The 54475-nt window shown below is 65.8% G+C and carries 56 protein-coding genes and 1 pseudogene (1 of these 57 only partly in view); 20 read left to right on the top strand and 37 right to left on the bottom strand.

Annotated features, from left to right (window positions below):
- Positions 1 to 180 precede the first annotated feature (180 nt).
- Positions 181 to 1557, top strand: a complete 1377-nt coding sequence (locus ACT3S2_RS05965) for a glutamyl-tRNA reductase (protein ID WP_444555312.1) — start codon at positions 181 to 183, stop codon at positions 1555 to 1557.
- 32 nt (positions 1558 to 1589) lie between these two features.
- On the opposite strand, the gene moeB is transcribed toward ACT3S2_RS05965, so the two are convergent.
- The gene (gene moeB / locus ACT3S2_RS05960; protein ID WP_444555311.1) at positions 1590 to 2774 is read right to left on the bottom strand and encodes a molybdopterin-synthase adenylyltransferase MoeB; all 1185 of its coding nucleotides are present in this window, start codon (positions 2772 to 2774) and stop codon (positions 1590 to 1592) included.
- Positions 2775 to 2901: 127 nt separating this feature from the next.
- On the opposite strand from moeB, the gene ACT3S2_RS05955 reads away from it, so the two are divergent.
- Positions 2902 to 3483, top strand: coding sequence for a TetR/AcrR family transcriptional regulator (locus ACT3S2_RS05955; protein ID WP_444555310.1), 582 nt, complete (start codon positions 2902 to 2904; stop codon positions 3481 to 3483).
- 67 nt (positions 3484 to 3550) lie between these two features.
- Positions 3551 to 3778: a DUF3107 domain-containing protein gene (locus ACT3S2_RS05950; protein WP_444561372.1), complete on the top strand. Its 228-nt coding sequence runs from the start codon at positions 3551 to 3553 to the stop codon at positions 3776 to 3778.
- A 99-nt stretch (positions 3779 to 3877) separates the two neighbouring features.
- Here the strand turns inward: ACT3S2_RS05950 and ACT3S2_RS05945 are convergent, their stop codons facing one another.
- Positions 3878 to 4258: a 4a-hydroxytetrahydrobiopterin dehydratase gene (locus ACT3S2_RS05945; RefSeq protein ID WP_444555308.1), complete on the bottom strand. Its 381-nt coding sequence runs from the start codon at positions 4256 to 4258 to the stop codon at positions 3878 to 3880.
- A gap of 43 nt (positions 4259 to 4301) precedes the next feature.
- Positions 4302 to 4982, bottom strand: a complete 681-nt coding sequence (locus ACT3S2_RS05940) for a ferritin-like fold-containing protein (protein WP_444555307.1) — start codon at positions 4980 to 4982, stop codon at positions 4302 to 4304.
- A 79-nt stretch (positions 4983 to 5061) separates the two neighbouring features.
- Between ACT3S2_RS05940 and ACT3S2_RS05935 the strand changes: the two genes are divergently transcribed.
- Positions 5062 to 6525, top strand: a complete 1464-nt coding sequence (locus ACT3S2_RS05935) for an RNB domain-containing ribonuclease (protein ID WP_444555306.1) — start codon at positions 5062 to 5064, stop codon at positions 6523 to 6525.
- A gap of 25 nt (positions 6526 to 6550) precedes the next feature.
- On the opposite strand, the gene ACT3S2_RS05930 is transcribed toward ACT3S2_RS05935, so the two are convergent.
- Genes ACT3S2_RS05930 through thiO form a run of 3 tightly spaced genes read right to left on the bottom strand, consistent with a single transcriptional unit; the run spans position 6551 to position 8773 of the window.
- Entirely contained in the window at positions 6551 to 7348 is a 798-nt protein-coding gene (locus ACT3S2_RS05930; RefSeq protein WP_444555305.1) for a thiazole synthase, read from the bottom strand.
- The gene (thiS, locus tag ACT3S2_RS05925; RefSeq protein ID WP_444555304.1) at positions 7341 to 7589 is read right to left on the bottom strand and encodes a sulfur carrier protein ThiS; all 249 of its coding nucleotides are present in this window, start codon (positions 7587 to 7589) and stop codon (positions 7341 to 7343) included. Before thiS ends, ACT3S2_RS05930 begins: the two co-directional genes overlap by 8 nt.
- Complete coding sequence (gene thiO / locus ACT3S2_RS05920) at positions 7586 to 8773, bottom strand: glycine oxidase ThiO (protein WP_444555303.1); 1188 nt, start codon at positions 8771 to 8773, stop codon at positions 7586 to 7588. Before thiO ends, thiS begins: the two co-directional genes overlap by 4 nt.
- A gap of 391 nt (positions 8774 to 9164) precedes the next feature.
- On the opposite strand from thiO, the gene ACT3S2_RS05915 reads away from it, so the two are divergent.
- Together ACT3S2_RS05915 and ACT3S2_RS05910 are read left to right on the top strand one after the other, a co-directional pair.
- On the top strand, positions 9165 to 10829 hold the full coding sequence (locus tag ACT3S2_RS05915; protein WP_444555302.1) for a DEAD/DEAH box helicase: 1665 nt from the start codon (positions 9165 to 9167) through the stop codon (positions 10827 to 10829).
- Between the two features lie 107 nt (positions 10830 to 10936).
- The gene (locus ACT3S2_RS05910; protein ID WP_444555315.1) at positions 10937 to 11764 is read left to right on the top strand and encodes a DNA-methyltransferase; all 828 of its coding nucleotides are present in this window, start codon (positions 10937 to 10939) and stop codon (positions 11762 to 11764) included.
- Positions 11765 to 11905: 141 nt separating this feature from the next.
- Here ACT3S2_RS05910 and ACT3S2_RS05905 read toward each other — a convergent pair whose 3' ends face one another.
- The 3 genes from ACT3S2_RS05905 to ACT3S2_RS05895 all read right to left on the bottom strand — a co-directional run bounded on the left by ACT3S2_RS05905 (position 11906) and on the right by ACT3S2_RS05895 (position 14985).
- The gene (locus ACT3S2_RS05905) at positions 11906 to 12037 is read right to left on the bottom strand and encodes a putative transporter small subunit (protein WP_444555301.1); all 132 of its coding nucleotides are present in this window, start codon (positions 12035 to 12037) and stop codon (positions 11906 to 11908) included.
- Positions 12038 to 12056: 19 nt separating this feature from the next.
- Positions 12057 to 13751, bottom strand: a complete 1695-nt coding sequence (locus ACT3S2_RS05900; protein WP_444555300.1) for a sodium:solute symporter family protein — start codon at positions 13749 to 13751, stop codon at positions 12057 to 12059.
- 376 nt (positions 13752 to 14127) lie between these two features.
- Complete coding sequence (locus ACT3S2_RS05895; protein WP_444555299.1) at positions 14128 to 14985, bottom strand: PHP domain-containing protein; 858 nt, start codon at positions 14983 to 14985, stop codon at positions 14128 to 14130.
- A gap of 58 nt (positions 14986 to 15043) precedes the next feature.
- Between ACT3S2_RS05895 and ACT3S2_RS05890 the strand changes: the two genes are divergently transcribed.
- Positions 15044 to 16606: an aminopeptidase P family protein gene (locus ACT3S2_RS05890; protein WP_444555298.1), complete on the top strand. Its 1563-nt coding sequence runs from the start codon at positions 15044 to 15046 to the stop codon at positions 16604 to 16606.
- A gap of 103 nt (positions 16607 to 16709) precedes the next feature.
- Here ACT3S2_RS05890 and ACT3S2_RS05885 read toward each other — a convergent pair whose 3' ends face one another.
- On the bottom strand, positions 16710 to 17537 hold the full coding sequence (locus tag ACT3S2_RS05885; RefSeq protein ID WP_444555297.1) for a general stress protein: 828 nt from the start codon (positions 17535 to 17537) through the stop codon (positions 16710 to 16712).
- Between the two features lie 118 nt (positions 17538 to 17655).
- Here ACT3S2_RS05885 and ACT3S2_RS05880 point away from each other — a divergent pair, with 118 nt between their 5' ends.
- The 3 genes from ACT3S2_RS05880 to ACT3S2_RS05870 are packed head-to-tail and all read left to right on the top strand — an operon-like array spanning position 17656 to position 20723.
- A complete protein-coding gene (locus ACT3S2_RS05880) occupies positions 17656 to 18948 on the top strand; it encodes a magnesium transporter MgtE N-terminal domain-containing protein (RefSeq protein ID WP_444555296.1) in 1293 nt (430 codons plus the stop codon).
- A complete protein-coding gene (locus ACT3S2_RS05875) occupies positions 18941 to 19585 on the top strand; it encodes a DUF1003 domain-containing protein (protein WP_444555295.1) in 645 nt (214 codons plus the stop codon). The genes ACT3S2_RS05880 and ACT3S2_RS05875 overlap by 8 nt, the downstream gene beginning before the upstream one ends.
- A gap of 1 nt (position 19586) precedes the next feature.
- Positions 19587 to 20723, top strand: a complete 1137-nt coding sequence (locus tag ACT3S2_RS05870) for an Mrp/NBP35 family ATP-binding protein (RefSeq protein ID WP_444555294.1) — start codon at positions 19587 to 19589, stop codon at positions 20721 to 20723.
- A gap of 46 nt (positions 20724 to 20769) precedes the next feature.
- Here the strand turns inward: ACT3S2_RS05870 and ACT3S2_RS05865 are convergent, their stop codons facing one another.
- The 3 genes from ACT3S2_RS05865 to sigE all read right to left on the bottom strand — a co-directional run bounded on the left by ACT3S2_RS05865 (position 20770) and on the right by sigE (position 22824).
- The gene (locus tag ACT3S2_RS05865; protein ID WP_444555293.1) at positions 20770 to 21165 is read right to left on the bottom strand and encodes a sec-independent translocase; all 396 of its coding nucleotides are present in this window, start codon (positions 21163 to 21165) and stop codon (positions 20770 to 20772) included.
- Between the two features lie 91 nt (positions 21166 to 21256).
- A complete protein-coding gene (locus ACT3S2_RS05860) occupies positions 21257 to 22204 on the bottom strand; it encodes a zf-HC2 domain-containing protein (RefSeq protein WP_444555292.1) in 948 nt (315 codons plus the stop codon).
- 2 nt (positions 22205 to 22206) lie between these two features.
- Positions 22207 to 22824, bottom strand: coding sequence for an RNA polymerase sigma factor SigE (sigE, locus tag ACT3S2_RS05855; RefSeq protein ID WP_444555314.1), 618 nt, complete (start codon positions 22822 to 22824; stop codon positions 22207 to 22209).
- A 151-nt stretch (positions 22825 to 22975) separates the two neighbouring features.
- Here sigE and ACT3S2_RS05850 point away from each other — a divergent pair, with 151 nt between their 5' ends.
- Positions 22976 to 23611 carry an O-methyltransferase gene (locus ACT3S2_RS05850; protein ID WP_444555291.1) on the top strand — a complete coding sequence of 212 codons (636 nt, stop codon included), beginning with the start codon at positions 22976 to 22978 and terminating at the stop codon, positions 23609 to 23611.
- A gap of 100 nt (positions 23612 to 23711) precedes the next feature.
- Here the strand turns inward: ACT3S2_RS05850 and ACT3S2_RS05845 are convergent, their stop codons facing one another.
- The 3 genes from ACT3S2_RS05845 to ACT3S2_RS05835 all read right to left on the bottom strand — a co-directional run bounded on the left by ACT3S2_RS05845 (position 23712) and on the right by ACT3S2_RS05835 (position 25116).
- On the bottom strand, positions 23712 to 23879 hold the full coding sequence (locus ACT3S2_RS05845; RefSeq protein WP_086999611.1) for a DUF3117 domain-containing protein: 168 nt from the start codon (positions 23877 to 23879) through the stop codon (positions 23712 to 23714).
- 104 nt (positions 23880 to 23983) lie between these two features.
- Positions 23984 to 24328, bottom strand: a complete 345-nt coding sequence (locus ACT3S2_RS05840; RefSeq protein ID WP_444555290.1) for a DivIVA domain-containing protein — start codon at positions 24326 to 24328, stop codon at positions 23984 to 23986.
- Between the two features lie 2 nt (positions 24329 to 24330).
- Entirely contained in the window at positions 24331 to 25116 is a 786-nt protein-coding gene (locus tag ACT3S2_RS05835) for an LOG family protein (protein WP_444555289.1), read from the bottom strand.
- A 122-nt stretch (positions 25117 to 25238) separates the two neighbouring features.
- On the opposite strand from ACT3S2_RS05835, the gene ACT3S2_RS05830 reads away from it, so the two are divergent.
- The 4 genes from ACT3S2_RS05830 (at position 25239) to ACT3S2_RS05815 (ending at position 28640) form a co-directional block, all read left to right on the top strand.
- Complete coding sequence (locus ACT3S2_RS05830) at positions 25239 to 26018, top strand: amino acid ABC transporter ATP-binding protein (protein WP_444555288.1); 780 nt, start codon at positions 25239 to 25241, stop codon at positions 26016 to 26018.
- Positions 26019 to 26091: 73 nt separating this feature from the next.
- On the top strand, positions 26092 to 26928 hold the full coding sequence (locus ACT3S2_RS05825) for a glutamate ABC transporter substrate-binding protein (protein WP_444555287.1): 837 nt from the start codon (positions 26092 to 26094) through the stop codon (positions 26926 to 26928).
- A gap of 126 nt (positions 26929 to 27054) precedes the next feature.
- Entirely contained in the window at positions 27055 to 27732 is a 678-nt protein-coding gene (locus tag ACT3S2_RS05820; RefSeq protein WP_444555286.1) for an amino acid ABC transporter permease, read from the top strand.
- Positions 27729 to 28640 carry an amino acid ABC transporter permease gene (locus ACT3S2_RS05815; protein WP_444555285.1) on the top strand — a complete coding sequence of 304 codons (912 nt, stop codon included), beginning with the start codon at positions 27729 to 27731 and terminating at the stop codon, positions 28638 to 28640. The genes ACT3S2_RS05820 and ACT3S2_RS05815 overlap by 4 nt, the downstream gene beginning before the upstream one ends.
- Before the next feature lie 118 nt (positions 28641 to 28758).
- On the opposite strand, the gene dapE is transcribed toward ACT3S2_RS05815, so the two are convergent.
- The gene (gene dapE, locus ACT3S2_RS05810) at positions 28759 to 29877 is read right to left on the bottom strand and encodes a succinyl-diaminopimelate desuccinylase (protein WP_444555284.1); all 1119 of its coding nucleotides are present in this window, start codon (positions 29875 to 29877) and stop codon (positions 28759 to 28761) included.
- Between the two features lie 42 nt (positions 29878 to 29919).
- On the opposite strand from dapE, the gene dapD reads away from it, so the two are divergent.
- Positions 29920 to 30891: a 2,3,4,5-tetrahydropyridine-2,6-dicarboxylate N-succinyltransferase gene (dapD, locus tag ACT3S2_RS05805; RefSeq protein WP_444555283.1), complete on the top strand. Its 972-nt coding sequence runs from the start codon at positions 29920 to 29922 to the stop codon at positions 30889 to 30891.
- A 97-nt stretch (positions 30892 to 30988) separates the two neighbouring features.
- Positions 30989 to 31804 (top strand): hypothetical protein, encoded by an 816-nt coding sequence (locus tag ACT3S2_RS05800; RefSeq protein WP_444555313.1) that lies wholly within the window; start codon positions 30989 to 30991, stop codon positions 31802 to 31804.
- A gap of 16 nt (positions 31805 to 31820) precedes the next feature.
- Here the strand turns inward: ACT3S2_RS05800 and ACT3S2_RS05795 are convergent, their stop codons facing one another.
- The 4 genes from ACT3S2_RS05795 to fdxA all read right to left on the bottom strand — a co-directional run bounded on the left by ACT3S2_RS05795 (position 31821) and on the right by fdxA (position 35388).
- The gene (locus ACT3S2_RS05795) at positions 31821 to 32426 is read right to left on the bottom strand and encodes a hypothetical protein (protein WP_444555282.1); all 606 of its coding nucleotides are present in this window, start codon (positions 32424 to 32426) and stop codon (positions 31821 to 31823) included.
- Between the two features lie 132 nt (positions 32427 to 32558).
- Positions 32559 to 33842: a citrate synthase gene (locus ACT3S2_RS05790; RefSeq protein WP_444555281.1), complete on the bottom strand. Its 1284-nt coding sequence runs from the start codon at positions 33840 to 33842 to the stop codon at positions 32559 to 32561.
- Between the two features lie 81 nt (positions 33843 to 33923).
- Positions 33924 to 35060, bottom strand: coding sequence for a succinyldiaminopimelate transaminase (dapC, locus tag ACT3S2_RS05785; RefSeq protein ID WP_444555280.1), 1137 nt, complete (start codon positions 35058 to 35060; stop codon positions 33924 to 33926).
- A gap of 4 nt (positions 35061 to 35064) precedes the next feature.
- Positions 35065 to 35388, bottom strand: a complete 324-nt coding sequence (gene fdxA / locus ACT3S2_RS05780) for a ferredoxin (protein ID WP_444555279.1) — start codon at positions 35386 to 35388, stop codon at positions 35065 to 35067.
- 131 nt (positions 35389 to 35519) lie between these two features.
- Between fdxA and ACT3S2_RS05775 the strand changes: the two genes are divergently transcribed.
- The gene (locus ACT3S2_RS05775; protein WP_444555278.1) at positions 35520 to 35798 is read left to right on the top strand and encodes a hypothetical protein; all 279 of its coding nucleotides are present in this window, start codon (positions 35520 to 35522) and stop codon (positions 35796 to 35798) included.
- Here ACT3S2_RS05775 and ACT3S2_RS05770 read toward each other — a convergent pair.
- Entirely contained in the window at positions 35795 to 37150 is a 1356-nt protein-coding gene (locus ACT3S2_RS05770; protein ID WP_444555277.1) for an MFS transporter, read from the bottom strand. The genes ACT3S2_RS05775 and ACT3S2_RS05770 overlap by 4 nt on opposite strands.
- A 63-nt stretch (positions 37151 to 37213) precedes the next feature.
- Here ACT3S2_RS05770 and ACT3S2_RS05765 point away from each other — a divergent pair, with 63 nt between their 5' ends.
- A complete protein-coding gene (locus ACT3S2_RS05765; protein ID WP_444555276.1) occupies positions 37214 to 37708 on the top strand; it encodes an ArsR/SmtB family transcription factor in 495 nt (164 codons plus the stop codon).
- Between the two features lie 37 nt (positions 37709 to 37745).
- On the opposite strand, the gene ACT3S2_RS05760 is transcribed toward ACT3S2_RS05765, so the two are convergent.
- The 3 genes from ACT3S2_RS05760 to ACT3S2_RS05750 form a co-directional block, all read right to left on the bottom strand.
- Positions 37746 to 38171: a hypothetical protein gene (locus ACT3S2_RS05760; RefSeq protein ID WP_444555275.1), complete on the bottom strand. Its 426-nt coding sequence runs from the start codon at positions 38169 to 38171 to the stop codon at positions 37746 to 37748.
- Positions 38158 to 40080: a translational GTPase TypA gene (typA, locus tag ACT3S2_RS05755; RefSeq protein WP_444555274.1), complete on the bottom strand. Its 1923-nt coding sequence runs from the start codon at positions 40078 to 40080 to the stop codon at positions 38158 to 38160. The genes ACT3S2_RS05760 and typA overlap by 14 nt, the downstream gene beginning before the upstream one ends.
- Positions 40081 to 40410: 330 nt before the next feature.
- Complete coding sequence (locus ACT3S2_RS05750; protein WP_444555273.1) at positions 40411 to 42243, bottom strand: ABC transporter ATP-binding protein; 1833 nt, start codon at positions 42241 to 42243, stop codon at positions 40411 to 40413.
- Positions 42244 to 42346: 103 nt separating this feature from the next.
- Between ACT3S2_RS05750 and ACT3S2_RS05745 the strand changes: the two genes are divergently transcribed.
- Positions 42347 to 42982, top strand: coding sequence for a PH domain-containing protein (locus ACT3S2_RS05745; protein ID WP_444555272.1), 636 nt, complete (start codon positions 42347 to 42349; stop codon positions 42980 to 42982).
- 37 nt (positions 42983 to 43019) lie between these two features.
- Here ACT3S2_RS05745 and ACT3S2_RS05740 read toward each other — a convergent pair whose 3' ends face one another.
- The 12 genes and pseudogenes from ACT3S2_RS05740 to ACT3S2_RS05685 form a co-directional block, all read right to left on the bottom strand.
- Entirely contained in the window at positions 43020 to 44156 is a 1137-nt protein-coding gene (locus ACT3S2_RS05740) for an ABC transporter permease (protein WP_444555271.1), read from the bottom strand.
- Positions 44153 to 45697, bottom strand: coding sequence for an ABC transporter permease subunit (locus tag ACT3S2_RS05735; RefSeq protein ID WP_444555270.1), 1545 nt, complete (start codon positions 45695 to 45697; stop codon positions 44153 to 44155). The genes ACT3S2_RS05740 and ACT3S2_RS05735 overlap by 4 nt, the downstream gene beginning before the upstream one ends.
- Before the next feature lie 262 nt (positions 45698 to 45959).
- Positions 45960 to 47747 (bottom strand): ABC transporter family substrate-binding protein, encoded by a 1788-nt coding sequence (locus ACT3S2_RS05730; protein WP_444555269.1) that lies wholly within the window; start codon positions 47745 to 47747, stop codon positions 45960 to 45962.
- Between the two features lie 255 nt (positions 47748 to 48002).
- A complete protein-coding gene (locus ACT3S2_RS05725; RefSeq protein WP_444555268.1) occupies positions 48003 to 48158 on the bottom strand; it encodes a hypothetical protein in 156 nt (51 codons plus the stop codon).
- A gap of 909 nt (positions 48159 to 49067) precedes the next feature.
- Positions 49068 to 49982 carry an NADP-dependent oxidoreductase gene (locus tag ACT3S2_RS05720; protein WP_444555267.1) on the bottom strand — a complete coding sequence of 305 codons (915 nt, stop codon included), beginning with the start codon at positions 49980 to 49982 and terminating at the stop codon, positions 49068 to 49070.
- A 123-nt stretch (positions 49983 to 50105) separates the two neighbouring features.
- Positions 50106 to 50396, bottom strand: a complete 291-nt coding sequence (locus ACT3S2_RS05715; RefSeq protein WP_444561373.1) for an alpha/beta fold hydrolase — start codon at positions 50394 to 50396, stop codon at positions 50106 to 50108.
- Positions 50312 to 50887: an alpha/beta fold hydrolase gene (locus ACT3S2_RS05710; protein ID WP_444561371.1), complete on the bottom strand. Its 576-nt coding sequence runs from the start codon at positions 50885 to 50887 to the stop codon at positions 50312 to 50314. Before ACT3S2_RS05710 ends, ACT3S2_RS05715 begins: the two co-directional genes overlap by 85 nt.
- A 229-nt stretch (positions 50888 to 51116) precedes the next feature.
- On the bottom strand, positions 51117 to 52334 hold the full coding sequence (locus ACT3S2_RS05705) for a mechanosensitive ion channel (protein WP_444555756.1): 1218 nt from the start codon (positions 52332 to 52334) through the stop codon (positions 51117 to 51119).
- A gap of 248 nt (positions 52335 to 52582) precedes the next feature.
- Positions 52583 to 53275 (bottom strand): SDR family oxidoreductase, encoded by a 693-nt coding sequence (locus tag ACT3S2_RS05700; protein ID WP_444555757.1) that lies wholly within the window; start codon positions 53273 to 53275, stop codon positions 52583 to 52585.
- A gap of 211 nt (positions 53276 to 53486) precedes the next feature.
- Positions 53487 to 53666 (bottom strand): hypothetical protein, encoded by a 180-nt coding sequence (locus tag ACT3S2_RS05695; protein WP_444555763.1) that lies wholly within the window; start codon positions 53664 to 53666, stop codon positions 53487 to 53489.
- Between the two features lie 181 nt (positions 53667 to 53847).
- A pseudogene (locus ACT3S2_RS05690) lies at positions 53848 to 54096 on the bottom strand (NAD(P)-binding domain-containing protein); the annotation flags it as partial.
- 177 nt (positions 54097 to 54273) lie between these two features.
- Positions 54274 to 54475: the 3' portion of a methyltransferase family protein gene (locus ACT3S2_RS05685; RefSeq protein WP_444555758.1), read on the bottom strand. It continues 236 nt past the right edge of the window; the window shows 202 of its 438 coding nt (coding positions 237-438); its start codon lies beyond the right edge, outside the window; it ends in the stop codon at positions 54274 to 54276.

The raw sequence follows: 54475 nt of genomic DNA, 5'->3' as shown, positions 1-54475 counted from the left end.
GCCAAGTCCACCCACCGAACCGCTAATCCTTGATGCGCGCGCGGGACCTTCGTGGCCAACGACACGTTCTACGACTCGTAAAAAACCTGTTTCCGCCCGCCGTTCCGGGGGAACCGGGCCCGGAGGTTAGGGCAGCCTGCGTGTCCTGGAGAGCGCTCCGGAGGTACGATGTTGGACATTGTGGTTTTCCTAGCACTTGTCGCCTCCCATTCTGATATCGACCTCGAAACGGTGGCCCGGCTGAGCGCCGCCTCCGACGGGGTCGCTTCTGCCGTGCTCGACGGCACCACCCCGGTCTCCGGCGCCGTCGTCCTGTCCACGTGCAACCGCTACGAGGTCTACTGCGAGGCCCCCGGCCAGGACGAGGTTCCCGCAGCACGCCAGGCAGTCATCGAGCAGATCTCCGCCGCCTCCGGGCTGGCCGAGGAGCAGGTGTCCCAGGCCTTGGAGACCAAGACGGAGGACGACGCCGTCTCCCACCTTTTCGCCGTGGGCGCCGGACTCGATTCGGCGGTGATCGGCGAACGTGAGATCGCCGGACAGGTCAAACGGGCCCTCATCGATGCCCAGGCCACCGGCACGGCCTCCGGATCCCTGGTCCGGTTGTTCCAGAGTGCTTCACGGGCCGCCAAGGACGTCGGGACCCGCACCGCATTGGGCGGGCGCGGCCTGTCCATCGTCTCGGTGGCCCTGGACCTGTCCGAGGACCTTTCGGCCACCACCAGCTGGGCGGACCTCAACGTCGTCATCTTCGGCACCGGCGCCTATGCCGGGGCCACCATGGCCCGGCTGAAGGAACGCGGCGCCCACGAGGTGTCCGTCTATTCGGCCTCCGGCCGGGCCGATGTCTTCGCCGCCTCCCGCGGCGGAACGGCCATCGACGATGCTGCCCTGCCCACCGTGTTGCGTGAGGCCGACGTCTTGATCGGCTGCAGCGGCGGCGGGGTGCGCATCGATGCGGCCGAGCTGCGGGCGTTGGATCGGAACGGCAGGCCCCTGGTCGCGATCGACCTGGCACTGACCCACGATGTGGACCCCGATGTCCTCGAGTTGGACGGCGTCGAATTGATCACCCTGGAGTCGGTGCGCATGGCCGCTCCCGCCGAACAGTCGGAGGCCGTGGCCCAGGCACGGGCCATCGTCACCGATGCCGCCGATAGGTTCGCTGGTCAGCAGCGCCAGCGCAGTGCCGATACCGCGATCGTCGCGCTGCGCAAGCACACCCAGAAGGTCCTGGAGACCGAAGTGCAGAAGGTTCGGGCCCAGCATGGGTGCACCGCTGCCGCCGAGGAAGTCGAATTCGCCATGCGCCGCATGATGCGCCAGCTCCTCCATGTCCCGACCGTGAGGGCCAGGGACCTAGCCGCCGAGGGTCGGCATGGCGATGTCGAGGACGCCCTGGGCACGCTCTTCGGCATCGAGCTGGAGGACGCCCCCGTGGCCCGGGGCCCCGGGGACGGGCAGCAGCCCCGGCCCGCGGATCCGGTCACCGGCCCGGTGGGATTGCCGGCAACGGGCACCGACGGCGCCCCCTGCCCCGGACGCCGCGAAGCCTAGCGGCCTCCGCGGGCCGCCTCGCGGCCGGGGCCCTAGTACATCGACTTCCCGGGTTCCACCTGCTCGACCCAGGCGGCGATGCCCCCGGATAGGTGCCGTACGTTGTCATAGCCGTGGTCCAGCAGATAGCCCAGTACTTCGCCGGAGCGTCCGCCTGATTTGCAGTGCAGCACCACGTCCTTGTCCCGGGGCACGTCGATGTCTCCCCCGAGGACCTGGCCGCGCGGGGCCAGCTCGGCTCCGTCGATGGCCACGATCTCCGCCTCGCCTGCTTCCCTGACATCGAGCAGCACGAAGTCCCTGCTCCCGGCGGCCCGCTCCCCCAGCAGATCGCGGAGTCCCAGCGGATCGATCGTCGGCAGTTCACGCTCCGTCGCCTCGGCCGGGGCGATCCCGCAGAAGGCAGGATAGTCCTGGAGCAGTTCGGTGGGCTGGACGGTCTCAGGGTCGGGCCGCAAACGGATTTCACGCCAGTTCATGGCCAGGGCGTCGAGGATGAGCACCCGGCCCAGCAGGGACTCACCGATCCCGGTGATCAGTTTGATGGCCTCGGCGGCCATGACCGCCCCGATCTGTGCGCACAGCACCCCGAAGACTCCGCCTTCGGCACAGGAGGGGACGCTTCCGGCCGGCGGGGCCTCCGGGTACAGGTCCCGATAGGTGGGGCCCTGGCCGTTCCAGAAGACGCTCACCTGGCCGTCGAAACGCAGGATCGAACCCCAGACATAGGGTTTGCCCAGGATCGCTGCGGCGTCGTTGACCAGATAGCGGGTGGCGAAGTTGTCGGTGCCGTCCAGGATGAGGTCGTAATCGGCGAAGACCTCCAACGCGTTGGTGCTGTCCAGATGCACCTCGTGCAGGACGACGTCGGTGAACGGGTTGATCTCGGCGATGCTCTCCCGGGCGGACTCGCCCTTCCCCTGCCCCAGATTGGACACGCCGTGGATGACTTGGCGTTGCAGGTTCGAGACCTCGACCGTGTCGTCCTCCACGATCCCGATCGTCCCGACACCGGCGGCCGCCAGATAGAGCAGGGCCGGAGAGCCCAGCCCGCCGGCGCCCATGACCAGGACTCGGGCGTTCTTCAGTCGTCGCTGTCCCTCCAGACCGACCTCGGGGATGATGATGTGCCGTGAATACCGTTTGAGTTCGTCCGGGCCCAGTTCGGCTGCTGGTTCGACCAGGGGGCCGGGAGCTGTTCGTATCGCGTCCTGCATTTTCCCAGCCTAGTCCCAGCCACGGAATACCCATGGGTAGAATGACTCCATCCGTAACGACGACGACGTTGCGGAGGAAAGGCAGGCAGTGGAGCGCAGTCCAGAAAATTCCCAGCGGACCCCTCGGATGCCGCGGGACCAGCGACGGCGGCAATTGCTTCAGGCCGCGCACCAGGTCTTCGTGGCCCATGGCTACCATGGTGCTGCCATGGACGAGATCGCCGATGTCGCCATGGTCAGCAAGCCGGTGCTCTACCAGCACTTCCCGGGCAAACGCGAACTCTATCTCGCGCTGCTCGACGAACACCTGCAGGCCTTGTCCGAACGCCTGCTCAAGGCCATTGCCTCCACCACCGACAACAAGCAGCGGGTCCAGGCGACCATCCGCGAGTTCTTCGGCTTCATCGCCGGGGACAGCCAGGCCCACCGTCTGGTCTTCGAATCGGATCTGATGCATGATTCCGCCGTCAGTTCGCGTCTGGAGACGTTCAACGCCGGTTTCGCCGACGCCATCGCCGGGGTCATCGCCGAGGACACCGGGCTCAGCCAGGCCCAAGCGGTGCTGTTGGGCCGGGCCATGTCCGGCATGGCGCAGGTCGCGGCCCGCTACTGGCTCGAGCTGGAGGGCGAGGTCGACCTCGACGAGGCCAGCGACCTGGTCTCGCGTTTAGCTTGGCGCGGAATCGCTCGGTTCCCGAAGGAATCCTGACGTAGATTTGACCCTGACGTATATGGGCGACGCTTCAGGCGCCCACCCCGACTTAAGAGGAGCCACCATGGACGTGCGCATCGGAATCCAGAATGTTGCCCGCGAGGTTGTCATCGAATCGGCTGAAACCACGGAGCAGGTCACCCAGACCGTCCGTGATGCCATCAGCGGCACCACCGATCTGGTGCTCAGTGATTCCAAGGGCCGCCAGGTCATCGTTCCCGCCGGTGTCATCGGCTATGTCGAGGTCGGCGCCGAGGAACCGCGTCGCGTGGGCTTCGCCGCCCAGGCCTAGCAGGCCGCATGCCGAGCAACGGCCGGCCCCGACGGTAGACGTCGGGGCCGGCCGTTTTTCGTGGCCCGGCGTCGCCGTGGTCAGGAATCCTGCGGTCCGTCAGGGGTTCTCGCCATCGTTCCCTTCGTGCACGGCCGGGTGTCGCTGCGGTTCGGCACTCCCGCCGTCCCGTGTCGCGGCCTGGGAGACGGCCTCGGCGAAGCCCGTGTCCTGGCCGGTCACCTGACTGCCTGCCTCATGGGAGGACACCGCCAGGAACACGGTGTCGTAGCGCCAGTCCAGATCGGGGTGGTGGTTGCGTTCCTCGGCGATCGCCCCCACGGCGGCGATGAACCCGATGGCCGCGGCCGAGGATTCGAAGGCATAGGCGGTCACCAGGGCACCTCGTCGATGCCGCCAATCCGGCAGCCCGGCCAAGGCCTCATTGATTTGGGTACCGGTCAGGACGCCGTCGCCCGGGCCGGTGGATGGATCGGTCATGATCTCTCCTTTCGCTCCCTGGGCCCATGCTCGTGCGAGCGGCTCAGGCAGTCAACCCCAAGGCGGCCATCCTGCGTGAATGGTTCTCCACGAGCTGGGCGAACAAGACGCCCAGGGGTTCCTCCCCGGCCTCATCCGCCTCGGTGATCAGTGCGTCGTTGAACAGGCCGCTATCGGCGATCCTGCGGGCCTGGGTGAGGGCCTCGCCGAGCAGCCGCCGTCCCCACAACGCCAAGCGGGAGGCCAGTCGGGGATCTTCCGCCAGGGCTTCCTGGAGGCGTTCGTGGAGCCATTGGTTCTGTGCGTCCAGCGCCTGCACCTCCTGGACGAGTCCACGGACGTCGGGATCCAGGCCCCGGGAGATGGCAACATAGAAATCCCCCGAGACCGAGTCGATGACGTGGGCCTTCATCAGGGATTCGTACCAGTCCCCCGGGCGGGTGCGATCGTGCAGGGCATCGATGGAGGCCACGAACGGTTCCATGGAATCCGTCGGCTCGGCCCCCCGGGAGGTGATGACCTCCACGACCCGTTCGTAGTGCCCGAACTCGTGGACCGCCAGACGGGCCAGCGCCACCCGGTCGATGATGGTCGGTGAGAAGCGGGCATCGGAGGACAGGCGTTCGAACGCGGTCAGTTCCCGGTAGGCCATCAGCCCGCATAGGGCCAGTTCGGCCCGGGCTCGGGTCGCGTCGTCAAGGGTCGGCGGTGGCAGCTCGGTCATGCAGGCCAGCCTACCTCCGGCACGGTTCCTCCCCGGCCCGGGCGCTGGTTTCCTTCCATGTTGTGGTTAGGCTGAATCCGTGGTGCACAAACCCCTTGAGCTGAAGACCAATGCCGCGCAGACCCGTCTCGTCCAGGCATTGGACTCGGTGGTGTCCGCGTTGGAGCTTCCCGGGGACTATCCCCCGCAGGCGTTGGCCGAGGCCAGGACCGCCATCGATTCCCTGGTCCTGCCCGACCACGATCTGACGGAAATCGAGTTCGTCACCATCGATCCGGCCGCTTCCACCGATCTCGACCAGGCCGTCCACCTCGCCCGTGACGGGGAGGGCTATGTGGTCCGCTATGCCATCGCCGATGTCCCGGCCCTGGTCGAGCTGGGCGGCGCCCTCGACGCCGAGACCAGGCACCGTGGACAGACCCTGTATCTGCCGGGCCACCGGGTGCCCCTGCACCCGGAGATCATCAGCGAGGATGCCGGCTCGTTGCTGCCCGGGCAACGCCGTGGCGCCTATGTCTGGACGTTCCACCTGGATGCGGCGGCACTGGTGCGCCGGACCGGGCTCCTCCGGGCCACGGTGTGCAGTCGGCAGAAGCTCGACTACGCCGGGGTCCAGGCCTCGATCGACGAGGGGCATGCCTCGGAGTCGCTGGCACTGTTGAAGGAAGTCGGGCTCAAGCGCATCGAGGCCGAACGCGAGCGCGGTGGGGCGAGCCTGCGCATCCCCGAGCAGGAGGTCGAGGTGGACGAGGACGGGGTCCCCTGCCTGACCGTCCGGGCGGCCCTGCCGGTGGAGGACTGGAATGCGCAGATCTCCTTGCTGACCGGGATGGAGGCCGCCCGGATCATGCTCGAGGGCGGGATCGGGATCCTGCGGACCATGCCCGCCCCCGATGAGCACGGGTCCACGGCCTTCCGCCGCCAGGCCGCCTCCCTGGGGACCCCCTGGCGCGACGGGGTCCCCTACGGGGAGTTCCTGCGCTCGCTCGATGTCACCGAGCCCCGTCAGCTGGCCATCATGCATGCCGCCACCTCGCTCTTCCGGGGGGCCGGGTATACCGCGTTCGACGGCGAAGCCCCCGAGGAACGGATCCAGGCGGCCATCGCTGCCCCCTATGCGCACACCACGGCCCCGTTGCGCCGGCTGGTGGACCGGTTCAGCCTCGTCGTCTGCGAGCATCTGGTCCGCGGAGCCGAGGTTCCTGCGGGAATCCGCCGGGCCCTTGTCCTGCTGCCGGAGCTGATGCAGTCCTCCAACCAGGTGGCGGGAACCGCCGAACGGGCAGCCATCGATACCGTCGAGGCCGCCCTGCTCTCGGACCGGATCGGGGAGAAATTCGATGCGATCACCCTCAATGGCACCACCGCCGAGCAGGCGGCCAGGGCCCGGGAGAACGGTGAGGCCCCGGGCGGGCGCCTGCAGCTTCTGGACCCGGCGGTCAACGCCCGCTTCCTGGGCCGGGCCGAAGCCGGCGAACGCGTCCAGGCCGAACTGATCGAGGCCGATATCGACCGGCGCACCGTACTGTTCAGGATCGACTAAACGACCGGCCGGCGGCCCCACCCGTTCAGCCCAGCAGGAACTCCGCCCGTCCCTGCATGCTCGAGGAGGCCTGGGCCATGGGCCGACGCGGGATCCGCCCGCCCCGCTGGGCCAGTCGACCGGCCCGCACCGCATGCCTGAAGGCCTCGGCCATCAGGGCGGGATCCTGGGCCCGGGTGACGGCGGTGGCCAACAACACGGCGTCGCACCCCAGTTCCATGGCCAGGGCGGCATCCGAGGCGGTGCCGATCCCGGCGTCGAGCACCACCGGGACCGTCAGCCGGGAGGCGATGTATTCGATGTTGTGCGGGTTCAGGATCCCCTGGCCGGTGCCGATGGGTGCCCCCAGCGGCATGACCGCCGTGCAGCCCAGGTCCTCGAGTCGTTGGGCGGCCACCGGGTCGTCGTTGGTGTAGGCGAAGACCTTGAACCCGTCGGCCACCAGTTCCTCGGTGGCTTTGAGGAGTTCGGGGATATCGGGCAGCAGTGATTCGTCGTCGGCGATCACCTCGAGTTTGACCCAGTCGGTCTCCACCGCTTCGCGGCCCATCCTGGCGGTGAGGACCGCTTCACGGGCGGTATGGCATCCTGCGGTGTTCGGCAGCAGTCGGATGCCCAGCCGTCCCAGCAACGCGAAGATCGATTCGGTGCCCGGGACCACTGCGTGGCGGCGCATCGACACCGTGGTCAGTTCGGTTCCGGAAGCACGCAGGGCGGCTTCGAGCACGTCCTGCCCGGGGGCCCCGCCGGTCCCGGTGATCAGCCGTGAGCCGAAGCGGGTTCCGTCCAGGAGGAGGTCGTCGGTTCCCGCACCTTCACCCACCTTGCACCGCCGAGAGCAGTTCGATCCGGTCCCCCGGCTGCAACCGGGTCCGGGCCCAGGCCGAGCGGGGAACGACCTCGTCGTTGACCGCGGCGGCCAGCCCGGGGCTCGTTCCCTCGCTCGTGCGGCCATCGGCGCCCAGCGCCAGGCCCGTTTCGCGTTGGATCAGCTCCAGCACGCTCAGGGCGGCGTGGGGTTCGGCCTGTCCGTTCAGGATCAGTGGGGGCGTGGTGTCGTTCATGAGAATCTCCAGGGGTCGAAGGGTGCCAGTCGGGTCGGGTCGAGGCTGGCCGGGGGTGGTCTCGGCGGCGTGGCCCCGGGCACCGGGCCAATCAGCCCGCGGATGGTGGCTGCCGCGGCCACACTGAGCAGCACCCCGTGGCGGTGGAATCCGGTGGCGGCCAGCAGTCCGGGGCCGATGCGTCCGAGCAGGGGCAGGTGGTCGGGGGTTGATGGACGGGCCCGGGCCGTCAGGTCCACCAGTTCATAGTGGGCCAGGGCGGGCATCACCCGCAGGGCGTCACGTAGCAGCCGGTGCACGCCCTCGACGCTGATGCCGGGCTGGTCGTCCTCGCGTTCGGTGGCCCCCACGACCACTTCCCCGTCGCGGCGCGGAAGGATGTAGACCCGTTGCCCGGAGACCAGGGCGCGCACCGTGGAGCCGGCCGGACGCGGGGCCGTGGCGGTCGGGCGCATCCTGAGCACATCGCCGAAGACCGGGCGGACCGGAAGCCGCAGCGAGGCCGGCAATCCACTGATCCGCTCCCCCGCTCCCCCGCGCTCTCCGGTCCTTCCGGTCCCGGTGGCCAGGATGACCTCATCGGCTTCGAGGTCTTCCCGGGCCCCGTCGGGACCCAGGGTCTGGACGACGGGCCCGTGTGCTCCGGCGACGACGCCGGTGGCCCGCCGGCGGTTCACGCTCACACCGGATTCGAGTTCGAGGGCGGCCAGCAAGGCGGCTGCGGTGCGGCGCGGGTCGGTCCGTGCGTCCCCGGGGGCCCGGAAGGCCCCGGCCAGCCGGGGGGCCAACAGCGGTTCGACTTCGCGGGCCGCCGCGGTGCCCAGCTCCCCGATCCCCAACCCGACGGTGCGTTGGGCCTCGGCCAGCGCCGAGAGATCGGCTCGATCGGCGCCGTCGGCGGCAACCACCAGCGTGCCGCAGGCCTCGAAGCCGGTGGGTCGGCCACTGGCTGCTTCCAGTTCCCGGGCCCACCGGGGCCAGGCGTCGGCGGCGGGAACGGAGAGTCCCAGCAGGCCCTGTTCCTGGTAGTGGAATTCGGTGACGGCCGCGAGCATCCCCGCCGCGGCATGGGTGGCCCCGGTGGCGGGTTCGGGATCGATCAGGGTGACACGGTATCCGCTGCGGGCCAGTTCCCAGCCGATGGACAAGCCGACGATGCCGGCGCCGATGACCGCACAATGCATACTGTTTTACCTTCCCTCCGCCGGCATGATCCGGATCAGGTGTCTCGGTCGGCGCTCGGTACCGCATCTGCGGCGCAGCGCCCTCTCAGCCCGTCTGCGGGCTCCCGTGGTTCGGTTCCAGCCTAACGCACGCCACGCGCGGTCGCCGGGTCGAAGCGGTGATTATGTCGCGGCACGGTAGACTGGAGGGGTAGACAAGGATGCCCGGTCGTACCAGACGCATTTACTTGGCAGGAATTCCCAGCGAACCTGCACCTTTTGCGCGTTCATTCGCGCTGGTTAGCCCGCGATCGGCTCCGCTGGACGCGCCGCTGCTGCGGTGGACTCCGCTCTCCGTTTTCAGAGGACGTCGAGCACACCGAGCCCCGGCGCCTAAACGAATGAGATTTCATTGAATACTGAGCAACAACTCACCGACGACACCGGAACCATCGAACTTCCGGTCGACGGTCTCCTCGCAAGCGAGGATGCCCCGCATGAGCTGCCCGAACAGACCTTCGCAGACTTCGGCGTCCGCGAGGACATCGTCGAATCCCTCGCCGACGCCGGCATCATCCACCCGTTCCCGATCCAGTCGATGACCCTTCCGGTCGCGCTGGCCGGACACGACATCATCGGGCAGGCCAAGACCGGCACCGGCAAGACCTTCGGTTTCGGCATTCCCGCCCTGCAGCGGGTCATCGGCCGGGACGACCCCGATTACGACAAGCTGCCCAGCCCCGGCGCACCTCAGGCCCTCATCGTGGCTCCGACCCGTGAACTGGCCAACCAGGTCTCCGCCGACATCCAGAAGGCCGCGACCAAGCGCAATGCCCGCATCGCCACCATCTACGGTGGTCGCGCCTACGAGCCGCAGATCGAGCAGCTCACCGCGGGCGTCGAACTGGTGGTCGGCACCCCGGGGCGTCTGATCGACCTGCATAAGCAGAAGTACCTGAACCTGAAGAACATCCGCATCGTGGTCCTGGATGAAGCCGACGAGATGCTCGACCTGGGCTTCCTGCCCGACGTCGAGACGCTGCTCGCCGCCATCCCCGCCGTGCACCAGACCATGCTGTTCTCGGCCACGATGCCCGGCGCCGTCGTGTCGATGGCCCGCCGCTACATGTCCCATCCGACGCATATCCGTGCCGCGGACCCCGAGGACGACGGCATCACCAAGAAGGACATCCGCCAGGTCGTCTACCGCGCCCACCAGTTGGACAAGGACGAAGTCGTCGCCCGCATCCTGCAGTCCGAAGGCCGCGGACGCACCATCATCTTCACCAAGACCAAGCGCTCCGCCGCCAAGCTCTCCGAGGAACTGATCGACCGCGGTTTCGCCGCCGGCGCGATCCACGGGGACCTCGGCCAGGGCGCCCGCGAGCAGGCACTGCGCGCCTTCCGCAACCACAAGGTCGACGTGCTGGTCGCCACCGAGGTCGCCGCCCGGGGCATCGACGTGGAGGATGTGACCCACGTGATCAACCTGCAGTGCCCCGAGGACGAGAAGACCTACCTCCACCGGATCGGCCGCACCGGCCGTGCGGGGAAGAAGGGGACCGCGATCACGTTCGTCGATTGGTCCGATGTCCCCCGCTGGGGCCTGATCAACAAGGCCCTGGGACTGGACCAGGCCGATCCGGTGGAAACCTATTCCTCCTCACCGCACCTGTTCACCGATCTGGGCATCCCGGCCGGGACCAAGGGACGGCTGCCGCGCAACCAACGCAAGCTCCAGGGACTGTCCGGGGAGAAGCTCGAGGACCTGGGCGAAACCGGCAAACGTCCGGCAGAGCGCGAGAAGGGCCGGGGAACCGGTTCCCGCTCGGGCCGCGACGCGGGCCGCGGACGCGGTCGCAGCCGCGGCTCGGAATCCGGTGGGGACGGCGCCGGGCGTCGGGGCCGCGGCCACGGCCGCTCCGACCGTCCCAACCGCGAAGCCACCGGGGAGACGAACCGCCAGCCCGCCGAGACCGGACCCACCAGCGACGAGGCGGCCCGTCCGGCACGCCGCCGCCGCTCGCGGACGCGCCGGCACCACGGCGAGGTCGTCAACCGCAACGAGTCCGAGTAGCACCTGTGGGCGCCACCACGCCTACCTCCGGTGGGGACCCCGGCCGATCGGCCGGGGTCCCCACCCGTGTCGGGTCCGAGCACCCATGGTCCCCGGAGGGACCCGATCTGGTCGTCCAGGCCGACAACGCCGACTTCCTGCCCACCTTGCCCGATGGCGCGTTCACCGTGGTCTACCTCGATCCGCCGTTCAACACCGGGCGCAAGCAGTCCCGCCAGGCCACCACGATGGTCCGCAACACCGATGGCACCGGTGACCGGGTCGGGTTCAAGGGCGCCAGCTATTCGACCATCCGGGGGGCCCTGCATAGCTACGACGACGCCTTCGATGACTACTGGGCCTTCCTGGAACCGCGGCTGATCGAGGCCTGGCGGCTGTTGGCCGACGACGGCACCTTGTACCTGCACCTGGATTTCCGTGAGGTCCACTACGCCAAGGTGATGCTTGATGCCATCTTCGGCCGGGAGTGCTTCCTCAACGAGATCATCTGGTCCTATGACTACGGCGCCCGGTCCAAGAGCCGCTGGCCTGCCAAACACGACAACATCCTCGTCTACGTCAAGAACCCTTCGAGGTACCACTTCGATTCCGTCGAGGTCGACCGCGAACCCTATATGGCTCCCGGTCTGGTCACTGCCGAGAAGGCGGCCCGCGGCAAGCTGCCCACCGATGTCTGGTGGCATACCATCGTCTCGCCCACCGGCAAGGAGAAGACCGGCTATCCCACGCAGAAGCCAGTGGGCATCCTGCGCCGGATCATCGCCGCGAGCAGCCGCCCGGGAGACTGGGTGCTGGACTTCTTCGCCGGGTCCGGGACCACCGGGGCCGCCGCCTCCCAGTTGGATCGGCGGTTCGTCTGCGTGGATGCCAATCCCGCGGCGATCGACACCATGCGTACGCGCCTGCCCGAGCAGACGGATTTCCGCCGGAGCTGACCAATGCGCCGCCCCGGCCTCGACCGGTCGACGCCGTTAACCACGAAACGGCCGTGGCACCCCAGGAGTACTGGTGGTGCCGGCGGCCGTCGGCTCCGGCACCCCGCAGGGCACCGGAGCGTGGGGTCCCCCCAGAACGGGTCAGACCATCGTGCGGTCGTCTCGACGTGCCTGGCGCCATTCGCGCAGGAAGGCCCGCGCGATGACGAACAGTGTTCCGGCCACGATCACCGGCCAGATGAGCATGTACACGGTCAGGATCATCGGTTCCATGTCGTTTCCTCCTTCAGGATCAGGAATGCGTTTCGGCGGCATCGACGTCGGTCTGGGCCGCTGCCGGCCGATCCGACGGGTCGAAATCGCCGACGGTGTCCTTGATGGTGTCGAAATCGAATTCCATCGAGGACCGGGCGGACATCACATAGCACAGCACCGTGGAGACCGCGTAGGCGACGAGCGATCCGCTGAGGACCGCGTAGTCGTGCAGGTGCCCGAAGGCGAAGGGCGCAACGGCCAGGGTCGCGATGATGCCACCGATCCGTGCCACCCGGCCGCCGAAGAAGCCGAAGAGCATCAGCCCGAGCACCACGCCGACCCCGACGATCGACAAGACGTCGACCGTGTAGCCCCAGAGCCCGTCGACGGGGATCCAGGAGAAACGCACGGGGATGAAGATGGCCAGGGCGACGATCACCGAGGTCACGAAGGCCATGTTCGTGACCTTCTTCCAGTAGAAGCTGGAGATGACCGGGAAGACCAGGCACCCCCACAAGGCGCCGACGAAGACCAGCAGGTCCAGGATGTTCAACGCCCCGCTGGCGAAGTACAGCCCGGCGCCGGTGGCCAGGACCATGGAGACGCGGCCGACCAGGAGCATGGTCTTCGGGTTAACTTCGCCCTTCTGGGCCACGTTCTGCCCGTAGATATCGGCCATCATGATCGAGGACAGGGCGCTCAGGTCGGAGTCTGCCGTCGAGGACAGCGCCCCGATGATCATCACCAGGAACAGGCACAACAACACGGGTCCGAGGTAGGTCGCTGCCATTTCGGGGATCAGGTTGTTCAGGTCCCCGCCGGTGGGGGTGATGCCCAGGTACAGCGCCATGACACCGAGCATGCCGATGCCGATGATGGTCGCCCCGTAGCCGACGGTGGCGGTGACGAAGGTCTTCTTGATCAGGTCCTCGCGCACGGCAAAGAGCCGCTGGGCGATGGTCTGGTTGCCGATGGCGTAGGCCAGCACCGCCGCGATGTAGGGCGCGCCCTGGTTCATGAAGGCCTCGGAGGAGAAGAAGTTCCCCTGCTGGGGGGTCACGTTCGCGGCCCCCTCGACGAACATGTTCGTCCCGCCTGCGGCGAAGAACACGACCGGGATGATGACCACGACGGCGCCGAGCATGGCCAGCACCTGCGCGAAGTCGGTCAACACGGAGGCACGGAAGCCCGACCACAGCGAATACAGCAGGGTGCCGGCGGCGACGGTGAGGATCCCCTGCTGGAAGCTGAAGGGCGAAAGCAGGCCGATCAAGGCACCGCCGGCGATGAAGTTACTGGTCAGGCTGATGAGGCTGCCGACGACGTTGGAGCCGGCGAGCATCAGCTGGCTGCCTCGGCCGTGCCGGGCGTGCATGACCTCGGCCAGGGTGTGGGCCCGGGGCGCCACGGAGCGGATGCGCTTGCCGAAGGGGTAGATGAACAGGATCATCAAGGCGCCCCAGAGGCCGTAGTGGATGGGGCCCGAAATGCCGTAGGTGTAGCCGGAGGTGGCCGAGGCATACATCGACGAGGCCCAGATCCAGGTGGCCGTCATGCTCGCCGCGGAGATGCCGAAGCCGATGTTGTTGCCCGCGGTCATGTAGCCGTCCGCGTTTTCCTTCTTCTTGCTGATCCCGAGGGTCATCAGGAATGTCCCCCCGTAAAAAAACACCAGCAGCCCGATGACTAGCCATCCACTCAGCTGCTGGAGCTCCGCACCATTCGGTGTCATGCTGCTCCTCTTCTCACGGGGTCGGCCACCGGATGCCTCCCCTGGTCGCAGCGCGCCGGCCCGGTTTAACGGGCGCCATTGCCACGCCGCCGTGAGGCGGGCTTCGTCCGGTGCGGACGCATTCAAGGCGCGCATTCCACCCGGACCTAACCGGACCTGCAGGGCCGCTGTTGGCGCGGCGCGTGCGGCTACCCGGCTTTCGGGTCAAGGCCACTCAAACGGCGGAGGCCATGGTGGGGCCTCCCGTGGAACCGGGGGTCGTCCAAGCACTCGGATTCGTGCTCGACAAGGTTGCCTGGAGCAACCCCCTACGTCGGTGACACTATCAGAGTGCGGAGGTAATTCCCGCCAGCCGGAAATCCAGGTGACTGATGAGTCAGGTTTTCGGCATCCCCACCGGGGCGGTTCCGGTGCCTGCTTCGAGGATTCGTCGGAGCATGTCCACGCTGGTGGAGTTCTCACCCAGCCGGTTGGGCTTGCCGGTCCCGTGGTAGTCGCTGGAACCGGTCACGATCAGATCATGCCGGGCCGCGAGCGAGTGCAGGAACCGGCGCCCCTGGTCCGAATTATCCCGATGGTCGATCTCCAGCCCGAGCAGACCGGCCTGGATCATCTCGTCGAAGACCTCCGGTTCGACCACCCGGCCACGCAGCTCCGCCATGGGGTGGGCGAACACGGGTACTCCCCCGGCGGCCCGCACCAGTTCGACGGCCCTGACGGGGTCCACGGCGTAGTGCCCCACGTAGTAACGCGATCGCGAGGTCAACACGGTGGCGAAGGCCTCGCTTCGGCTCGACACCACCCCGGCCGCGACCAGGGCATCGGCGATATGCGGCCGGCCCAACGTCGCCCCGGGGGCGGACTGCTCCCCCACCGCCTCCCAGGTGATCGGGTAGTCCTCGGAGATCAGTTCAACCATCTTCCGGGCCCGGTGGATCCGCGCATCACGCGCCTTGTCGATCTCCACCAACAATTCCCCATGGCCCGGGTCGTGCAAATAGGACAGCAGGTGCACACTGACCCCGCGGGCGGTCTTGCAGGAGATCTCCATCCCGGGAACCAGCCCCACGCCGGTCTCTAGCGCAGCGGTGGCGGCCTCGGCCCATCCGGAGGTCTGGTCGTGGTCGGTCAGCGCGACGACGTCCAGGCCGGCGGCGGCCGCCGCGGCCATCAGCTGCGACGGGGTTTCGGTCCCGTCGGAGACATTCGAGTGAGCATGCAGATCGATCAGCATTCCTCCAGCCTACCGGCGCCTTGGTGTATCGGCCCGGCTTTGAGAACATGGAACGGTGATGACTCAAGCGAACAACACCCCCGGCAGCGATCAACCACTCGAGGAACGCGTGAACAACCGTTCACAGCGCCCGTCCTCGCAGGCCTTCAAGGACTTCATGGGGTCCCAGTGGGCCCCCTCCACCGAAGCCACCTCCCCCGGCCCCGACGCCGTGGCCCCCTATGCGGCCGCCCGGCGCCGCGCCCTCTCGGCCAAGTTCCCCGGTGAACGCCTGGTCATCCCGGCCGGACCGTTGAAGGTCCGCTCCAACGACACCGACTACCGTTTCCGCCCGCACTCCGGATTCGCCCACCTCACCGGGCTCGGCGTCGACCACGAACCCGATGCCGTCCTGCTTCTGGAACCCACCGAGGAAGGCGCTGGAGACGACGGCGGAAACCATCGGGCGACCCTCTACTTCCGTCCCATGGCCGGCCGCGACACCGAGGAGTTCTACTCCGATGCCCGGTCCGGGGAATTCTGGATCGGCACCCGTCCGACCCTCGACGTGTTGAAGGCCCGGCTGGAACTGCCCACCGCGCATATCGACGCCGAGCTGGAGGAGGCCATCACCACCGGTGCCGGCGCCACCGAGATCGGCGGGATGCGGATCCGGCTGCTGCGTGATGTGGATCCGAACTGCGACGCCCTGGTGGATACCTCCCGGATCAATACCGGGGTCGATCTCGAAGCCTCGGACCGCCTCGACGGCGAACTCTCCGAAGCGCTCTCCGAACTGCGCCTGGTCAAGGACGACTGGGAGATCGAGCAGATGCGTGCCGCCGTGGAGGCGACCGTCAACGGGTTCCACGACGTCGTCGGCGAACTCCCGCGCGCCATCGAGCATAAGCGGGGCGAACGCGTCGTCGAAGGCGCCTTCTTCGCCCGGGCCCGCGAGGAAGGCAACGACCTCGGCTACGACACCATTGCCGCCTCGGGCAACAACGCCACCGTCCTGCACTGGATCCGCAACTCCGGCCAGGTGAACACCGGGGACCTGTTGCTGCTCGATGCCGGCGTCGAGGCCGATTCGCTCTACACCGCGGACATCACCCGGACCCTGCCCGTGAACGGCAAGTACTCCGAGGTCCAGCGCCGGATCTACCAGGCGGTCCTGGACGCCGCCGATGCCGCCTTCGAGGTCGCCCGCCCCGGGCGCAGGTTCCGCGAGCTGCACGAAGCGGCGCTGAAGGTCCTGGCCGAGAACCTGGACGCCTGGGGACTGCTGCCGGTTTCCCTGGAGGAGGCACTCTCCCCCGACGGACAGCACCACCGCCGCTGGATGCCGCACGGCACCAGCCACCACCTCGGGCTGGATGTCCATGACTGCGCCCAGGCCAAGCGGGATCTGTACCTCGATGCCGTGTTGGAGCCCGGCATGGTCTTCACGATCGAGCCCGGCCTGTACTTCAAGTCCGAGGATCTGGCCGTCCCCGCGGAGTACCGCGGCATCGGCGTCCGCCTCGAGGACGACGTCCTGGTCACCGCCGACGGCTGCGAAAACCTCAGCGCGGCCCTGCCACGCACGGCCGAGGACATCGAATCCTGGATGGCGGGAATCTACTCGGCCGACGCCCAGTAGCCTCCGCCGCGGATCAAAGAAGGCCGGTTCCTCCCCGTGGGGAGGAACCGGCCTTTGGTCTTTTCCGCCACTGGTGGGCGGCTGCCCCGGGCCCCGGGGCGCGTCAAGGCTGGGGTTGCTGGTCCGTGCCGCCGGTCTGGTCCTCGCCTTCCGCCGGGGCCTCGGGTTCCTGTTCCGGGGTGACCCGCACCCCGTACTGCGGACGTCCGTCGGGCAGATCGGAGTACGACGTCGAGGACCGCGGTGCCGTGTCCGCACCGGAGGCGGTCCCGGCCTCGGAGGTGCCGTGCCCCTCGTCCTGGCCGGTTCCGCCCGGGGCCGGGCTCGGCGCCGGGGCCACGGGGCCGCCCGTCGGCGTCCCGGCATCGGGGCCGGGGCCCGCCGGGCCGCCCTGTTGGCGCGGGGGCGCCCAGGCGGGGGTGACCTGCTGGGCCTCGACCCGGCTCATCGGCAGTTTCGAGGCCATCTGACGGGCCGCTGCGGCATGCTCGAACGCGACGACGACGTCGTAGCTGGTGGCCATGACCTGGCTGGAGGAGGAGAAGTCGCGCTTCCCCTTGCGGAACGAATAGCTGACCACCCCGACGATCATCCAGATGGCCATGCCCAGCCCCACCGAGGAAAGGATCTGGGTGAGTCCGCCTTCGGGACCGAAGATGCTCAGGATCAGGCCCACGAAGATGCCGAACATAGCCCCCTGCGCGGCCCCCGCCAACGCCACTTTCGGGTAGCTCAGTTTCGCGGTGACCCGTTCCACCGTCATCAGGTCGTTGCCGATGATGCTCACCCCGGCGACCGGGAAGTCGTGGTCCGCCAGGTAGTCGACCACCTTCTGGGCATCCAGATAGGAGTCGTAGCGGCCCAGGATCTCCCCGCGGGGAGGTCCCAGTTGGGCGGAGGCGTTCCGATTGGTGCCGGTTGTTGGGCTCATGCTTCCATTCTGCCTCCTCAACGCGTGGACGTGGGGTGTTATCGCTCCCGGTGAACCGGTGCGCCGCCTCCCGGTGCATCCCTGACGGGCCGGGGTCCCAGCCGGTAGCCTAGGGAGGGTGAGCAGCTCATCGAACAAGGTATTCATTGCCCGCTTGCTCGGCCTCGATGTCTTCGACCCCCTGGGGGATCGTCTGGGCCGGCTGCGTGATGTCGTGGTGCTCGATCGTGGTCCGCGCAAACAGGTGCTGGGCGTCGGCCTGGTCGTCGAGGTGCCGGGCAAGAAACGGGTGTTCGTCCCGATGACGCGCGTGCAGGCCATGGAGGCCAGCCAGATCATCTGTTCGGGGCTGGTCAATCTGCGCCGCTTCCAGCAGCGCGGTGCCGAGACCCTGGTGGTCGCCGAACTCTTCGACCGGGTCGTCGCCTTCACCGACGGTTCCGGGGAGGCCACCGTGGAAGACATCGGACTACAGAAGCTACGCAATGGCGATTGGGCCCTCTCGGACTACTACGTCCGGCGCGGCGCGGATCCGGCCGGCGGGTTCCGCCCCCTGCGTCGGCTCTCACGCGGACACCGCGTGCTGGTGTCCTGGAACGAGATCGTCCACGGCAACCGGGACGATCCCCAGGCGGCCACCCAGTTCGTGGCGGCCCACGAGGAACTCAAACCGGCCGACTTCGCCGAGGCCCTGCATGAAATGAGCACCAAACGCCGCCTTGAAGTGGCCACCGAACTCCAGGATGACCGCCTGGCCGATGTCCTGCAGGAACTGCCCGACGAGGAGCAGGTCCAGATCCTGTCCTTCCTCGACATGGATCGAGCCGCCGTCGTCCTGGAGGAGATGGACCCCGACGATGCCGCCGACCTGCTCCACGAACTGGAGGAGGTCCAGCAGGAGGCGTTGCTGCAGTTGATGGAACCCGAGGACGCCGACGACGTCCGTCGCCTGCTCGAATACGAGGAAAACACCGCCGGCTCGATGATGACCCCGGTGCCGATCGTCCTGCCGCCCGAGGCGACGGTCGCCGAAGCCCTGGCCAATGTCCGCCGGGAGGAGATCAGCCAGGCACTGGCCTCGAGCGTCTATGTCTGCCGTCCGCCCTTGGAGACCCCGACCGGGAGATATCTGGGTATGGTCCACATCCAGGCGCTGTTGCGCCATCCCCCGCCGGAACCGGTGGGCAACATCCTGGACAACGATCTCGAGCCGGTGCTCGACACCACCGACGTCAGTGAGGTCTCCCGGATGCTGGCCGCCTACAACCTCACCTCGATGCCGGTGGTGAACCGGGAGGGCCGGTTGGTCGGGGCGGTCACCGTCGATGACGTGCTGGACCACATCCTCCCCGAGGACTGGCGCATCCATGACGGGAAGATCCAGTCGACGGGAGCAGGCAACCATGGTTGAACCACATAAGAACGGTTCGGGACTGGACACCCCGCTCGGGGCCAGGTCCCGGCTCTGGCCCCGCGTTTCACCGAACCCGGATGCGTTCGGCAAGGCCACCGAGGGCTTTGCCCGCTTCATGGGCACCCCGGCCTTCCTGGTCTACATGTCGATCTTCTGCATCGTCTGGCTGGCCTGGAACACCTGGGGGCCGGACTCGCTGCGTTTCGACTCGGCGGCCTTGGGATTCACCGCCCTGACACTGATGCTCTCGTTGCAGGCCTCCTATGCGGCTCCGCTGCTGCTCCTGGCCCAGAACCGCCAGGACGACCGGGACAAGGTCTCGCTGACGGAGGACCGCAACCGGGCCGAACGCAACCTCTACGACACCGAATACCTCACCCGCGAGCTCGCCGCACTGCGGATCGCGCTGCGGGATGTAGCCACCCGCGACTATGTGCGCAGCGAGCTGCGTTCCGCCTTGGAGGAGCTCGTCGAATCCAACGACGGGGACGACATCCGGCTGCGCGGGAAGGCACCCAAACGCAAGGAGAAGGTCTCCGAGGCGACCACCACGCTGCCGCGGGTGCGGGCAGCACGGCCCGGCCGCCCGACCACGGGCGGGACCGGGAACAACACCGAAGGGAAGACCGAGTAGTTTGACCGAACCCGATATCATAGGCCCCCTGGCCACGGCCGTCCACGAGGCCCTTGCCGAGGTCCAGGACCCCGAACTCCGCCGGCCGATCACCGAACTCGGCATGGTCGATTCCATCCGGGTCGACGAGGACGGCACCGCCCACGTGCGCGTCCTGCTGACCATCTCCGGCTGCCCGTTGCGCCAGACGATCATGGAGGACACCGCCGCGGCGGTCCGCTCGGTGCCGGGGATCACCGAGGCACAAGTCGAATTGGGGGTGATGTCCCCCGAACAGCGCGGGGCATTGAAGACCGGGTTGAAACGCCATGTCATCCCGTTCAGCGAGCCGGGCTCGTTGACCCGGGTCATCGCCGTGGCCAGCGGCAAGGGCGGGGTCGGCAAATCGAGCCTGACCGTGAACCTGGCCTGCGCCATGGCGGCCGACGGACTGCGGGTGGGCATCATCGACGCCGATGTCCACGGTTTTTCGGTCCCCGGGCTGATGGGAATCACCCAGGCACCGACCCGGATGGACGAAATGATCCTGCCCCCGGTCGCCCACGGGGTCAAGGTCATCTCCATCGGCATGTTCATCGAGGGCAACCAGCCGGTCATCTGGCGCGGGCCCATGCTCCACCGCGCCCTGGAACAGTTCCTCACCGATGTCCACTTCGGTGATCTGGACGTCCTGCTGCTCGATCTGCCGCCGGGCACCGGGGACGTGGCGATTTCCGTCGGGCAGCTGCTGCCCGGGTCCTCGATCCTGGTGACCACCACCCCCCAGGCGTCGGCGGCGTCGATCGCCGAACGCGCCGGGGCACTGGCGAGCCAGACCGGGCAGCAGGTCATCGGGGTGGTGGAGAACATGTCGTGGTTCGAACTACCCGACGGAACCCGCGTGCACCCCTTCGGCTCCGGCGGAGGGGAACTGCTGGCCCAACGGCTGGCGACCTCCTTGGACACGGAGGTCCCCTTGCTGGGCGAGGTGCCGCTGGATCAGCGCCTGCGCGAGTCGGCCGATGCCGGGATCCCCATCGTGGTGGCCGAACCGGAGTCCGCCGCGGCCGGCGAAATCACGGCCATCGCCCGGAAACTGACGCACCGGCCCCGAGGTCTCTCGGGGATGAAGCTGGACGTCACCCCGCGCGAGGGCTGAAAGCCCTCCACGGCCCCGGCAGGAGGCGGTGGCCCCACCGCTGGGTTCAGGTGGCCTCGAGGTCGAAGGGAGCCGGCTCGTTGGCCTGGAGGGCCTGGCCTCCGGTCCGCTCCGGCCCGGAGGCGCCCAGGGCCTTCTGGCGACCGGCGGCGGGCAACGGTTCCCGGGCGGCAGCCACGACGTCGTCGGCGTCATCAAGGAGTGCGTCCTTGATGATCTTGCGGGGGTCGTATTGCCGGGGGTCGAGCTTGCGCCAGTCCATGTCGGCGATCTCGTCGCCGACCTCCTCCCGGAGCTGTTCCTTGGCGCCGGTGGCCATCTTGCGCACTTCCTTCACCAGGCGCGCCAATTGCTGCGCATAGACCGGGAGTTTGTCAGGGCCCAGCACGAAGACCGCCAACACCACGAGAATCAGGAACTCGCCACCGTTAATTCCGAACACGTCTAGAGATTACCCGCTCGGCGCCGCTGCCCCGAACTCCACGCCCCCGCCCGGCGTTGTCCTCGCCCCCGGGACGGCTCCTGCCTGGACATCAGTAATCCGTATCCAGGACCAGCAAGCGTGACATCCCGCGCCCGAGCCGGGCCAACATCCCGTCGGTCCCCTCCGCGTGCGGGGCCAGCCGGGCATGTTCGGTGGCCACGATCCGATGCTTCACCGCGTCGGTGCCCGGACCATCCAGCGAGGAGCGCAGCGAATAGGTGGCATCGCGCATATCCAGTTCCATCCCGCCGTCAACGGCGGCCACGGAAACGGCTTCGCCGTCGATGCTCTGCAATTGGGATTCTTGCGCGCCGATGGCGTGGGTCCGGGGCTGTTCCGGCGCGGTGGTCGGCTGGAACAAGGATGATTTGAGTAGTCCGGCATCCCGGGTCCGTGACTCGGTCAGCACCACCTCGCCCTGGTCACCGGTGAATTCCAGCGTCACCTGATCGATTCCCCCGGTCCGGCTGCCGGTGGCCCGGACCAGTTCCAACCCGGCCGGGGACATGGTGGGGCAATTCCAGCCGGCGGCCCGCAGGGTCCCGAGATCGGAACGACTCAATTCGGTTCCCGTGCCCGACCAAGCGCCAGCCAACGGCCCATGGCCATCGGTGGCATCCTGGACGGTTCCGCCGAGCACCCATGCGGCACAGACCACGGCGGTCAGCATCGCGGCCATGGCCGTCGCCGCCAGCCCCGGGGCCAGGGAGCGCAGACGGGAACTGTGCCCATCGGCATCCAGCGAGGCCTCGGCGAACGCCGTCGGGGTCCCCATGGACCAGGGTCCCTGGCGTAGACGTCCCATGAGCGCGTCGTCGGGTGTGGCCTCCCCGGCCGTGCTGCCCAATGACTGGAGTCGGCGTTTGAGCCTGCGGCGGTCCTCGAGCCTCAGCCGGCAGTCGGCACACCGCCCGACGTGGTGTTCCAGCGCCGCCCGCTGGCGGTCGTTGAGTTCCCCGTCGAGATAGCCGTCGATGCGTTTACCGTGTCGATGCATCGTCAGCGCGCCTCGGATACCGCGGGCCCCACCTTTGGTCGGTTCTGGGTTGCGGTGGGTTTGGGGGCCCGGTGGGCCAGCTTGACGCGCAGTTGCGAACGGCCCCGGTGGATGCGTGAACGGACGGTCCCCAGTTTGATGCCAAGGGTTTCGGCCACTTCCTCGTAGGACAGCCCCTCCAGATCGCACAGCACGACGGCGGCGCGGAATTCGGGGGCCAGCTCATCGAGGGCCAGGTGGATGTCGACGTCGAGGTTGTTGAATTCGAAGGTCCGCTCCGGGCCCGGGTCCGCTCCGGGCAGGCGCGTTTCGGAATCCTCGGCGAGGGCGTCGAAACGGATGCGGTTGCGGCGGCGGGCCTGATCGAGGAAGAGGTTGGTGGTGATCCGGTGGAGCCATCCGTCAATCGTCCCCGGGGTGAAGTTGTGCAGCGAGCGGAAGACCCGCACGAACGTCTCCTGGGTCAGGTCCTCGGCATCGAACCGGTTGCCCGTCAGACGGTAGGCCAGCCGGAAGACCTTGGAGGAGTGGTTCTGGACGATTTCGTCCCAGGACGGAACGCCCAGCTCCTGCTCGGCCTGCGGGGAGAGGGCTCCGTCTTCTTTGCTTCCTTTGACAATCACGGTGTCAATTCTTCCCGATCATCCTGTGAGCAGGCTGAACAAGCTCTGGGCATATGCCGCCACCGCGACAACCCCGCGGCGGCGCTAGGATGGTGCGGGGCCCACCGGCCCCCACCGCACAACCACGAACCGAGGAACTTCGCACCCCATGAGCTCCGACAAGCACAGTAGCTGGTCCTATACCGAAGCACTGCCCGTCGAGGACGACGTGATCACCCGAGCCCGGGAACGCGCCTATGAACTGGGCGTGGATCCCGTGGGTCCGGGCATCGCCTCGTTGTTGCAGGTCCTGGCCGCGAATTCGAAGGCCCGCACCGTCGTCGAGGTCGGCGCCGGGGCCGGGATCTCCGGCCTGAGCCTGCTGCGCGGGCTCTCCCCGCAGGCGGTGTTCACCACGATCGACATCGACGTCGACCATCTCAATGCAGCACGTCAGGCCTATCTGGATGCCGGCATCCCGGCCAACCGCACCCGCACCATCGGAGGACGGGCCCGCGACGTGCTCCCCCGTCTGACCGACGGCGCCTACGACCTGGTGTTCATCGACGCCGATAAGCAGAACCTGATGGAATACGCCGAGCACGGGGTCCGTCTGTTGCGTACCGGTGGAATGCTCATCATCAACGACGCACTCGACGGGGACCGGGTGCCCCAGCCGGCCGTCCGGGACCGCAGCACCGTCGCGGCCCGGAACGTCGGACGCATGCTACGCGATAATGAAAATCTGGTGGTCAGCACCGTCCCCACCGGCAGCGGCCTGCTCCTGGCGGTCCGGGCCGGCTGATCCGCGCTTCGCGCGGCCTCGCCCGGGGCCCGGGTAGGCAAAAAGGCAGGAACACGGCGAATGCCGTTCCTGCCTTTCTGTGTGAAGAATCGGGGGGGAACTACTCCGTGACACCCACGAGGCAGGCCTTCAACTCGGCAGCCTCCTCGGCGTTCAGTTCCACCACCAGGCGTCCTCCGCCATCAATCGGAACCCGCATGATGAGGCTACGACCCTCCTTGGTAACCTCCATGGGGCCATCCCCGGTACGCGGTTTCATCGCAGCCATTAATGCTGACTTCCTTCCTGCATGTCACGGTCCCACCGGGCCCGCGGATCGTCGCTGACGAGGATGGCAAACACCACCGCGTCTTGTTCAACCTGCATTTCATATTATTCAGGAGATTTCTCCGTGGCGCTAATCACAGGTCCCTGCCGTGTCGCATCGAGTTCGTCATTGAGTCGCCCGATTTCCTCGGTGAGCACCCCGATGACCTCGTCGACCTGGTCGCAGCGGTACCCGCGCAGCCCCACCCCCAGCCGCATGCGGGCGATGTCCTCCGGCCCAGGATGCGCCGGAAGCAGCACCGGGGGCAGCGACGGGACCGGTTCGGCCAGCCCCAGGATCCCGTCGGTCGGGGTCGGAGAGGATCCCGGCACCCGACGCCGGGTCCCCACCGCGAAGAAGACCACCACTCCGATGAGCAGGACGCCGACGAACACCAGGAGGTATTGCATCGCTAGGCCTTGCCTGCCGTCGGCCGTGCGCCGCCGGTGACCTGGCGGACCGCGTCCTCCACGTCGTCGGTCACATGGATGAGGTCCAGGTCCGAGGCGGCAATGGCGCCCTCCTCCGCGACGGTGTCACGCAGCCAATCGACCAGCGGGCCCCAATAGGCGCTGCCGACCAGCACGATCGGGAAGCTGGTGACCTTCTGCGTCTGGACCAGGGTGAGCGCCTCGAAGAGCTCATCGAGGGTCCCGAAGCCGCCGGGGAGGACCACGAAGCCCTGCGAGTATTTGACGAACATGGTCTTGCGGACGAAGAAGTACCTGAAGTTCACCCCCAGATCGACCCATTCGTTCATTCCGGTCTCGAACGGCAATTCGATCCCGAGCCCGACGGAGACGGCGCCGGCTTCGCAGGCCCCCTTATTCGCGGCCTCCATGGCCCCGGGGCCGCCCCCGGTGATCACGGCGAATCCGGCTTCACCCAGCAGTCGTCCCGCATCCACCCCCTGCTGGTAGCGCTCCGAGTCGTGGGGTGTGCGCGCCGAGCCGAAGACGCTGATGGCCGGGCCGAGTTTGGCCAGGGTGCCGAACCCCTCGACGAACTCACTTTGGATCCGCAATACGCGCCAGGGGTCGGTATGGGTGAAGTCCTCGCCCGACGACCTGGATTCAAGCAGCATCCGGTCGGACTGGTCGACGTTGGCCTGGTCCCGTCGCAGGACCACAGCGCCTTTTCGGCGGGCAATTTCCCGCAGTGCATTGATCGTCTGACGTGGGTTTGAAGAGTCTGGCATGGTTTCAGCCTATCGTCGTCGACAAGGGATGGCAGGCGAGGTGGACCGGACTTTGTAAAGATTCGGTCACCAAGGTGCCAACTACCCATGGTGTGCTGCGTTACATCGGCTACTGTCATGGCATGAGCAATTCATCCCGCAGCGGCACCGGGGCCTCCTCGAGCACCCCGGTCGTCAAGCTCGACCAGGTCAATAAGCATTATGGCCCCCTCCACGTCCTGCAGGACATCGACCTCGACGTCGCGCGCGGCGAGGTCGTGGTCGTCCTGGGTCCCTCCGGTTCCGGCAAGTCCACGCTCTGCCGCACCATCAACCGGCTCGAGACCATTGACGACGGGGCCATCTACATCGATGGCAAGAAGCTTCCCGAAGAGGGAAGGACCCTGGCCCAGCTCCGCGCCGACGTCGGCATGGTCTTCCAGTCCTTCAACCTCTTCGCGCATAAGTCGATCCTTGAGAACGTCACCATGGGACCGATCAAGGTCAGGGGGGTGAAGAAGGCCGAAGCCGTCAAACAGGCGATGGCACTGCTCGAACGCGTCGGGGTGGCCAACCAGAGGGACAAGCTACCGGCCCAGCTCTCGGGTGGGCAGCAGCAGCGGGTGGCGATTGCCCGGGCCCTGGCGATGCGTCCGAAGGTCATGCTCTTCGACGAGCCCACCTCCGCGCTGGACCCCGAGATGATCCAGGAGGTCCTGGACACCATGGTCGCCCTGGCCAAGGAGGGGATGACGATGATCGTGGTGACCCACGAGATGGGCTTCGCCCGCAAGGCAGCCGATCGGGTGGTCTTCATGGCCGATGGACAGATCGTCGAGCAAGCGACCCCCACGGAGTTCTTCACCAACCCGCAGAGCGACCGGGCGAAGGACTTCCTCGGAAAGCTCATCACCAACCACTAGCCCGGCCCCCCACGGGGACCGGATCACTCGCGACCGGGCATCACTACCCCGGTCACAACACAAGGAGAAGCACATGCGCAAGACCCATTACGCGATGGCCGCGATGGCCGCCGCTGCGGCCCTGACCCTGACCGCATGCGGTGGCGGATCGGGCGACGACGGCGGAGGCGGCGGAGACGGCGACAAGGTCAAGATCGGCATCAAGTTCGACCAGCCGGGCCTCGGGTTCAAGGACGGCGACGACTACAAGGGCTTCGATGTCGATGTCGCCAAGTACGTCGCCAACGAGTTGGGCTATGACGAGGGCGACATCGACTTCGTCTCGGCACCGTCGGCGAACCGCGAAACCATGTTGCAGAACAACCAGGTCGACATGATCGTCGCCACCTACTCCATCACCGACGATCGCGAGAAGGTCGTTGACTTCGCCGGGCCGTACTTCATTGCCGGCCAGGACCTGCTGGTGAAGAAGGACAGCGGCATCACCTCCCCCGAGGACCTCAATGGCAAGAACCTGTGCTCCGTCACCGGTTCGACCTCGGCCCGCAAGGTGAAGGATAAGTACGCCAAGAAGGTGAACCTCCAGGAACTTCCGGGCTACGCGGAGTGCGTGACCCAGATGGAAGGCGGAACGATCGACGCGGTGACCACCGATGACATCATCCTCGCCGGGCTGGCCGCCCAGCCGGCGTACCAGGGCAAGTTCGAACTCGTGGGCAAGCCCTTCAGCGAGGAGATCTACGGCATCGGTCTCCCGAAGGGATCCGATCAGTGCGAGGACATCAACAAGGCGATCGCCAAGATGATCGATTCCGGCGACTGGAAGAAGTCGCTGGATGCGAACACCGAAGGCACCGGCTACGAGCCCAATGCCAAGGTGAACCCACCGACGCCGGATCACTGCTCCTAGCAGTTCCCGGGGATGTCCCACCGGCTCCTGCCGGACCATCCCCCCATACCGGGTGGGGCACCGCTGCCCCACCCGGTAGCCCGCCCACGGTGCCGCCCCACGCGGCAATCCAGATAGAGGCAGACAGTGGATACATTTATTTCAATCTTCACCGAGTTCGACGTCGCCGGCGCGCTGTGGGTGAACATCAAACTCACGTTCTTCGCGGCCATCGGCGCCACTGTGCTCGGTACCATCCTGGCGATGATGCGCATCTCACCGGTGGCTAGTTTCGCTGCCATCGGCACCTCCTACGTCAACATCATCCGCAACACCCCGTTGACGATCATCATCCTGTTCGGCGTCCTGGCCCTCAACGGCCAGCTCGGCCTGGATCTGGGCGGGGGGTTCCAGCAGAACTTCTTCCGGCTCGCCGTGATGGGGCTGGCCATCTACCACGCGGCCTTCGTTTGCGAATCCATCCGCTCGGGAGTGAACACCGTTCCGCAGGGCCAGGCCGAAGCAGCCCGCGCCATCGGGTTGGCTTTCATGCCCGCGGCCCGCATGATCATCTTGCCGCAGGCCTTCCGTGGGGCCATCGTCCCGTTGGGCAACGTGCTGATCGCCCTGATCAAGAACTCCACCGTCGCCGCCGTGGGCTCCGTCTCCGTCGAAGCCTCGGCGACGATGGGAAACGCCCTCGACGCCCGTGGTGATATCGTCCTGCCCATCTTCCTGGCCTTCGCCGCCGGTTTCGTGATCATCGTGATCCCGGTCGGCCTGCTCACGACCTGGCTCTCCAAGAAACTGGCGGTGTCCCAATGAGTGCTTCCGTACTGTTCGACACGCCCGGGCCCAAGGCGCGGCGGAACATCATCCTCATCAACATCCTGGGTGCCGTGGTCATCGTCGCGGTCTTGTGGTGGACCATTTCCGGTCTCGCGGCCAAGGGCCAGATGGCCCCCGGTAAATGGGATGATTTCCTCGAGGCCAACACCTGGGTGGACTATCTGCTTCCAGGCCTGGCCAACACGCTGAAGGCTGCAGCCCTCGCCATCGTCGGTTCGGTGGTCTTCGGCCTGATCTTCGGCATCGGGCGCCTCTCGAAGAACAAGCTGATCAACGTGTTCTGCTCGATCATCGTCGAGTTCTTCCGCTCCGTGCCCGTGCTGCTGATGATCGTGTTCTTCAACATCTTCTTCTCGCGCAACCTGCAGATCAGCTCCGACAGTGCCATGTGGGCCGTGGTCGCCGCCCTGGTGTTCTACAACGGCTCCGTGGTCGCCGAGCTGATCCGCTCCGGGGTCCGCAACCTGCCCAAGGGCCAGCGTGAAGCCGGCACCGCAATCGGCCTGACCACCGGGCAGTGCCTACGCGCCGTGGAGATCCCGCAGGCGCTGGTGGCCATGCTCCCGGCTTTGATCAGCCAATTCGTGGTGATCCTGAAGGACTCGGCGCTGGGCTACATCATCAGTTTCAACGAACTGCTGTTCTACGGGAGGACCTATTCCTCGCCCAACGGCAACGTGCTCCAGGCCCTGATCGTCGTGGCCGCGGTGTTCATCATCATCAACTTCGCCCTCTCCAAGCTGGCCACGATCGTCTCGCGCCGGCTCTCCAGCCGTGGCGAAACGAAGACCAAGCCGGGTGCCCGGGCACTCGTGGGGGCCCCGGCCGGACTCGACGACGTCGAGCCCGGTGGTGGGGCCGGCGGAAGAAACCAGAACCGCTAGCCCGGCTGCGGGCCGCTCCCGGCTCGTGGTGCTGGACGGCGAACGGCCCCGGACCCCTCCATGGGGGTCCGGGGCCGTTCCTCGTCCACGGGAGCGTAGGATGCGCCCCATCGTCGGATCAGTCGCTCAGCCACCGGTGCAGGGCGGCATGGCAGTCACGGATCGCCTGACCGGTGACATGTTCGTCGTCGGAATGGGCCAGCAACGCATCGCCCGGACCGAAATTCACTGCCGGAATCCCCAATTCGGAGAACCGGGCGACGTCCGTCCAGCCGTACTTCGGCTTCGGTTCGGCACCCACGGTGGCCACGAAGGCCGCCGCGGCAGGATGGTTCAGCCCGGGCCTGGCCCCCGGGGCGCCGTCGGTTCGTTCGATGTCGTAGCCCTGGAGAAGCCCGCGGACCAGGGCTTCGGCCTCGGCAATGCCCTTATCGGGGGCGAAACGGTAGTTGATCTCGACTTCGGCGGCATCGGGAATGACATTTCCCGCAATCCCCCCGGTGATCCTCACGGCATTGAGCGATTCACGGAAGGCCAAACCGTCCACATCCACCGTGGCCGGTTCATAGGCCTGCAGCCGCGTCAAGACATCCGACAGATCGTGGATGGCGTTATGCCCCATCCAGGCGCGTGCCGAATGGGCTGCGGTGCCCCGGGTGCGCAGCAGGAAACGCGTGGTGCCGTTGCAGCCGCCTTCCACCGTGCCGTTCGTTGGTTCCAGCAGGATCGCGAAATCGGCGTCGAGCAGCGCCGGCGAATTTCGCAGTAGGCGGCCCAACCCGGATTTTGAGGCTTCGACCTCCTCATGGTCGTAGAAGATGAAGGTGATGTCCCTATTCGGTTCGACCAGTTGCGCGGCGATGGCCAGTTGCACGGCCACCCCGCCCTTCATGTCGGTGGCGCCACGCCCAAACAGGATGTTCCCGTCCCACTGGGCAGGCACCGTTCCGCGGGAACCGGGGGTCGTGGGCAAGGGGACGGTATCCAGGTGGCCCGCCAACACGATCCGCTCGGGGCGGCCCAGATCGGTGCGGGCGACGATGGAGTCCCCGTCGCGGTGGACACTGAGATGGTCCAGGGCGCGCAGGTAGTCCTCCACGGCGTCGGCGATCTGCTTTTCGTTCCCCGAGACGGACTCGATGTCCATCAGCGCCTGCGTCAGCAAGGCGACGTCGGAGGCATCAGGCAAAGGGGTGCGGGAGGTTGCGGGGGCAGGCACGGCGTTATGTTCACTCACGGATCCAGCCTATAGCCTGTCCTCCCGGCTACGATGGGTGGCATGACTTCTACTACGGCCCAGCCCGGTTCTGCCCTGAACGACTCCGCCGCCCCGGTACGCATTGCCTCCGGATCCGGCCTAGCCACCATCGCCTCCGATGGCACGGTCCTTGATGTCTGGTTCCCCGCCCCCGTCCTGACCGCCCTGGAAAAGGCCCCCCGGCTCTCCGGGGAGCTGGCCGCCGTGGCCACCGACGATGCCGAGCGTGGAACCACGCAGGAGGTCGTGGAACTGGAGATCAACCTCGACGTCGCCCCGGCCGATACCGCCGATGTGTGGTTGCGTCTGCACCTGCTCTCCCACCGGCTGGTCGCACCGAACAGCATCAACCTGGACGGGATCTTCGGTTTCCTGGCCAACGTCGTCTGGACGAACTTCGGCCCGTGCCCGGTGGAGGACTTCGAGAGCATCCGGTTGCGGCTGCGTCGCCGCGGGGCGGTCATCGTGCAGGGCGTGGACAAGTTCCCGCGCATGGTGGACTACGTCCTTCCCGCCGGGGTGCGGATCGCCGACGCCGATCGTGTCCGTCTCGGGGCCCACCTGGCCGAGGAGACCACGGTCATGCATGAGGGCTTCGTGAACTTCAACGCCGGAACCCTGGGATCCTCCATGGTCGAGGGCCGCATTTCCGCCTCCGTGGTGGTCGGCAACGGGTCCGACGTCGGCGGCGGGGCCTCCATCATGGGCACCCTCTCCGGTGGCGGCAAGGAGCGCATCACGATCGGTGAGCGCGTGCTGCTCGGCGCCAACTCAGGTGTCGGGATTTCCATCGGCGATGACTGTGTCGTCGAAGCCGGCCTCTACGTCACCGCCGGCACCCGGGTGCTCCTGGATGGCAAGAACGTCAAGGCCCGCGACCTCTCAGGCGTCCCGAACCTGTTGTTCCGTCGCAACTCCACCAGCGGTGCCGTTGAAGTCCTGGCCCGTGAAGGCCAGAGCGTGGAATTGAATTCCGCGCTCCATGCCAACTGACCTTTCGGACAACGTCTTCTCGTTGTCCACCCGGTCACCGGGGCCCCGTCGGGGCCCCGGGCCCCAGCGCCGTCGCCATCGGGGGCTCCGCGCCTTCATGGCCATCGTGTTGGGTGTCGGGGTGGTCTCCGGAGGCGTCTATGCCGCCTCCCGGTTCCTCGATCACCAAGAAACACTGGTCCGGCCGCATTGCACCGCCGCCGTCGGGCCGGACCAGCACCGGCTCGCTCCGGAGCAGGCAAGCAATGCGGCGCTGATCTCCGCCGTGGCCGTCCGGCGCAACATGCCGGCCCGGGCCGCGACCATCGGCATTGCCACCTCGGTCCAGGAATCAAAACTGCGCAATATCGACTACGGGGACCGGGCGGGCCCCGATTCCCGGGGCTTGTTCCAGCAACGTCCTTCGCAGGGCTGGGGCACCGAAAAAGAGATCATGGACCCGCTCTACGCGACCAACCGGTTCTACCAGGAACTGGAGACCTTCGACTACCGCTCCCTGCCCGTGACCGAAGCCGCGCAGAAGGTCCAACGCAGCGCCTTCCCGGAGGCCTACGCCGCTCACGAACCCGAAGGCAGGGCCTACGCCTCGGCGCTGACCGGGCATTCTCCGGCGGCGTTGAACTGCGTCCTGCGCCGCCCCACCGCAGCAGGGGACGTCGCTGCCACGTCGGCGCAGCTCACCGCGGCATTCGGGGACCTGCCGGTCTCCGCCGGAGCCCACCGACTGACCGTTTCGGCGGCCGATGAACGCGGCTGGGCCGTCGCCCAATGGGCGGTCGCCAATGCCGCAGAACACCAGATCGTTTCGGTGAGCAATTCGGGCTTGTTGTGGAACCGCGCCGAGCACCAATGGGTTCCGGGCACCACAGCAAAATCGCAGGTCGTCATCACCTTCGCCGACGCCGCACCGTAGGCCACCCCGCTCCGGATCAGAGCAGGAAGCGGATCACCGGCTCCAGGAAGCTGCGGTACAAATCGGCGTCCCGCGCCAGATCCTGACTGAGGATGACGGTATCGGGGTCCACGAACCAGGCGCGTGGTTCGCTCAACGGCAGCTCCACCAGCTTCAGTTCCATCGGCTTCGGGCGGCGTTCCAGTTCCATCGCCCGGTCGGTGATCATCTGTTCCAACAGGCCGCGGCGCCCGCTGCCATGGTGCTCGGCACTGACCTCGGTGTACTCGATCATCCGCGCACGGCTCCAACTCAGGGCGGCACCGTAATGGGCCTGCAGGAGTCGCTGCAGGGTCGGGGAATCGGCGAAGCCGGGAAATGCCGGTGGGGAGAACAACCCGTCGTCCTCCGGTCCCTGGACCAGGACGCGGCGCCACCAGTCGTGCCATTCCTGCCGCAGCTCCGCAGCCGGAGGGCCACAGACCTCCGCCGCCGCGGTGGCTTTGACCCGGGGTGCCAGCGGGGCGATGTCGGGCGGGCCGGGGTGTTCTATGCCCGCGAGGTCGCGGAAGTACAAGGCCAGCAGCATCTGCCCATGGCTTTGCGCCGAGACGTGCCATCCGTCCCCACGGTACTCATACATGCCGGTCGTCCTTACTCCGTGAACCCCACTTCCAGAATAGGCCCGTGTCCCGGTTCCCGGAAGCGTCCGGATGAAAAGGCGGCCGCTTCCCCATAGGGAAGCGGCCGCTTTCAAGGATTCTGCAGGGCCGGTCTAGAAGCTCGGGTACTGGCGTTCGCCTTCGCCCACGTACAGCTGGCGGGGGCGTCCGATCTTCAGGCCTGGTTCCTGGATCATTTCTCGCCACTGCGCGATCCAGCCGGGGAGCCGACCGATCGCAAACAGCACGGTGAACATCTTCTCCGGGAAGCCCATCGCCTTGTAGATCAGTCCCGTGTAGAAGTCGACGTTCGGGTAGAGCTTGCGCTCGATGAAGTAGTCGTCCTCCAGGGCCCGCTCCTCCAGGCGCATGGCGATGTCCAGCAGCTCGTCGTTGCCTCCGAGCTTGTTCAGGATGTCGTGGGCGGTGGACTTGATGATCTTCGCGCGCGGGTCGTAGTTCTTGTAGACACGGTGTCCGAAGCCCATAAGGCGGACCCCGTCCTCCTTGTTCTTGACCTTCTCCATGTAGTCCTCGGGCTTGATGCCCTCGGCCTGTATGCCGCGCAGCATCTTCAGCACCGCTTCGTTCGCCCCGCCATGGGCCGGGCCGAAGAGAGCGTTGATGCCCGCCGAGATGGAGGCGAACATGTTGGCGTTGGAGGAGCCGACCAGACGGACGGTGGAAGTCGAGCAGTTCTGCTCGTGGTCGGCGTGCAGGATCAGCAGCTGGTCCAGTGCCTTGACCAGATCGGGGTCCAGGTCGTACGGCTCGGCGGCGATGCCGAAGTTCAGCCGCATGAAGTTCTCCACGAGGTTCATGGAGTTGTCCGGGTAGAGCAGCGCCTGGCCGACCGATTTCTTATGCGCGTAGGCGGCGATGACCGGGACCTTGGCCAGCAGGCGGATGGTGGAGAGTTCGACCTGGTCCTCGTCGAAGGGGTCCAATGAATCCTGGTACCAGGTCGACAGCGCCGATACGGCCGAGGAGAGCACCGGCATCGGGTGGGCGTCCCGCGGGAAGCCACCGAAGAAGCCTTTGAGCTCCTCGTGCAGCATGGTGTGCCGGCGGATCTTCTGGTCGAATTCCTCCAGCTCGCTGGTCGAGGGCAGATTCCCGTAGATCAAGAGGTACGACGTCTCAAGGAAGCTGGACTGCTGGGCGAGCTGCTCGATCGGGTAGCCGCGGTAGCGCAGGATTCCTGCATCGCCGTCGATGTAGGTGATGGCGGACTTGGTGGCCGCCGTATTCATGAAACCGGGGTCATAGGTGACATTCCCGGTGTCCTTCAGGAGCTTGGCGACATCGAAACCGTCGTTACCCTCGGAGGAAGCCACCACCGGGAGTTCGAGGTCATGTCCGGCAAACGCCAAGCGAGCGGAATTGTTATCCGTCATGGTTTCTCCTTAACCGGAGTACAAAGTTGTACAAACAAGCAGTAATCAGGTCTCACGGTACCGCTCCGCAGGCACCGGAAACTAATCAGGTGGGGCCTGGACCGCGCCCACCGCGGCGGTGAGTCGGTTTGAGGCAGCGAGGACCCGCTCATCGCTGGCCGTTAGTGCGATCCGCACGTACCCGTGGCCCGCTTCGCCGTAGAACGTTCCCGGCCCGGCGACGATCCCCAGATCCGCCAGCCGGCCGATCGTGATCCAGGTGTCCTCCCCCGCAGTGGCCCACAGGTAGAGTCCGGCCTCGGAGTGGTCGATCCGCAGGCCGAACGCCTCCAGGGCGGGAACCAGGAGTTGCCTGCGGTGGCGGTAGCGTTCCTTCTGCGCAGCCACATGCCCCTCGTCCCCCAGAGCCACCCGCATGGCCTCCTGGACCGGGTACGGAACGATCATTCCGGCGTGCTTTCGGGAGTTGATCAGATGGGGCATGAGCTCGGGGGCCCCGGCGACGAAGGCCGCCCGGTAGCCGGCGAGGTTCGATTGCTTGGACAACGAATACACCGACAGCAACCCGTGGTGGTCACCGCCGCTGACCCGGTCGTCGAGGACCCCCGGGGTGCCGGGTCCGTCCCAGTCGCCCCACCCCAGCTCCGCATAGCATTCGTCGGAGGCCACGACGGCGCCGAGGGCGCGGGCCTGGGCCACCAGTGCGGCCAGGGACTCGACGTCACGCACGATCCCCGTGGGGTTTCCCGGTGAATTCACCCATACGAGCTTCACCCGCGAACGGACCTCGGGGTCCAGGCTTTCGAGGTCGTCGGAGGCGACGGCCTCCGCACCTGCCAACCGGGCGCCGATGTCATAGGTCGGATAGGCCACGGACGGACGGACGACGACGTCGCCTGCTCCCAGCCCCAACAACAACGGCAGCCACGCCACCAGTTCCTTGGAGCCGACCGTGGGCATGATGTTCTCCGGGTCCAGCCCGGTGGTGTTCCGGCGCCTGGCGTACCAATCGGCGATCGCCTGGCGTAGTCCGGCCGTTCCATGGGTGGTCGGATAGCCCGGGGCGTCGGCGGCAGCCGCCAATGCCTGCTGGATCAGCCCGGGGGTGGGATCCACCGGCGTGCCGATGGAGAGGTTCACGACCCCTTCGGGGTGCTGACGCGCCCGCTCCTGGTAGGGGGCCAGCGAGTCCCACGGGTAATCGGGGAGGATCAGCACGGCTTCAGATGCCGGGTTGCGGGGGCAGCGCGGCGATGATCGGGTGGTCGGTGTGCGTGTTGCCGACCTTGGCGGCCCCGCCCGGGGACCCCAGCTCGTCGAAGAATTCGACATTGGCCTTGTAGTATTCGGCCCATTCATCCGGGGTGTCGTCCTCGTAATAAATCGCCTCGACAGGACATACCGGTTCACAGGCGCCACAGTCCACGCACTCATCCGGGTGGATGTAGAGGGAACGTTCCCCCTCGTAGATGCAATCGACGGGACATTCCTCAACGCAGGCTTTGTCCTTCACGTCTACACACGGCTGAGCGATGATGTAGGTCACGGTACCTAGGGCCTTCCTTTGCTGTTCGCCTCGACTCCGCGGGGCGTCCGAGGACGCCACCGGCCTCCAGCTTAGTCCCCTTGGCCCCCCGGACCGAAGGGCCCGCCCGGATTCGCTACTACGATGGGACCATGACCGCCGATTTCTTCGACTCGCTGCCCCCCGGCGAACGCATCGTCATCAGGTACCGGATCGGCGGCCGGATCCCCCCGTCGCACGGGTCCCGGGACGCCCCCGAAGTGCCGGACGGACCGCAACACAGCGATTCGATCGGCCACTTCGTCTCACTGGCGGAGGGTCGGGTGACCGTGCAGACCCGGACCGGACCGGTCACCGTGGACCACAGCGCAATCACCCATGCCAAACGGGTTCCGCCCGCACCACCGCGTCGCGGCGGCACCCGGCGCTAGAGCCCGCCGTCGTGCTCCTCCTCATCAGGCAACTGGCGCATCCGCGGTAGCGGGGAGAGCAGCAGCGGCACGGTGGCCAGGGCGCTGCCAACGACCCCGATCCACAGGGCCGTGGAAATGCCGAGCATTTCACCGAAGAGCCCGGCCAGCAGCGAGGCGACCGGCATGATGCCCCAGACGATGAACCGGATGGACGCGTTCATGCGCCCGAGCAACCGCGGAGGGCAGATCTTCTGGCGCATGCTGACCTGGATGATGTTGTAGACCAGCACGCCGGCGGTCAGGACGAACATCGAGCAGGCCAGGATCGCGAACGACGGGCGCAGACCCCCGGCGAGGATGGACAGCGGGAATCCCGACATGCCCACGGCGGTCAGCAGCGTGCCGACCACGAGCGACGGCCCCTCCCCCACCTTGGCGGCCACCCAGGGCGTCAGGGAGGCCGCCAGGAGCCCGCCGACGGCACCTGCCGAGTAGATCAGGCCGAGCTCGACCGTGTTCAGGCTCAACGTGCGCAGCACCAGGATCGGCAGGAGCGTGAAGATGATGGTGCTGAAGAAGTTCATGATGCCGGTGGTCGCGGCGATCGGACCGATCAGCCGGTGCCCGACCACATAGCCGAGCCCCTCCTTGATTTCGGTAACCAACCGCGCATCGGGCCGGCGTACCGCGGGACGTTCATCGTCGCGGACCCGCCACAGGCATAGTGCCGAGACCAGATACCCGATGGCCTGGCCGACGAAGAGCAGCGGTGCGGTCAACACCGCCAGCAGCGCACCCCCGGCGGCCGGACCGGCCAACCGGGAGATCTGCCCGCTGATCTCCAATTTGGCGTTGGCCTCGGAGATCTGTTCACGATGGACCAAGGCCGGGATATAGGACTGGTAGGAGACGTCGAAGAAGACGTTGGCCACCCCGATGATCGCGGCAATGATCCACAGATGCCAGATATGCAGCAACCCGGGGTACCAGAGCAGCGGGATGGCCAGCATGGCGGCGGCCCGGACCACGTCGGCACGGATCATGATCCGGCGCTTGAAGAACCGGTCGACCCACGCCCCCACGGGGAGACCGACCACCAGGAAGGCTGCGGTGTTCGCCGCGTTCAGGACGCCGACTTCCCACTCCGAGGCCTGCAGCAGCGTGACGGCAAGCACCGGCATGGCCACCGTGCCGAGTTGGGCGCCAAACTGGCTCAGTGTCTGGCCGAGCCAGAACACCAGGAAGTTCCCGTCCCGACGCAAGGGCGTCCGAGGCGGTGGCGAAGGATGGATGTTGGACGGTTCGGCCACCCCACTGGCCTGCTGGTTACCGTCCGGAGCCGAATGAGACTGGGGCCCAGGAGAGGTCATGAAAACCTTGCTATGTGATTTGATGATGTCAATCAGTGCAGTTGTTTATCGTATGCTGAACATATGGCATCAGATGACGAGCTGCAAGCACGGGCGAGGGCATTGAGCTCCCCGATCCGCCTGAGGATCCTGCGTTTATGTCTGCACAAATCCCGGACGAACAAGGAAATAGCCGATCTGCTGGAGATCAATCCGGCGACGTCGTTGCATCATGTGCGGACCTTGATGGGGACCGGATTCCTGGAGTCCGAGGAGCCGCGCCGGGGTAAACGCGGGGCGAAGGAAGTGCCGTATCGCAGCACCCGCATGTCCTGGGGCACGAAGCTGCCCGACGCGGCCCCCGTGCTGCTGGAGACGTTTCTCCAGGAGATCAACGGTCTGGCTCCCGACGAGATCCAGGTGATGCGGGTGGGGCTGAAATTGACCGAGGCGGATCAGCGCGAGCTGCTCTCACGCATCAAGGACGTCATCTCCGACTATGCCTTGCGCCCTTCCGACGACGAGGGCGTGGCGACGTCGCTCTTCGTTGCCCACCATCTGGACCAGACGGCCAACTGATTTCGGCGTCGGCGTCCGGCCCAATACGGCGGAGCCGTCAGCGGCGACGGGTGCGCAGGCCACCGGCGGTGACGAGCAGTGCGACCACGGTGGAGACGACGATCCCGTAGGTCCACAGGGCTGCGGCCAGGGCCGGACCGGGCAACGTGTCGTGGCTGGACCACCCGATCAACAGGTGGTTATGGGTATCCAGGGCGGTCCAGGCGACCAGCCCATAGGTGATCAGCCCACAGAGCCCTGCGACCCAGACCTTCTCGACATACAGTCCGGCCACCGTGGCGAAGCTGCCCGCCAACAGGAGCGCCAATACGGCACCCCATGGCAGGGGCGTATCCCCCAGGTAGTGGATCTGGCCCTGGAGGAGCGTGCCGAAGACAGCGGCCAGCACCCCCGTCACGATGGCGACGAGGGTGCCGGTGATCACCGGGGTGAGCCGGCGGGTCCGTTGATCAGGCGCGGGCACGTGAGCGGGAGGCCTTACCGCGCTCGCTGGAGTTGAGGATGACCTTGCGGATGCGGATGGCTTCCGGGGTGACCTCGACGCACTCGTCTTCGCGGGCGAACTCGAGCGATTCCTCCAACGTGAGGTGACGCGGCGGGGTGAGGTTCTCGAAGGAGTCCGAGGACGCGGCACGCATGTTGGTGAGCTTCTTCTCCTTCGTGATGTTCACCTCCATGTCATCGGCGCGCGAGTTCTCCCCGACGACCATGCCTTCATAAACCTCGGAAGTCGGCTGGACGAAGAACGAGCCACGCTCCTGCAGGTTGATCATGGCGAACGGGGTGACCGTTCCGGAGCGGTCGGCGATCATCGAGCCGTTGTTGCGGTATTCGATGTCACCGGTCCAGGCCTCGTAGCCGTCGGCCATGGAGGAGGCGATGCCGGCACCGCGGGTATCGGTCATGAACCGCGTGCGGAAGCCGATCAGGCCACGGGCGGGGACGGTGAATTCCAGCCGGACCCAGCCGGTTCCGTGGTTGGCCATGTTGATCATGCGCCCCTTGCGGCCTGCCAGCAGCTGGGTCACGTTGCCCAGGTACTCCTCGGGGACGTCGATGGTCATCAGTTCCATCGGCTCGTGGATCTTGCCATCCACGGTGCGGGTGACGACCTGCGGCTTGCCGACGGTCAGCTCGAAGCCTTCGCGGCGCATCTGCTCCACCAGGATGGCCAGGGCGAGTTCGCCACGGCCCTGGACCTCCCAGGAGTCGGGACGCTCGGTCGGCAGGACCTTCAACGAGACGTTGCCGATCAGTTCCTTGTCGAGGCGGTCCTTGACCTGGCGGGCGGTGACCTTGGCCCCCTTGACCTTTCCGGCCAGCGGCGAGGTGTTGATGCCGATGGTCATGGAGATCGCGGGGTCGTCGATGGTGATCAACGGAAGCGGCTTGGGGTTCTCCACGTCGGTGAGCGTCTCACCGATCATGATGTCTTCGATCCCGGCAACTGCGACGATCTCGCCCGGTCCGGCTTCCTCGGCCGCCACGCGGCCCAGGCCCTTGGTGGCCAGCAGTTCGGTGATCTTCACGGTCTTCAGCTGGCCGTCCTGGCGTGCCCAGGCAACATGGTCGCCCTTGCGCAGGGTGCCGTTGAACACGCGCATCAGGGCCAGGCGACCCAGGAACGGCGAGGCGTCCAGGTTGGTGACGTGGGCCTGGAGGACTTCACCGGGGGTGTAGGTCGGGGCCGGGACGTGCTCCATGATGGTGGAGAACAGCGGCTCGAGGTCTTCGCTGTCCGGCAGCGATCCGTCTTCTGGCTGGATCGTCGAGGCACGGCCGGCCTTGCCCGAGGCGTAGACGACGGGCACGTTCAACACCGAGTCCAGGTCCAGATCCGGGACTTCCTCGGCCAGGTCGGAGGCCAGCCCCAACAACAGGTCCATGGAGTCGGAGACCACACCGTCGATCCGCGCGTCGGGACGGTCGGTCTTGTTCACGACCAGGATGACCGGAAGCTTGGCCGTCAGGGCCTTGCGCAGCACGAACCGAGTCTGGGGCAGCGGCCCTTCCGAGGCATCCACGAGCAGGACGACGCCATCGACCATGGACAGTCCGCGCTCGACCTCGCCACCGAAGTCAGCGTGGCCGGGGGTGTCGATGACGTTGATGGTGACGTCATGGCCCTTGGCCGACGGGCCGGAGTAGAACACGGTGGTGTTCTTGGCCAGGATGGTGATGCCCTTCTCGCGCTCGAGTTCGCCGGAGTCCATCACACGATCCGTGGTGTCGCCATGCGAGGAGAAAGCGCCGGTCTGCGACAACATGGCATCGACCATGGTCGTCTTTCCATGGTCGACGTGGGCGACGATGGCGACGTTGCGAAGATCCTCGCGAGTAGCGCTAGTGGTTCCCGGGGAAAGATCTGACATGCGTAAAGGCTCGCTTCAAGTTGATGTTTTTTGGGTCGAAGACGTGGGGCCACGGCTGACCCAAGAGACCAGTCTAGACCTTCATGAAAAGTTGCCGCGACCGAGCGTGTCGCCGAGGCGGCGGACAGGACCGCTTCGGGCCCGAAATCCTTGGACCGGCAGGGTTGCACGTGAGAGGTAAATCACACTCCTGGCGTCCGGTGGCACGGCGTTCCGCGCGCGGGGGCCACCAGCGCCGGCAGGCATCATGATGGCGTTGTCCCGCCCGGGACCGTCCGCCGGCGCAGCCTGCTGCCGGCGGACGTGGACCGCAGGGCCGTACCGGTCGGGTCAGGAGGCCTCGGAGTCGGCCAGCAGACGGGCCCGCAGCTCCCGGCGTTCGCGCTGGGCGTCGGGGTCCGGCACCGGAACCGCTGCCATGAGGCGCTGCGTGTAGCGGTCCTGGGGCCGGCGCAGGACATCGTCGCGGGATCCTTGTTCGACGATCTTCCCGTTGCGCATCACCACGATGTGATCGGCCAGGACGTCGATCACGCCGAGGTCGTGCGTGACGAAGAGGGAGGCGAACCCCATTTCGGCCTGCAGGTCCTGGAACAGTTCCAGGACCTTCGCCTGCACCGACACATCCAGGGCCGAGGTCGGCTCGTCGGCGACCATCAGCTGCGGTTCCAGACACAGGGCCCGGGCAATGCCCACCCGCTGCTTCTGGCCGCCGGAGAGTTCGTGCGGGTACCGGTTGCGGTAGTTCCGCGGTAGTTCCACCTGGTCCAGCAGCGTCTCGATCTTCTTCTGCAGCTCGGCCCCCTTGGCGACCTTGGCCAGGAGCATCGGTTCGCCGATGGACTCACCGATCGGCAGACGCGGGTTCAGTGAACTGGAGGGGTCCTGGAAGACCATGCCGATCTGTCGGCGGATGTGGAAGAGTTCCTTGGAGGTGGGCTTGAGCCCGAAGAGCTCGGCCCCGTTGACCTTCAAGGACCCCTCGGCCACCGGCAGCAACCCCACCGCGGCCCGGCCGATGGTGGTCTTTCCCGAACCGGATTCACCGACCAGACCCACGACCTGGCCCTGGTGGACCGTCAGATTCGCGCCCTCCACGGCGCGGAAGGCCGGTACGCGCCCCTGCTTCGGGTATTCGATGGCAACGTCCTTCAGCTCAAGCACCACGGGGCGGTCCTCGATCTTCGCGGCCCCGTACTGGGCTTCCTTCGCCTCATCCAGGAGCTTGCGTTCACGGATCTGCAAGGATTCATCCTCGGGTGAATCCAGTTCGGTCCCGGAGGCCGCCGCCACCGCGGCATCCACGTCGACTTCCCCGATGGAATCGCCCCCGGTGCCCAGCTTCGGCACGGCCGCCAGCAGGGCCTGGGTGTAGGGGTGTCGTGGGTCGTTGAAGATCTCATGGGTGGTCCCGTGCTCAACGATGCGCCCCTGCCGCATGACGGCGATGCGGTCGGAGAGGTCGGCCACCACGCCCATGTCATGGGTGATCAGCACGATCGCCGAGTTCAACTTATTGCGCAGGTTGCGCATCAGATCCAGGATCTCCGCCTGGACCGTGACATCCAGGGCCGTCGTCGGTTCGTCGGCGATCAGCAGCTTCGGGTCGCAGGAGAGCGACTGGGCGATCATGGCGCGCTGACGCTGACCGCCGGACAACTGGTGCGAGTAGGACTTGAAGGCCTTCATCGGGTCGGGAAGCTCGACGAGTTCGAGCATTTCCAACGCACGCTTCTGGGCCTGCGCGGGGGAAATCGGGTTGTGCAGGCGCAGGGTCTCCATGATCTGGAACCCGATGGTGTAGACCGGGTTCAAGGCGGTCATGGGTTCCTGGAAGATGACCGCGACATCGTTACCCCGGACCTGGCGCATCTTCGGGCTGGACAGCCCGAGCAGTGACTGCCCGTTGAGGGTGACTTCACCACGGATCCTGGCGTTGGTGGGGAGCAGCCCCAGCAGGGCCATCGAACTGGCCGACTTGCCCGATCCAGACTCCCCCACGATGGCCAGCACCTCGCCGGCGTTCACGTGGTAGTTCAGGTCGATGGCAGCGGGGACCCATTCCTTGTCCACACCGAAGTCCACGGAGAGGTGGCTGACCTTCAGGACCGGCTGCTCGCCGCCCTGCGTTGCCTCCCGGGAGGAGGGATTCTGCTGGCTCATCTGGTCCTCATTTCCTTCCGCCGGCGGCCCGCATAGGCCGGCGGCCGGGGTGTTGTGTGGCGCCGATTACATGGCGGCCGATAATCCTGAAACTATGTGGGTTATGACTTCTGCTTATAGCACTAACCGGGACTTCACCTTCAGGCCCCGTGGGCCCCGTTTCCTGGCGATGGCCCTCATGGTGTTGGCCGTCGCAGCCGCCGTCGCGATCCTGTGGACGGGAAGCTGGTATTCGGCACCGGCCATCCTGCCCGTTCTTGTGGTCGGGTATGCCGCGTGGGTCGTCTTCTGGCTGCCCCGGGTGGAAGTCAACGACGCCGGTGTCACCTTGATCAATCCGTTGCAGACCCTTCGGGTCCCGTGGTCGACGATCATCCTGGTGGACACCAAATACGCCTTGTCCCTGGTGACGCCCAAGGGGCGCTTCACCGCGTGGGCCGCTCCTGCTCCGAGCGTCATCTCGGCACTGCGCGACTCGCGCCGTTCGGCCAGATCGGAGTCCCGCGACCAATCCGGCACCAGCTATGTGAGCATCCGTCCGGGCGATCAACGCTCCAGCGACTCCGGCGTGGTCGCCGACATCGTCAGACGACGGTTGGCACGCATGGCCGAAGACGGGGATCTGGATCTCGAGTCCACGGAGTCCCTGAAGACCCGGCGAAGCATCCATTGGATCCATCTCACTGTCCTCCTGATCCTGATCGTCCTGAGCCTGACCTTGCCTGCCGTGCTGTCCTGACACCGTGCCGGAACCTGTGCTCCCGGCACGGCCCCGGCTAGGCCCCGTGGGCCGGACCATCATCATCGGGGTCGGAGGACCCGTGACGTCCTGAGTCCTCACCTCCCTCGGTCCTTTGGGCGATGGCGGCAGCCGACGCGGAGTCATTCACTGCCGACCCATGGACTCCACGGTCCTTGGCCTTCTTGGCCTTGAACTTGCGCTGGCGTGGATCGAAGGCGTCACGCAGCCCGTCGCCGATGAAGTTGATCGACAGGCAGATGACCACGATGAACAAGCCGGGGAACCAGAACAGCCACGGGCGGGTGCTGAAGGCCTCCTGGTTGTCCGAAATCAGCGAACCGAGCGAGACATCAGGGGCCTTCACGCCCAATCCCAGGTAGGACAACGCCGTCTCCAGCAGGATCGCTGCGGCCATCAGCAAGGTGACGTTCACGATGATGACGCCCACCGCGTTGGGCAGGATGTGCTTGAACATGATGCGCGTGTTGGAGGCACCGGCAATATGGGCGGCATCGACGAACTCGCGCTCACGCAGGGTCAGGAACTCACCGCGGACCAGACGGGAGAGCCCCGTCCAGATGATGACCCCGATGAAGAGCCCCAAGGCGACGGTGGCCATGTTGCCGCTGACGGCGGAGCCGGAGATGCGTCCGAGGACGGCAGCCAGGATCAGCAGCGGAACGATGATGATGATGTCCACGATGCGCATCAGCACCGCTTCGATCCATCCACGGAAGTACCCGGACAGTGCGCCCACGACCACCCCGATGAAGCCACCTACCGAACCGATGACGAACATGATCACGATCGACTGCTGGGTTCCTCGCATGGTCATGGCGAAGTAGTCCCGCCCGATCCGGTCTTGTCCGAAGGGGTGGTCACCCCAATTGAACAAATTAACGAAGGTCGGTCGTCCGCCGTTGATCTGGGTGCTGAATTGCTCGTAGCTGTAATGCCACCAGCCGGGGATCCCGATGAAGCCGATGGAGGAGAAGGCCATCACGAAGATCAGCGCGAAGACGACGATCGATATCAGGGCCGGCGTGTTTCCCATGAACCGCTTGCGGACGATGGCGTTCTGGGACAGGCCTTGGACTTCTTCGGGGACTGCAGCCGCCTCGAGGTCCTCGGGCAGCTGCCCGGACGGGGTTTCTGGATTCGGCCTGCTCATGCTTTTACCCTTACGCGCGGATCGAGTACGGAATAGGCCAGGTCGGCAATCAGGTTGAAGACCAGGGCCAGGATGCCGGTCACGAGGAAGACGCCCATGACCGGGTTCGGGTCGGGTACCGGCAACAGCGAGTCCACGAAGAGGTTGCCCATGCCGGTGAAGGCAAAGACCCGTTCGGTGATCACCGCCCCACCGATCAACCCACCGATGTCGAAGGCCACCAGCGTGGCCAGGGGGATCAGGGCATTGCGGAACGCGTGGCGCATGACCACCGTCCGCTCGGGAAGGCCCTTGGCGCGGGCGGTACGGATGTAGTCCATCTGCATGATCTCGAGCATCGAGGCTCGGGAGTATCGCGAGTAGCTGGCCAGCGACACGAGCAGCAGCGCCACGGTCGGCAGCAGGAGGTGGGTGAAGAGGTCGATGTTCTGGATCCACCAGTTGCCCTCGAGGTTCGGAGTCGAGGATCCGATCGTGGCAATGGGGCGTCCACGGACCCGACCATTGGAGAAGTAATTCGGCCACTCCACCATGAAGCGGTCCAACATCACCAGGCCTCCCACGAAGAAGGCACTCAAGGCCGCTGCCCGCATGGACTGGCCCCGGTCGAATCCGCCCATGAACCATCCGACGATGCAACCGACCGCCAGGGTCGCCACGAACAGCCCGAGGATTCCCCATCCGGAGATGCCGGAGAGGACCGGGTTCAGTGCGTAATAGGCGATCAGACCGGCCGGGACCATGAGAAGGGAGGAGTACAACGCCTTGCGGTTCTTCACTCCTGCAGTCAGTTGGGTGGCCAGATAGGCGATGCCCACGCCGAAGAGGGCGATCAGAATCGGGCCCAGACCTGGGGTGCTGAACCATCCGGTCACCGACAGGGCATACATCAGCCCTGCAGTGGCGGCGGCGCCGATCAGGAAACCGATGATCCGTTTCAGGTAGCTTCCACCCATGAACAGGACGACGACGATGCCCAGACAGATCGCGGTGATGAGGATCGATGTCGGACTGAAGACGGGGTCCCTGAGGAAATCGTTGAAGCCGATGGCCCCGAATTCCTTCAGCAGTACGGCGATCCAGAAGATCGGCAGTGAGAAGAACAAGAAGGCCATGAAGGTCACCGAGTAATCCAGCGTGCTGTACTGACGCAGGGCGGTGATGATGCCCAGACCGATGCCGATGACAATGGCCAGGATCGTCGCGGCGGTGATGAGCAGGATCGTTTGGCCCGCCGCGCGCCCGAGCGCATCCACCACGGGTTCACCGTTCATTTTCTGACCCAGATCACATTTGCCGACCAGCGGGACCACACATTGGGCGGCGCCCCCGAGCCACTTGAAGTAGCGCAACGGGGCGGGGGTGCCCAGGTCCAGCAGGGCCACCCTTTGCGCGATCAGCTGGTCCTTATTCGGCGCGTTGCTCTGTCGCAGTTCATCCAAGGGGTCGCCCGCCGCGGCCGTGAGCTGGTACACGACGAATGAGGCGCCCAGGAGGATGAGCACGGCAGTGACGAGCCGTCGGATGATGTAGGTCACCATGAAATATAGCCTCTTGGTAGAAGATACCGGGGATCACCCGGCAGTACTTTTGCAGAAGTGTAGTTCACCTCACAGCACTCGGGAAGGAGGGAAATCCCAATCACTTCCCGTGGCCCGGTCAAGGAACTACGGGGCGGACCTGGCGTCCGACCAATCGGTGGAATCCCTTCCACCTGCATCTGTAGCGGCACACTGAGACGCCGGGACCGTGAATCATGGTCCCGGCGCCTCAGTGGCACTTATATCCGGTTACCCGACGTAGCTACTTCTTCAGGTTCCAATCCCAGAAGTTCCACCAGACACCGGTCTGGTTGGACATGTACTCCACGCCCTCGACTCCCGAGTCGTAGGCGTCAACGCCGACCGACTGGAAGAGCGGCAGCCCGTATCCGGAGTCCCAGATCAACTTGTCGATCTGGATCTGCAGGTCGGTCTGTTTCTTCTCATCCGTGGTGACGATGAGCTCATCCATCAGTTCATCGGCCTTCTTATCGGAGAACTTATTGAAGTTCGACGAGGAGCCCGTGCCGAAGATCTGCGGGACACCGGTCACGCCGACGCCCGAGGAGATCCAGCCGAAGATGGTGGCGTCATAGGTGCCGCCTCCCAGCGCGCTGCCCCATTCCGAGGCCCCCAGACCGCCATCGACGACCTTGAAGCCTGCCTTCTTCGCCGATGCAGCGATCAGCGAGTAGGCATCCGCACGGTTCGGGTTGTCCTTGCTGTACATGATGCGGACCTTCGGCTTCTTGCCGTCGAGCAGTTCCTTGGCCTTCTCGATGTCGGCCTTCTGGTAATCGGCTGAACCATTGTTCTTCGCCGACTCCTCGTAGCCGTCGTTATCGGGGACGAAGAGCTGCGAATCCAGCGGCTTTGCATCCGGGTTCAGCTTCTTGATGATCGTATCCACGATCTGCTGGCGCGGGATCGTGTGCATGAAGGCCTTGCGGACATCCTTGTCCTTGAAGACGCCGTTGTAGTTCAGGTCGATGTGGTCGTAGGAGAGCTGGTCCCCCGTCTCCACAACCACCTGATCCCCCAGGGCTTCCAGCGACTCCAACGTGTCGGCGGAGGCCTGCGGGGCGATGATGTCGACTTCCTGGTTCTTCAGCGCCTGGACCTGGGCCGGCGATTCACTGATGTATCGCACGACGATCGAGTCGACCTTCGGCTCCGGTCCCCAGTCGTAGTCCTCGTTGCGCACCAGGGTCATGGACTGGTCCGGGACGATCTTGTCCACGATGAAGGGGCCGGACGAGAGGTAGAGCGACTCATCGTCGGGCAGCGACTTGGTGTCGAAGCCCGTATTCCAGAAGTCGGCGGCCTTCTTCAGCTTCTTATTCGGCTTCTTCGAAGGATTTTCCGGATCTCCCTTGTCTGCGGTCTTGAACAGTTCGGTGAGTTCGTCGACAGTCATGCCCGCCTTGTCGGCGACGACATGTGCCGGCCCCATCATCCCGAAGCTGGTTTCCCAATCGGCGAAGGGCTTGGAGTACTTCAGCGTGATCGAGCGGTTGTCATCGCCGATCTCCGGGACGTCGGTCAGTGCCAGCCCGGAGGTGTCACCGGCATAGTCGAAGTAGTTGGTTCCGGCGGTGACTTCGCCCTCGTCGTCGGTCTTCGCGTCGTTGAAGTGCCCCGACGAGATGGCCCAGGCCATCATCATGTCGTCGGCATTCACCGGCTCGCCATCCGACCACTTGACACCCTCGTTGATGGTGTACTTCACGGTCAGCGGATCCTCGGACTCGACCTCGTACTTGCCGAACTTCTCGTTCTTCTGCACCTTCAGGTCATTGTCGATGTAGTTGAAGTCCGACTGGGTGGTGTAGGCAATCTTGGAGTTGATATCCACGTTGCCCTTCGCCGTGTTGTCGTTGAACGAGCTGAAGGCGTTCACTTCGACGACACGGATCTCTCCGCCGTTGCCCTCTCCTTCGTCGGCCCCGGACGATGAGTCGTTGGTGCCCGTGCTGGCCGCGCATGCGCTCAGTGCCAGGGCGGCGGTCGCGCCAATCGCGACTGCCTTGGAAATACGTGTGAAACGCATTCCGCCTCCTTGTGTTTGGTGTGTTCTCCAGCCGAGCGATCCACTTGACTGCGACAGACCACGAGGAGTGGCCTGTCTCACATAGAGAAACCATAGACTGCGGAGGGGCCCCTTGGATATAAAAATCTCGCTTCAGATTCCGTTGTTATGGAGTCGCAACTTTGCGAGATGGTGGTCACATTCGCCCGGCGGCTCCCCTCGGCATCGATCCTTACGCGAGAACTCAAGGATCTGCTTCAGATTGGGGATTGTCAACTACTCGTCCGCGCCATCAAGCGGATCTTCGAAGATTTTGTAAAAATTCCCAATCAATGACGGCGTGTCTCGCCATGCATTTGAGGCGATACGCGTTCCCGAGCCACCGAACCCGGCATCAAAGAGGGCGGATTTAATCTTTGCACCGCCGGCCATGCAGTGATACAGCCTCCCGGGGGCCGGAAGCGCGCTCCGTTCGAGTTCGCCTCCCCGGACCCGACCCCGGGCACGGCACTGACCGCCGTGGCCCGTGCAGCCCTTGCGGTGATCCACCACGGGAATCGATGTGATCTAGCAGTTGGACTACTGCGCTCTCCCCCGCCTTGGTTGGCCCAAACACAGCTGCTGGGCGAACAGGCCGGCGCCACGTCCCCCAGTGCCGCAGATCCGACCGTCATCCCCAATGGTGCAACGACTGCAAACGTGAAGCCAGTCAGGACTTATACAAAAAACTAGAATGAACCCACTTTCTCTAAAGATGATTCATTATTTGACTACGTTCTAACATCCTTTGTTATTGGTAGTTATATCGTGCATCAAACTTCTTGAGGTAACAAGGGCCCGCGTCTATATTCTGGGCACTCGCTTCATTCTGCGGCGCCCCCGGACCAGCCCTACGTGCTTCATCGCCGTCGCCAGGCGTGGAAATGTACCCACGCCAACAGCCGCGTGCTTGCTACGCGGCACGGACCCCTTGTCAACGGTAAGGTGTCGGGCGCACGCCGAACTGCCGGAACCAGTTGGGGTCCGAAACTGCCAGCCGAAGAAGAACGTTGGTGTTCAACCGATCTGTTCGTGACAGGTCAAGGCTCCCTACGGGTACGCCAGGGTGAATGAGGAAGCCAACGTGGAATCTCCTGGTTCCAACCCGCTACGGACGTGTGCCGAATCTCCCTGGTCAGCATCAGCCGGGCCGCATTCATACTCGAGCGATAGTGGGTGACGCACCACTTCCTACCGCGCCTTCTCCACGTCCAGCCGTGCTGGCCATGGAACCGCACACTTGGAAGTGCATGAGCCAGGTTTCAAGGTCCGCAGCAAATTTCATGCATAGACCGCGGCCGGTCAGTCGGCGATATGCAGGACGAGTTTTCCGCGCGCGGCCCCCTGCTGGGAGGCACTGAAGGCGGTCGCCAGCGCTTCGAGTCCATAGACTGTATCGATGACCACCTCGAGTGACCCTGCTGCCACCTGGTCCAGCAGGTCACCCAGACGGGACCCGTCGGGCCGGACCCACAGCCAGCGACCCCCATGCTCGATCACCCCGGGATCGGCGATGGAAACATGACGGCCTCCGTCCTTGAGCACCGTCAGCGTTGTGTCCAGGACCCCTCCCGCGTAGTCGGCCACCTTGTCGAAACCATCCGGGGCAATATCGCGCAGCCTCTCCCCCAGCCCGTCCCCGTGGGCCACCGGGGTGACCCCCAGAGCGGTTAGCTTCTCATGGTTGGCCACGGAGGCCGTGCCGACGACTTCAGCTCCCGTGGCGATGGCCAGTTGCGCTGCCAGGAAGCCGACTCCTCCGGAGGCGGCGTGGAGCAACAGTCGCTCCCCGGGGAGAACATCAAGTGCTTCGAGACTGCGCTGGGCGGTCAGCCCGGTCAGGGGTAGGGCCGCCGCGGTTTCTTGTGTCACTCCCTCGGGAACCGCCGCAACGTCCACGGCGAAGACCGTCACGTATTCAGCGAACGTCCCGCCGGAAACCACCTGCTTACGCGCATAGGCGGCGACCCGGTCGCCACTGGCAAATTCCGGGACGTCTGGCCCAACGGCGTCGACCACTCCGGCCACGTCCCACCCGGGGATGACGGGGAAATGTGCATCCATGAGCCCGTCAAGGCCTCCGGACATGATCTTCCAATCAACCGGATTGACCGAGGCATGGGTGACGCGGATACGCACCTCGCCCGGGCCGACCTTGGGCACCGGCAGCTCGGTGAGCTCCAAGACGTCGTTGCTTCCGTACTTGCTGTAGGTCATTGCTCGCATACCGCCCCCAACGCCGAGAAGGACCCGTGTATTCCAGCGGAGCCTCCCGCCTGCCGGGCTCTGGGCCCAGGCCAGCCTCTCCATCGGCCGTTGTGGGCGGCGTGGTGGTGCCCGTCATCGTGACCTCGTCTGGGTTTCCTCTGCGCTCTCGTGGAGTGCCCTGGCCCAGGCCCGCAGGAAGCTTGCGACCCGCTCCGGCTGGTCCAGGTGGATGTTGTGTCCGGCGTCCTCCAGCACGACGTAGGTTGCCTGCGGATACCGCAGCAACAAGTCTTCCTGATCCGCGAACCCCACGACGTGGTCGTGCCGTCCGGCAAGGATCAGCGTCCGGGGCGAGACCGTCGCTGCGGCCCGGGACCCGGGGCCCGCCTCGGGGGCCAGGTGATATCGGCGGGACAACTGCATGACGGCGCGTGCGTTCGCGGCGCGGATCCCGGCAGGGCGGCATCTCGGAATGCGGCCCAGGCCTCCGCTGTGTGGAGGATGGCCATGCCTTCGAAGTCCCGGGCATCCTGCGGATCGAGCAAACCGAGGAACTTCTGGTCTCGGTGCAGGACCCGTTTCTCGGGCACGGTGCGATCTCGTGGCCGGGGATGGACCACCGGCGCCAACAACGCCATTCCGCTCATCTGATCCCCGAAAGTGATTGCCAGATGCGCGGCCAGAACACCTCCGAGTGAGTGCCCCAGCACGGCGAATTTCCGGTCCCCCACCAGTTCGCCAATGGTTTCTTGCAGCCAGTCGGCAATTTCGGGTAATCCACCGGGCTCCTCCAGCGCGGGGGTTCCGCCGAAGCCGGGAAGATCCAGGTAAATCCGCTCCCAGGCACCGGCATCGGCCAGACAAGGATCCAGCGGTAGGAGCAACCGGTGATCGACGCCATTGCCATGAATCATGATTATCGGTGTTCCAGTGCCTCGACGTACGGTAGCCGGTCGCGGGATCACCGGGTCCCCCGCCGTGCAGTGTCCGGGCGTGCGTTCCATCTGTTCCCTCATTCCGATCCCCGTGTCTCCCCGGTCGACCACTAGGCCCACGCGGTCGGTCCCGGTGCTGCGCACCTCTGCACAGCACCGGGCCCGACCGGTCATGAGAACGTCATCCAACGAGACGTTCGTGGAGCTCCTACTCGGGTGTCACGTGCTTTTTCGGGTCCTTCTCTGCCAGGACGCGTGCCGCGGCATCGCGTCCACCCAGCCCGAAGGCCAGCGCCGCAGCCAGAGCACCGCCCACGACCACGGCGCCGAAGCCCAGCGTGATGATCGAGTCGGCAATGCCCATGTACTTCAGTCCAATCGCTGCGAAAAGCCCGATGATGACGTACTTGGCGACGGTGCTTCCCGTGCCGGCCCCCATGGCACTGGACACCAGTTTGGCGATCAGGAAGCCGACGGCGACGATAACGACGCCAAACAGCACCCGGCCCCCGAGTGCGAACACCGTGTTCAGCAGATCCGAGATCTCGGGGAAACCAAGCGCTTGAGCAGCCATGATCCCGAAGAACACCACGATGGCCACTTGTGCCACGCGGGTCAGAATGGTCGAGGCGCTCTTGTCGGCGCTCAGAATCCCGAGGTTCGTTGCTGCCCGGTCGGTTCCAAGACCACGCAACGTGGCCTCCAGGATGCCACCGACGAACTTTGCGATGAGGACGCCGATGCCCAGCAGCACCAGGGCCGCGATGATCATCGGGATCGCGTTGAGGATCATGGTGAGCATCTGCTCGGCCGGATCGGAGATGACCGAGATGTCGAGGATCTGGAGAGCTGCGATGCCCACCACGATCAAGATGACGGCAAACACCAGATTGCCGACCATGGAGCCGATCTTCCGGGAGTTCATCCCGGCTCCCGCCTGTGCCTCGGCGGCACCTGACGGCTGGGCTGGGGTCGGTGTTGCCCCGGCACCCGAGGTCGGATCAACCTGCTTCATCTTTCCGGCAATGCTGTTGAAGTTGAGCATTCCGATGGCGGAGGCAATGAGCTGCTTGGCGATTTTCGCTATCACGAAGCCGATGAAGAAGACCACAGCGGCCCCGATGACGTTGGGCAGGAAGCCCATCAGCGTGGACAGGAGTTCCTGAATCGGTGTCAGGACTGCGTCCAGGGCGAACACCTGGAGGATGGCCACCAGGCCGAACAGCCAGACGATCAACGAACCGATACTGCCAATCGATTCTCCGGTCGATGCACCATCGCCGTCTTGCTTCTGCAAGAACGATACGCGGCCGACAACCTTGCCAATGGCCCATTTCACGACCTTGGCAATAATCCACGTCACAATGAGTATGATGATGGCCATGCCGACCTTTTGCGCCATACCTATCCAATCGATGTCTTCCATGGGAAGCCTCCTTATTGGTCCGGACTTGCAAACAAGGCAGTTTCGATCTGCCGTTGGTCGCAGCAGACTACAGGACACCTCAAGAAACGACTCGGATTAAACATCGACCGGAACCGATTTCACAGTCCATTCGTTATCTGCAGCCCTCTCCCCATGATCCTCCCCGCAGAGCGAAGGTCCGGAAGAGGCGACCACTGCCGGGGGCCGACCCGGAACGGCGGCCGGCCCCCGGAGGGTCATCGATCTGCTTAGTTGATCGCTTCGGCGATCGGGGTGTCACCGTCATAGAAGTTGACTGTGCGGCCAATCGCAGCCCCGTCCGAGAGCACGTGGGCCAGGACCTCGGCTACGTTCTCGCGGGAGGTCACGGCTTCATCGCCCGCGGGCGCCTGGCCGGCGATCGTGCCCTCGAAATCAGCGATCGTAATCTTTCCGCTGGCCGGCTCCAAGGTGAGCCGTCCGGGGCCAAGGATCGTGAAATCCAGACCTGTCTGCCGCAGATGGGCATCCGCATCATGCTTGGCCTGCGCGTAGGGATGGAACGAGTCCTCCGGATCGAGCCGGTCGGCATCAACACCTGCGCCGGCATAGGAGACCATCACGAATCGCTTGACGCCGGCTGCTTCGGCGGCATCCATGGTACGGGCCGCCGCTTCGAAGTCGACCGAGCGTGTGCGTTCGGGGCTACCGCCGCCGGCTCCGGCGGAGAAGACCACGGCCTGCGCACCGGAGAACGCCTGCGTCAACGCCTCGGCGTCAGCATTCTCCAGGTCGAGAACAACCGGGCTGGCCCCGGCGGCTTCGATGTCGCCCCTTTGATCCGCGGAACGGATCACGGATTCGACGGCGTACCCCGCGTCCTTGAGCTTGGGCGCCGCCAGAAGGGCGATCTTTCCATGACCGCCCAGGACAATGACGCGACCTTTATCTGCTGTTGACACGAAAACCTCCGATTGCGCCGATTCGGCGCCGAGAGCGTCCGTCGCTCCGCCCATGATCGGGTTTCAGACGACGGCTTCCGCTGGGTACAACGTCGTGGGGAGCCGTATATTCCTCATCGGCCTGGCGCTACCGTCCTGGAGCGTGTGCAGGCCGGCAGCGGGCCGGTCCCGAAGTGCAGACTCCGGTCGACCACACGGGCCACTTCGTTCGTCAGCGAACGACCTGCATGTTGAGGGCCGTGGTGCCCAGCGCGTCCGTGAGATACGCCCACATGATGAAGTAGTGCTCCGGCCCCTTGGCGGTCTCGATCCCGCCCAGGTCCACGATGGATTCCGAGGTCCAGCCCAGTTCCCCCAAGGAGTGACGTCGTCCGATCTTTGGCCCCGACATTATCTCCGGAGAGGAAGATGCTGCTCGGCTCCAGCAGGGAGGGGTTCACGAAGATTTTGCCGGCGCAGGTGTTCATCGTCTTGACGACTTGTGCCTGGGGAAGCATCTCCTGCAGCTTTTCGCCGAGGCTGGAGCCCGGGTACAGGTGATTGAATCCGGAGGTGGCGGCGTTGGCAACGTCGATGAGTAGTTTTCCGCTGAAAGCGGCCGAATCCAGCTGACCGAGTAGTTCCACGGACGCGGCCCCCGGCGTCGCGTTCACGATCACCTCGGCATCTCGGGCCGTCGCTTCCAGGGTAGCGACAGGGAAAGGGAGCCCCGTGCGTGACTCCGGCTGTCGCGAGCCCAGGGTTACTTCGTGTCCGACGTCGATGCATCCGCCCGCGAGGGCCTGCGCGACACTGCCCGTCCCCAATATCCCAATCTTCATGACTGCCGCTTCTTTCCCGTGGCCGATCCAACATCCATGGGTCAGCGTACGTCGGTCAGGGCCCGGTTTCCGCACTCAAGCCCCCTTCGGGGACGTTCTTGCCACCAGGGCCGCGAGGCGCGCTGCTCCGGGTAATCGACGCGCGGCCGGCTCCGGGGCGGCAGACCGGACAACGGTTCACCAGCGGGGCACCGAGCCACGGTAGCGCCCGTAGTCTGCTCCGAACCTCGCTTTCAATGCCTTTTCTTCGAGGGGGATCTGCACGCGGCCCATGACCAGGACGAACGCTGCCATCGGCAGCACGGCGACGGCGGACCGACGCAGGATCGCGTGGGCAGCCAGCAGGCCGGCCATGCCGAGGTACATCGGATTCCTGGTC

Source organism: Arthrobacter sp. AOP36-A1-22 (assembly GCF_052377615.1).
GTDB lineage: Bacteria > Actinomycetota > Actinomycetes > Actinomycetales > Micrococcaceae > Arthrobacter_H.
Note: the sequence above shows the minus strand (reverse complement) of the source record. Positions and strands in the feature narration are given on the sequence as shown.

Excerpts from the sequence above, each read along its gene's own strand:
- moeB (WP_444555311.1), bottom strand. The coding sequence starts at position 2,774 with ATGCAGGACGCGATACGAACAGCTCCCGGCCCCCTGGTCGAACCAGCA.
- ACT3S2_RS05955 (WP_444555310.1), top strand. The coding sequence starts at position 2,902 with ATGCCGCGGGACCAGCGACGGCGGCAATTGCTTCAGGCCGCGCACCAG.
- ACT3S2_RS05950 (WP_444561372.1), top strand. The coding sequence starts at position 3,551 with ATGGACGTGCGCATCGGAATCCAGAATGTTGCCCGCGAGGTTGTCATC.
- ACT3S2_RS05945 (WP_444555308.1), bottom strand. The coding sequence starts at position 4,258 with ATGACCGATCCATCCACCGGCCCGGGCGACGGCGTCCTGACCGGTACC.
- ACT3S2_RS05940 (WP_444555307.1), bottom strand. The coding sequence starts at position 4,982 with ATGACCGAGCTGCCACCGCCGACCCTTGACGACGCGACCCGAGCCCGG.
- thiS (WP_444555304.1), bottom strand. The coding sequence starts at position 7,589 with ATGAACGACACCACGCCCCCACTGATCCTGAACGGACAGGCCGAACCC.
- thiO (WP_444555303.1), bottom strand. The coding sequence starts at position 8,773 with ATGCATTGTGCGGTCATCGGCGCCGGCATCGTCGGCTTGTCCATCGGC.
- ACT3S2_RS05905 (WP_444555301.1), bottom strand. The coding sequence starts at position 12,037 with ATGGAACCGATGATCCTGACCGTGTACATGCTCATCTGGCCGGTGATC.
- ACT3S2_RS05900 (WP_444555300.1), bottom strand. The coding sequence starts at position 13,751 with ATGACACCGAATGGTGCGGAGCTCCAGCAGCTGAGTGGATGGCTAGTC.
- ACT3S2_RS05895 (WP_444555299.1), bottom strand. The coding sequence starts at position 14,985 with ATGCTGATCGATCTGCATGCTCACTCGAATGTCTCCGACGGGACCGAA.
- ACT3S2_RS05890 (WP_444555298.1), top strand. The coding sequence starts at position 15,044 with ATGACTCAAGCGAACAACACCCCCGGCAGCGATCAACCACTCGAGGAA.
- ACT3S2_RS05885 (WP_444555297.1), bottom strand. The coding sequence starts at position 17,537 with ATGAGCCCAACAACCGGCACCAATCGGAACGCCTCCGCCCAACTGGGA.
- ACT3S2_RS05875 (WP_444555295.1), top strand. The coding sequence starts at position 18,941 with ATGGTTGAACCACATAAGAACGGTTCGGGACTGGACACCCCGCTCGGG.
- ACT3S2_RS05860 (WP_444555292.1), bottom strand. The coding sequence starts at position 22,204 with ATGCATCGACACGGTAAACGCATCGACGGCTATCTCGACGGGGAACTC.
- ACT3S2_RS05850 (WP_444555291.1), top strand. The coding sequence starts at position 22,976 with ATGAGCTCCGACAAGCACAGTAGCTGGTCCTATACCGAAGCACTGCCC.
- ACT3S2_RS05845 (WP_086999611.1), bottom strand. The coding sequence starts at position 23,879 with ATGGCTGCGATGAAACCGCGTACCGGGGATGGCCCCATGGAGGTTACC.
- ACT3S2_RS05840 (WP_444555290.1), bottom strand. The coding sequence starts at position 24,328 with ATGCAATACCTCCTGGTGTTCGTCGGCGTCCTGCTCATCGGAGTGGTG.
- ACT3S2_RS05835 (WP_444555289.1), bottom strand. The coding sequence starts at position 25,116 with ATGCCAGACTCTTCAAACCCACGTCAGACGATCAATGCACTGCGGGAA.
- ACT3S2_RS05830 (WP_444555288.1), top strand. The coding sequence starts at position 25,239 with ATGAGCAATTCATCCCGCAGCGGCACCGGGGCCTCCTCGAGCACCCCG.
- ACT3S2_RS05825 (WP_444555287.1), top strand. The coding sequence starts at position 26,092 with ATGCGCAAGACCCATTACGCGATGGCCGCGATGGCCGCCGCTGCGGCC.
- ACT3S2_RS05815 (WP_444555285.1), top strand. The coding sequence starts at position 27,729 with ATGAGTGCTTCCGTACTGTTCGACACGCCCGGGCCCAAGGCGCGGCGG.
- dapD (WP_444555283.1), top strand. The coding sequence starts at position 29,920 with ATGACTTCTACTACGGCCCAGCCCGGTTCTGCCCTGAACGACTCCGCC.
- ACT3S2_RS05800 (WP_444555313.1), top strand. The coding sequence starts at position 30,989 with ATGGCCATCGTGTTGGGTGTCGGGGTGGTCTCCGGAGGCGTCTATGCC.
- ACT3S2_RS05795 (WP_444555282.1), bottom strand. The coding sequence starts at position 32,426 with ATGTATGAGTACCGTGGGGACGGATGGCACGTCTCGGCGCAAAGCCAT.
- ACT3S2_RS05790 (WP_444555281.1), bottom strand. The coding sequence starts at position 33,842 with ATGACGGATAACAATTCCGCTCGCTTGGCGTTTGCCGGACATGACCTC.
- ACT3S2_RS05775 (WP_444555278.1), top strand. The coding sequence starts at position 35,520 with ATGACCGCCGATTTCTTCGACTCGCTGCCCCCCGGCGAACGCATCGTC.
- ACT3S2_RS05770 (WP_444555277.1), bottom strand. The coding sequence starts at position 37,150 with ATGACCTCTCCTGGGCCCCAGTCTCATTCGGCTCCGGACGGTAACCAG.
- ACT3S2_RS05765 (WP_444555276.1), top strand. The coding sequence starts at position 37,214 with ATGGCATCAGATGACGAGCTGCAAGCACGGGCGAGGGCATTGAGCTCC.
- typA (WP_444555274.1), bottom strand. The coding sequence starts at position 40,080 with ATGTCAGATCTTTCCCCGGGAACCACTAGCGCTACTCGCGAGGATCTT.
- ACT3S2_RS05750 (WP_444555273.1), bottom strand. The coding sequence starts at position 42,243 with ATGAGCCAGCAGAATCCCTCCTCCCGGGAGGCAACGCAGGGCGGCGAG.
- ACT3S2_RS05745 (WP_444555272.1), top strand. The coding sequence starts at position 42,347 with ATGACTTCTGCTTATAGCACTAACCGGGACTTCACCTTCAGGCCCCGT.
- ACT3S2_RS05740 (WP_444555271.1), bottom strand. The coding sequence starts at position 44,156 with ATGAGCAGGCCGAATCCAGAAACCCCGTCCGGGCAGCTGCCCGAGGAC.
- ACT3S2_RS05735 (WP_444555270.1), bottom strand. The coding sequence starts at position 45,697 with ATGGTGACCTACATCATCCGACGGCTCGTCACTGCCGTGCTCATCCTC.
- ACT3S2_RS05730 (WP_444555269.1), bottom strand. The coding sequence starts at position 47,747 with ATGCGTTTCACACGTATTTCCAAGGCAGTCGCGATTGGCGCGACCGCC.
- ACT3S2_RS05725 (WP_444555268.1), bottom strand. The coding sequence starts at position 48,158 with ATGGCCGGCGGTGCAAAGATTAAATCCGCCCTCTTTGATGCCGGGTTC.
- ACT3S2_RS05720 (WP_444555267.1), bottom strand. The coding sequence starts at position 49,982 with ATGACCTACAGCAAGTACGGAAGCAACGACGTCTTGGAGCTCACCGAG.
- ACT3S2_RS05715 (WP_444561373.1), bottom strand. The coding sequence starts at position 50,396 with ATGCAGTTGTCCCGCCGATATCACCTGGCCCCCGAGGCGGGCCCCGGG.
- ACT3S2_RS05710 (WP_444561371.1), bottom strand. The coding sequence starts at position 50,887 with ATGATTCATGGCAATGGCGTCGATCACCGGTTGCTCCTACCGCTGGAT.
- ACT3S2_RS05705 (WP_444555756.1), bottom strand. The coding sequence starts at position 52,334 with ATGGAAGACATCGATTGGATAGGTATGGCGCAAAAGGTCGGCATGGCC.
- ACT3S2_RS05695 (WP_444555763.1), bottom strand. The coding sequence starts at position 53,666 with ATGTCGGGGCCAAAGATCGGACGACGTCACTCCTTGGGGGAACTGGGC.